Annotated in this window: 47 protein-coding genes and 1 pseudogene (2 of these 48 running past the window's edge); 25 read left to right on the top strand and 23 right to left on the bottom strand. The window is 71.2% G+C overall.

The genetic code is table 11. From position 1 onward, the window contains the following. Positions 1 to 709, top strand: the 3' portion of a protein-coding gene (locus tag ACO2TI_RS18435; protein ID WP_423286633.1) for a hypothetical protein. The gene continues 56 nt to the left of window position 1, outside the view; 709 of the gene's 765 nt are visible here — the last part of the coding sequence; the start codon falls outside the window, past its left edge; it ends in the stop codon at positions 707 to 709. Here the strand turns inward: ACO2TI_RS18435 and ACO2TI_RS18430 are convergent. The 4 genes from ACO2TI_RS18430 to tkt form a co-directional block, all read right to left on the bottom strand. After that, positions 706 to 2,517: a S8 family serine peptidase gene (locus ACO2TI_RS18430; protein WP_423286631.1), complete on the bottom strand. Its 1,812-nt coding sequence runs from the start codon at positions 2,515 to 2,517 to the stop codon at positions 706 to 708. The two genes, ACO2TI_RS18435 and ACO2TI_RS18430, sit on opposite strands and share 4 nt — an antisense overlap. Then, complete coding sequence (locus ACO2TI_RS18425) at positions 2,514 to 4,442, bottom strand: S8 family serine peptidase (RefSeq protein ID WP_423286629.1); 1,929 nt, start codon at positions 4,440 to 4,442, stop codon at positions 2,514 to 2,516. The genes ACO2TI_RS18430 and ACO2TI_RS18425 overlap by 4 nt, the downstream gene beginning before the upstream one ends. A 175-nt stretch (positions 4,443 to 4,617) precedes the next feature. Next, a complete protein-coding gene (gap, locus tag ACO2TI_RS18420; protein ID WP_423286627.1) occupies positions 4,618 to 5,619 on the bottom strand; it encodes a type I glyceraldehyde-3-phosphate dehydrogenase in 1,002 nt (333 codons plus the stop codon). 40 nt (positions 5,620 to 5,659) lie between these two features. Further along, the gene (tkt, locus tag ACO2TI_RS18415; RefSeq protein ID WP_423286625.1) at positions 5,660 to 7,720 is read right to left on the bottom strand and encodes a transketolase; all 2,061 of its coding nucleotides are present in this window, start codon (positions 7,718 to 7,720) and stop codon (positions 5,660 to 5,662) included. 195 nt (positions 7,721 to 7,915) lie between these two features. On the opposite strand from tkt, the gene speD reads away from it, so the two are divergent. The 4 genes from speD (at position 7,916) to ACO2TI_RS18395 (ending at position 10,563) form a co-directional block, all read left to right on the top strand. Next, positions 7,916 to 8,299 (top strand): adenosylmethionine decarboxylase, encoded by a 384-nt coding sequence (gene speD, locus ACO2TI_RS18410; RefSeq protein ID WP_423286623.1) that lies wholly within the window; start codon positions 7,916 to 7,918, stop codon positions 8,297 to 8,299. Continuing rightward, on the top strand, positions 8,296 to 9,030 hold the full coding sequence (locus tag ACO2TI_RS18405; RefSeq protein ID WP_423286622.1) for a nucleotidyltransferase family protein: 735 nt from the start codon (positions 8,296 to 8,298) through the stop codon (positions 9,028 to 9,030). Before speD ends, ACO2TI_RS18405 begins: the two co-directional genes overlap by 4 nt. A gap of 78 nt (positions 9,031 to 9,108) precedes the next feature. Next, entirely contained in the window at positions 9,109 to 9,819 is a 711-nt protein-coding gene (locus tag ACO2TI_RS18400) for a hypothetical protein (RefSeq protein WP_423286621.1), read from the top strand. A gap of 135 nt (positions 9,820 to 9,954) precedes the next feature. Beyond that, entirely contained in the window at positions 9,955 to 10,563 is a 609-nt protein-coding gene (locus ACO2TI_RS18395; RefSeq protein ID WP_423286620.1) for a hemerythrin domain-containing protein, read from the top strand. A 135-nt stretch (positions 10,564 to 10,698) separates the two neighbouring features. Here ACO2TI_RS18395 and ACO2TI_RS18390 read toward each other — a convergent pair whose 3' ends face one another. Next, entirely contained in the window at positions 10,699 to 11,691 is a 993-nt protein-coding gene (locus ACO2TI_RS18390) for a potassium channel beta subunit family protein (RefSeq protein ID WP_423286618.1), read from the bottom strand. Positions 11,692 to 11,786: 95 nt separating this feature from the next. On the opposite strand from ACO2TI_RS18390, the gene ACO2TI_RS18385 reads away from it, so the two are divergent. Both ACO2TI_RS18385 and ACO2TI_RS18380 read left to right on the top strand, forming a co-directional pair. Further along, positions 11,787 to 13,157: an aminopeptidase P N-terminal domain-containing protein gene (locus ACO2TI_RS18385; protein WP_423286617.1), complete on the top strand. Its 1,371-nt coding sequence runs from the start codon at positions 11,787 to 11,789 to the stop codon at positions 13,155 to 13,157. A gap of 17 nt (positions 13,158 to 13,174) precedes the next feature. Beyond that, complete coding sequence (locus ACO2TI_RS18380; protein ID WP_423286616.1) at positions 13,175 to 14,641, top strand: diguanylate cyclase domain-containing protein; 1,467 nt, start codon at positions 13,175 to 13,177, stop codon at positions 14,639 to 14,641. Positions 14,642 to 14,653: 12 nt separating this feature from the next. On the opposite strand, the gene ACO2TI_RS18375 is transcribed toward ACO2TI_RS18380, so the two are convergent. After that, on the bottom strand, positions 14,654 to 16,276 hold the full coding sequence (locus ACO2TI_RS18375; protein WP_423286614.1) for an FAD-dependent oxidoreductase: 1,623 nt from the start codon (positions 16,274 to 16,276) through the stop codon (positions 14,654 to 14,656). Continuing rightward, positions 16,273 to 17,862 (bottom strand): polyamine aminopropyltransferase, encoded by a 1,590-nt coding sequence (locus ACO2TI_RS18370; protein ID WP_423286612.1) that lies wholly within the window; start codon positions 17,860 to 17,862, stop codon positions 16,273 to 16,275. Before ACO2TI_RS18370 ends, ACO2TI_RS18375 begins: the two co-directional genes overlap by 4 nt. 135 nt (positions 17,863 to 17,997) lie before the next feature. Between ACO2TI_RS18370 and ACO2TI_RS18365 the strand changes: the two genes are divergently transcribed. Then, positions 17,998 to 20,208 carry an SLC26A/SulP transporter family protein gene (locus ACO2TI_RS18365; RefSeq protein WP_423286611.1) on the top strand — a complete coding sequence of 737 codons (2,211 nt, stop codon included), beginning with the start codon at positions 17,998 to 18,000 and terminating at the stop codon, positions 20,206 to 20,208. 194 nt (positions 20,209 to 20,402) lie between these two features. Here the strand turns inward: ACO2TI_RS18365 and ACO2TI_RS18360 are convergent, their stop codons facing one another. Genes ACO2TI_RS18360 through ACO2TI_RS18350 form a run of 3 tightly spaced genes read right to left on the bottom strand, consistent with a single transcriptional unit; the run spans position 20,403 to position 23,371 of the window. Then, positions 20,403 to 20,627: a DUF350 domain-containing protein gene (locus ACO2TI_RS18360; RefSeq protein ID WP_423286610.1), complete on the bottom strand. Its 225-nt coding sequence runs from the start codon at positions 20,625 to 20,627 to the stop codon at positions 20,403 to 20,405. 50 nt (positions 20,628 to 20,677) lie between these two features. Continuing rightward, positions 20,678 to 22,318, bottom strand: a complete 1,641-nt coding sequence (locus ACO2TI_RS18355) for a DUF4178 domain-containing protein (protein ID WP_423286608.1) — start codon at positions 22,316 to 22,318, stop codon at positions 20,678 to 20,680. Between the two features lie 9 nt (positions 22,319 to 22,327). Further along, positions 22,328 to 23,371: an SPFH domain-containing protein gene (locus tag ACO2TI_RS18350; RefSeq protein ID WP_423286606.1), complete on the bottom strand. Its 1,044-nt coding sequence runs from the start codon at positions 23,369 to 23,371 to the stop codon at positions 22,328 to 22,330. Between the two features lie 106 nt (positions 23,372 to 23,477). Here ACO2TI_RS18350 and ACO2TI_RS18345 point away from each other — a divergent pair, with 106 nt between their 5' ends. Both ACO2TI_RS18345 and ACO2TI_RS18340 read left to right on the top strand, forming a co-directional pair. Beyond that, positions 23,478 to 24,752 (top strand): 2-octaprenyl-6-methoxyphenyl hydroxylase, encoded by a 1,275-nt coding sequence (locus ACO2TI_RS18345; protein ID WP_423286605.1) that lies wholly within the window; start codon positions 23,478 to 23,480, stop codon positions 24,750 to 24,752. A gap of 1 nt (position 24,753) precedes the next feature. Further along, positions 24,754 to 25,281: pseudogene (locus tag ACO2TI_RS18340) on the top strand (HAD family hydrolase); the annotation flags it as partial. 93 nt (positions 25,282 to 25,374) lie between these two features. Here ACO2TI_RS18340 and ACO2TI_RS18335 read toward each other — a convergent pair. Both ACO2TI_RS18335 and ACO2TI_RS18330 read right to left on the bottom strand, forming a co-directional pair. Continuing rightward, a complete protein-coding gene (locus ACO2TI_RS18335; RefSeq protein ID WP_423286604.1) occupies positions 25,375 to 26,202 on the bottom strand; it encodes a carbon-nitrogen hydrolase family protein in 828 nt (275 codons plus the stop codon). 62 nt (positions 26,203 to 26,264) lie between these two features. Further along, positions 26,265 to 30,536: a YhdP family protein gene (locus tag ACO2TI_RS18330; protein WP_423286603.1), complete on the bottom strand. Its 4,272-nt coding sequence runs from the start codon at positions 30,534 to 30,536 to the stop codon at positions 26,265 to 26,267. A gap of 115 nt (positions 30,537 to 30,651) precedes the next feature. On the opposite strand from ACO2TI_RS18330, the gene glnE reads away from it, so the two are divergent. From glnE to ACO2TI_RS18315, 3 genes are read left to right on the top strand one after another with little or no spacing between them, the layout of a single operon-like run. Then, positions 30,652 to 33,435 carry a bifunctional [glutamate--ammonia ligase]-adenylyl-L-tyrosine phosphorylase/[glutamate--ammonia-ligase] adenylyltransferase gene (gene glnE, locus ACO2TI_RS18325; protein ID WP_423286601.1) on the top strand — a complete coding sequence of 928 codons (2,784 nt, stop codon included), beginning with the start codon at positions 30,652 to 30,654 and terminating at the stop codon, positions 33,433 to 33,435. Continuing rightward, positions 33,432 to 34,025 (top strand): rhombosortase, encoded by a 594-nt coding sequence (gene rrtA / locus ACO2TI_RS18320; protein WP_423286599.1) that lies wholly within the window; start codon positions 33,432 to 33,434, stop codon positions 34,023 to 34,025. Before glnE ends, rrtA begins: the two co-directional genes overlap by 4 nt. Positions 34,026 to 34,062: 37 nt before the next feature. Beyond that, entirely contained in the window at positions 34,063 to 34,758 is a 696-nt protein-coding gene (locus tag ACO2TI_RS18315) for a glutathione S-transferase (protein WP_423286598.1), read from the top strand. Positions 34,759 to 34,771: 13 nt separating this feature from the next. On the opposite strand, the gene ACO2TI_RS18310 is transcribed toward ACO2TI_RS18315, so the two are convergent. Next, positions 34,772 to 35,632 carry a ferritin-like domain-containing protein gene (locus ACO2TI_RS18310; RefSeq protein WP_423286597.1) on the bottom strand — a complete coding sequence of 287 codons (861 nt, stop codon included), beginning with the start codon at positions 35,630 to 35,632 and terminating at the stop codon, positions 34,772 to 34,774. Between the two features lie 68 nt (positions 35,633 to 35,700). Continuing rightward, positions 35,701 to 36,654, bottom strand: coding sequence for a MerR family transcriptional regulator (locus ACO2TI_RS18305; RefSeq protein WP_423286596.1), 954 nt, complete (start codon positions 36,652 to 36,654; stop codon positions 35,701 to 35,703). Between the two features lie 58 nt (positions 36,655 to 36,712). Here ACO2TI_RS18305 and ACO2TI_RS18300 point away from each other — a divergent pair, with 58 nt between their 5' ends. Beyond that, positions 36,713 to 37,294: a glutathione peroxidase gene (locus tag ACO2TI_RS18300; RefSeq protein WP_423286594.1), complete on the top strand. Its 582-nt coding sequence runs from the start codon at positions 36,713 to 36,715 to the stop codon at positions 37,292 to 37,294. A 327-nt stretch (positions 37,295 to 37,621) separates the two neighbouring features. Here the strand turns inward: ACO2TI_RS18300 and ACO2TI_RS18295 are convergent, their stop codons facing one another. After that, a complete protein-coding gene (locus tag ACO2TI_RS18295) occupies positions 37,622 to 38,800 on the bottom strand; it encodes an MFS transporter (RefSeq protein ID WP_423286593.1) in 1,179 nt (392 codons plus the stop codon). A gap of 4 nt (positions 38,801 to 38,804) precedes the next feature. Then, positions 38,805 to 39,773, bottom strand: coding sequence for a magnesium/cobalt transporter CorA (corA, locus tag ACO2TI_RS18290; RefSeq protein WP_423286592.1), 969 nt, complete (start codon positions 39,771 to 39,773; stop codon positions 38,805 to 38,807). Positions 39,774 to 40,133: 360 nt separating this feature from the next. Between corA and hpf the strand changes: the two genes are divergently transcribed. The 3 genes from hpf (at position 40,134) to hprK (ending at position 42,186) form a co-directional block, all read left to right on the top strand. After that, the gene (gene hpf / locus ACO2TI_RS18285; RefSeq protein WP_423286591.1) at positions 40,134 to 40,478 is read left to right on the top strand and encodes a ribosome hibernation-promoting factor, HPF/YfiA family; all 345 of its coding nucleotides are present in this window, start codon (positions 40,134 to 40,136) and stop codon (positions 40,476 to 40,478) included. A 264-nt stretch (positions 40,479 to 40,742) separates the two neighbouring features. Continuing rightward, a complete protein-coding gene (locus tag ACO2TI_RS18280) occupies positions 40,743 to 41,213 on the top strand; it encodes a PTS sugar transporter subunit IIA (RefSeq protein WP_423286590.1) in 471 nt (156 codons plus the stop codon). Positions 41,214 to 41,226: 13 nt separating this feature from the next. After that, complete coding sequence (hprK, locus tag ACO2TI_RS18275; RefSeq protein ID WP_423286589.1) at positions 41,227 to 42,186, top strand: HPr(Ser) kinase/phosphatase; 960 nt, start codon at positions 41,227 to 41,229, stop codon at positions 42,184 to 42,186. A 24-nt stretch (positions 42,187 to 42,210) separates the two neighbouring features. Here the strand turns inward: hprK and fur are convergent, their stop codons facing one another. Then, the gene (gene fur / locus ACO2TI_RS18270) at positions 42,211 to 42,645 is read right to left on the bottom strand and encodes a ferric iron uptake transcriptional regulator (RefSeq protein WP_423286588.1); all 435 of its coding nucleotides are present in this window, start codon (positions 42,643 to 42,645) and stop codon (positions 42,211 to 42,213) included. Positions 42,646 to 42,772: 127 nt separating this feature from the next. Here fur and ACO2TI_RS18265 point away from each other — a divergent pair, with 127 nt between their 5' ends. The 7 genes from ACO2TI_RS18265 to holA are packed head-to-tail and all read left to right on the top strand — an operon-like array spanning position 42,773 to position 49,555. Continuing rightward, entirely contained in the window at positions 42,773 to 43,339 is a 567-nt protein-coding gene (locus ACO2TI_RS18265) for an outer membrane protein assembly factor BamE (RefSeq protein WP_423286587.1), read from the top strand. Continuing rightward, positions 43,336 to 44,160 carry a 4-hydroxy-tetrahydrodipicolinate reductase gene (dapB, locus tag ACO2TI_RS18260; protein WP_423286586.1) on the top strand — a complete coding sequence of 275 codons (825 nt, stop codon included), beginning with the start codon at positions 43,336 to 43,338 and terminating at the stop codon, positions 44,158 to 44,160. Before ACO2TI_RS18265 ends, dapB begins: the two co-directional genes overlap by 4 nt. A 14-nt stretch (positions 44,161 to 44,174) precedes the next feature. Then, positions 44,175 to 44,834: a MotA/TolQ/ExbB proton channel family protein gene (locus tag ACO2TI_RS18255; protein WP_423286585.1), complete on the top strand. Its 660-nt coding sequence runs from the start codon at positions 44,175 to 44,177 to the stop codon at positions 44,832 to 44,834. A gap of 10 nt (positions 44,835 to 44,844) precedes the next feature. Then, the gene (locus tag ACO2TI_RS18250) at positions 44,845 to 45,267 is read left to right on the top strand and encodes an ExbD/TolR family protein (RefSeq protein WP_423286584.1); all 423 of its coding nucleotides are present in this window, start codon (positions 44,845 to 44,847) and stop codon (positions 45,265 to 45,267) included. A gap of 43 nt (positions 45,268 to 45,310) precedes the next feature. Then, positions 45,311 to 47,956 (top strand): leucine--tRNA ligase, encoded by a 2,646-nt coding sequence (gene leuS, locus ACO2TI_RS18245; RefSeq protein ID WP_423286583.1) that lies wholly within the window; start codon positions 45,311 to 45,313, stop codon positions 47,954 to 47,956. Continuing rightward, complete coding sequence (gene lptE / locus ACO2TI_RS18240; protein ID WP_423286582.1) at positions 47,956 to 48,444, top strand: LPS assembly lipoprotein LptE; 489 nt, start codon at positions 47,956 to 47,958, stop codon at positions 48,442 to 48,444. The genes leuS and lptE overlap by 1 nt, the downstream gene beginning before the upstream one ends. Before the next feature lie 25 nt (positions 48,445 to 48,469). Further along, entirely contained in the window at positions 48,470 to 49,555 is a 1,086-nt protein-coding gene (holA, locus tag ACO2TI_RS18235) for a DNA polymerase III subunit delta (protein ID WP_423286581.1), read from the top strand. Positions 49,556 to 49,603: 48 nt separating this feature from the next. Here the strand turns inward: holA and ACO2TI_RS18230 are convergent, their stop codons facing one another. The 6 genes from ACO2TI_RS18230 to thiL form a co-directional block, all read right to left on the bottom strand. After that, positions 49,604 to 51,010, bottom strand: coding sequence for a hypothetical protein (locus tag ACO2TI_RS18230; protein WP_423286580.1), 1,407 nt, complete (start codon positions 51,008 to 51,010; stop codon positions 49,604 to 49,606). A 37-nt stretch (positions 51,011 to 51,047) separates the two neighbouring features. Then, positions 51,048 to 51,611: a phage tail protein gene (locus ACO2TI_RS18225; protein ID WP_423286578.1), complete on the bottom strand. Its 564-nt coding sequence runs from the start codon at positions 51,609 to 51,611 to the stop codon at positions 51,048 to 51,050. A gap of 274 nt (positions 51,612 to 51,885) precedes the next feature. After that, entirely contained in the window at positions 51,886 to 52,821 is a 936-nt protein-coding gene (locus tag ACO2TI_RS18220; protein WP_423286577.1) for a 2-hydroxyacid dehydrogenase, read from the bottom strand. Beyond that, positions 52,818 to 53,339 (bottom strand): CinA family protein, encoded by a 522-nt coding sequence (locus tag ACO2TI_RS18215; RefSeq protein ID WP_423286576.1) that lies wholly within the window; start codon positions 53,337 to 53,339, stop codon positions 52,818 to 52,820. The genes ACO2TI_RS18220 and ACO2TI_RS18215 overlap by 4 nt, the downstream gene beginning before the upstream one ends. Next, the gene (locus tag ACO2TI_RS18210; RefSeq protein ID WP_423286575.1) at positions 53,336 to 53,884 is read right to left on the bottom strand and encodes a phosphatidylglycerophosphatase A; all 549 of its coding nucleotides are present in this window, start codon (positions 53,882 to 53,884) and stop codon (positions 53,336 to 53,338) included. Before ACO2TI_RS18210 ends, ACO2TI_RS18215 begins: the two co-directional genes overlap by 4 nt. Position 53,885: 1 nt before the next feature. Next, positions 53,886 to 54,914: a thiamine-phosphate kinase gene (thiL, locus tag ACO2TI_RS18205; protein WP_423286574.1), complete on the bottom strand. Its 1,029-nt coding sequence runs from the start codon at positions 54,912 to 54,914 to the stop codon at positions 53,886 to 53,888. A 203-nt stretch (positions 54,915 to 55,117) separates the two neighbouring features. Here thiL and ACO2TI_RS18200 point away from each other — a divergent pair, with 203 nt between their 5' ends. Beyond that, on the top strand, positions 55,118 to 55,553 hold the 5' portion of the coding sequence (locus ACO2TI_RS18200) for an NADP-dependent malic enzyme (RefSeq protein ID WP_423286572.1). Its footprint extends 1,862 nt past the window's final position; only the first 436 of its 2,298 coding nucleotides appear in the window; it begins with the start codon at positions 55,118 to 55,120; the stop codon falls past the right edge of the window.

Genomic DNA, 55,553 nt, shown 5'->3' with positions numbered 1-55,553 from the left:
GTGGCGCGAGGGCTGGCTCGCGCCGGTGGTCGCGTGGGGCGTGCTGCCCTCGCCGTCGGAAGGCCGCGAGCCGCAGCGGCTGCGGCAGCAGCTCAACCCCGAGCTGGTGCGCGTGGGCCGCCTGCCCGCGACGTCGGCCGCACCTGCGGCCCCCGGCACGCCGGCCTCGGCCGCACCGCAAGGCGGCACGCTGGTCGGTGCGCTCGCGACCAGCTGCCTCGAAAGCGCGCCGATCGCCGCCGCCGACCGCGCCCGGCTCGACGAGCAGCTCAAGACGCTGCTGCCCGAGGGGGCCTGGGAATGGCAGCCGCTCGAGCGGCTGTGGTGGGTCGCCATGGGGCCTTATCCCGACGTCGAGGCAATCGCGCGCAAGCGCGACGAGTTGCGCCGCCGCGGCGTGCAGCCCACCGAAGAACGCCCGGCACCCAACGCGGCGATGCTGCTGGTGCTCGGCCGCCACGCGACACCGGCCGCCGCGCAGGCCCAGCTCGACTCGCTGTCGGCACGCGACGTGCGCACCGCACGCGTCGTCGCGGTCAACGACACGCAGCGCACGCAGTGGCTCTTGCAGGTGCCGCGCGCCGACGCAAAGCAGCTCGATGCCCTGGCGACGCTGTCGCGCCCGGCCGGCTCGCCGGCCTTCGTGGCCTGCGGCAGCGCGGCCCCGCGCGCCGATGAAGGGCGCGGCAGTCCGCGCGGCAACGGTTAGCGCGGACGCCGCACCACGCGCGCCGCGGCCAGCACCGCCGCCAACAGCGCGGCCAGCCACGCCAGGCTCATCGCGCCACCGCCACCGGCATCCGTGCTGGCAAGCCCGGCGCTCTGCTCGCTCGGCTCGGTGTCGCTGCCCAGCGCGATCGCCGAGCGCAGCTCGGCGTTGTCGAGCACCGGCACGTTCCAGGCCTGGACCGCGTAGGCGGTGGGGTTGGCCGCATAGCGCAGCGCCTCGGTGGCATCGAGGATGCCGTCGCCGCACTGGCCTTCGGCGCAGATGCAGCGCGTGGGCGTGTCGGCGCTGCACACCGGCAGCACGGTCGAGCCCACATGCGGGCGTGCGCTGCGCCGCAGGCCGTCGATCAGCTGTTCGGCGCTGAGCTGCGGATTGGCGTCGAGCATCAGCGCCGCGGTCGCCGAGACGATCGGCGCCGCGAAGCTGGTGCCGGCAAACAGCGCGTACTGCGCGACGCCGGGGCCTTGGGCGCCGTCGTTGTAGAGGCTCAGCAGGCCGCCGTCGCCGAGCATCGGGCCCCAGCGGCCCTCTTCCTGGTAGTCGCCGCCGACCGTGGACACGGTGACCTCGGGACCGAAGTTCGAGTAGTAGGCCTTGAAGCCGTCGCGGTTGAGCGCGGCCACCGCGACGACGCCGCGGCAGTTGGCCGGGCGCGACACGGCGCCGCTGTCGTTGCCGGCCGAGGCCACGACGACGGCGCCGACGCGCGCGACGTCGTCGATCGCCTCCTGGTAGGCCGGCGAGCAGGCGGCGTCGCCGCCGAAGCTCAGGCTGATCACGCGCGCCGGCGTCGGGTTGTCCGGAACGCCGTCGACCGGCAGGCCGGCCGCCCAGCGGATGCCGTCGACGATGTCGGCCACCGTCGCGCCGCACTTGCCGGCCACGCGCACCGCGAGCACGTCGCCGCTCCAGCGCGCCGCCGCCATGCCGCTGGCGTTGCCGGTCTGCGCCGCGAGCTGGCCGAGGATGGCGGTGCCGTGCCAGGAGCTCGGCGTGACGGCGCAATCGCCGAACAGCGCGGGGTGATTGCGGCGATCGGCGTCGCTGACCCAGTCGCCCGGGTCGTGCGGATCGGCGTCGCGGCCGTTGCCGTCGTTGGCGTACTCGACCTCGGAGACGAAGTCGTAGCCGGGCCGAACGCGCGTGCGCAGCTCGGGATGGTCGGTGTAGCCGGAGTCGAGCACGGCGATGCGCACCCCGCCGCTGCCGGTGCCGGCGGCCCAGGCCGTCTGCAGGCCCGGCACGCCGCGGCGGCGCTCGGCCAGCGCGTCGCTGTCGCTGCCGGCCACGGCCTGCAGCCACCACTGCTGGGAGAAGTAGGGGTCGTTCGTCGTCAGCGGCGCGCCCGCCTGCTGGCGGCGTTCGCGCACATTGGGCGCCACCCAGGCGACGCCGGGCGTCGCGGCCAGGCGCTGCGAGGCCTCGCGGGCGGCCTCGGGCGTCAACACCTGGGCCGGGCTCACGAGCAGCGTGCGGCCACTCATCGCGCGAGCGTTCCAGCCGGCCAGGCCGGCACGCCCGAGCGCCGTGGCGGCCTCCTGGCGCGCGGCCAGGGCAGTTTCGGCGGCCGCGCGGGCGCTGGGCGCCGATTGGATGCGAGCGTCGTCCCCGCTGAGCCGCACGATCAGGCCATGGGCCGGGCGTGTGTCGTCGGCCGGGTGCACCGGTGCCTCGCGCTGCAGTGCGCCGGCCGACAAGGGCAGCGCGGCGAGCCCGGCCAGCAGCGGCCAGGACAGGTTTCGGCTAGGCGCAGCAAGCACACGGCGCAGCGAGGACAGCGGGTTCATCGTGGTTCCAGTCGGCGCCGCTTCCCGGCGCGGGGTCGAGTGGCGGCGGCCGCGGCCCAAGCCGCCAGCGCCAGGAAAATCAGCCAGGCCGGGCTCATCGCACCGCCACCGCCACCACCGCCGCTACCGCCGCCCGTGGACGGCGCCGCGGCCGCGATCGCGATCGTCTGGCTGGTGGTGGCGCTGGCGCCGGCGGAGTCGGTGACCGTGACGCTGACGGTGACGCTGCCGGCCGCGCTCGGCAGCAGGCTGGCGGTCACGGTGTCGGTCGCGGAGGCGAAGCCGGTGACGATGCCGCCGCCATCGACCAGGCTCCATTGCACGCTGGCGATCGAGCGGCCGCTGGCCAGCAGCGAGCCGCTGGCATCGAGCGTGACCGCCTCGCCGGCGCGCGGCGAGGACGGCGCGACGTCGATGCGCGCCAGCACGCCGTCGGCGGCCAGCTGCACCGCCGCGCCGGCGTCGAGCATGCCGGCGCCGCAGGTGCTGGTGGTGCAGTAGCACTCGTCCTGCGCGGTGCCGCTGGGCGCCTGGCACTGCGGCACGCCGGCGCCGGCGCCGCTGGTCGGAAACGCGCGCGCGCTGGCCATGAGGAAGCGGCGCACGTCGTCGGGCGCGAGCGCCGGGCGCGCCGACAGCATCAGCGCCGCGGTGCCGGCCACCAGCGGGGCCGAGAAGCTGGTGCCGACGGTGATGTTGCTGCCGTCGGTGTAGATCGAGCCCGAGGGCGAGGTCGTGCCGCTGTTCGACGTGGTGAGGATCGGGTACAGGCAGCTGCCGAAGGTGTTGACGCAGTTGCCGGCCGGCGCCGAGATCGTGACCTCGGGGCCGAGGTCCGAGAAGCCGACCTTGGTGCCGATGTGGCGCAGGCCGCCGACGCCGATCGCACCGGCGCAGTTGGCCGGCGAGCCGACCGCATGGCCCTCGCTGTTGCCGGCCGAGGCCACGACCACGGCGCCGGTGGCGCGCACCGCGGCGATCGCGTCGGCGTAGGCCGCGTCGCAGGCGCCGTCGGAGCCCAGGCTCAGGTTCAGCACCTTGGCCGGGTTGGGGTTGGCCGGCACGCCGGGCACCGAGAGGCCGGCGGACCAGCGCATCGCGGCGATGATGTCCGACTGCGCGCCGTTGCACTTGCCGAGCACGCGCACCGGCAGCACGCGCACGTTCCAGCCCACGCTGGCCATGCCGGTGGCGTTGTTGGTCAGCGCGCCGACCAGGCCAGCGACCTGGGTGCCGTGCCAGGAGCTGTCGGAGACCTCGCAGTCGCTGTCGACGACGCCGGTGTCGATGTCGTTTTGCGTGACCCAGTCGCCCGGATCGCTCGGGTCGCTGTCGCGCCCGTTGCCGTCGTTGGCGCGGCCGACCTGGGTGACGAAGTCGTAGCCCGCCAGCAGCTTGCCGGCGAGATCGGGGTGGTCGGTGCGCACGCCGGTGTCGAGCACGGCGACGACGACCGAGGCGCTGCCCTGGGTCACGTCCCAGGCGGCCTGGGCGTCGATCGCGCTGACGAGCGTCGCGTTCGGCGACTTCAGGTACCACTGGCCGGCGACCGGGCCGTTGACCACGTCGCCGGTCGCAAACAGCGGGTCGCTCGGCACCGCGGCGCGGCGCGCGCGGCGGTCGGGCACCGCATAGACGACCTCCGGGTCGGCCGCCAGGCGCCGGGCCAGCGCGGCGTTGTCGCTGCCGAGCGCGGTGCGCAGCACGTGCAGGCGCCCGCCCAGCGCGCGCGGCGAGCCGCGCAGCACCGGCACGCCGTGACGCGCCGCCAGTTGCTCGAGGCGGGCCTGGGCGCGCTGCGGTGCGTCGTCGTCGCGCAGCTTCACGATCAGCCCGGTGTCCTGCGGCAGTGCGAGCGCGCCCGCACCGGCCGCCAGGGCGGCGGCGGCAAGCAGGGCGCGGGCGAGAAGGCGGTGGATCTTCATGACAACTTGGGGGCAGGTTGAGTCTAGGAACCGGCGGGCAAAACCATCCATGAGAAAGATGGCAATACCGGCATCACTTACATGCCGACACCGATGTTTGCGCCTGCAACGGTAGCCCCAAAAGCACGAAGGCCCCGCTGACGCGGGGCCTTCCGTGGCGAGGAGCCGACGGGGGTCAGCGACCGACGACGCGCACCATCTCGAGCACCTTGTTCGAGTAGCCCCACTCGTTGTCGTACCAGGCCACGACCTTCACGAAGGTCGAGTCCAGCGCGATGCCGGCCTCGGCGTCGAACACCGAGGTGCAGGACTCGCCGCGGAAGTCGGTCGCGACGACCTTGTCCTCGGTGTAGGCCAGCACGCCCTTCATCGGGCCGGCCGCGGCGGCCTTCATGGCGTCGCAGATCTGTTCGTAGCTCGCTTCCTTGTTGAGCTCGACGGTCAGGTCGATCACCGAGACGTCCGAGGTCGGCACGCGGAACGACATGCCGGTGAGCTTCTTGTTCAGCTCGGGGATCACCACGCCGACCGCCTTGGCCGCGCCGGTCGAGCTGGGGATGATGTTCTCGAGGATGCCGCGGCCGCCGCGCCAGTCCTTGTTGCTCGGGCCGTCGACGGTCTTCTGCGTCGCAGTGGTGGCGTGCACCGTCGTCATCAGGCCGCGCTTGATGCCGAAGCTGTCGTGCAGCACCTTGGCGACGGGCGCCAGGCAGTTGGTCGTGCACGAGGCGTTGGAGATGATGGCCTCGCCCTTGTAGCTCTTGTCGTTGACGCCGTAGACGAACATCGGCGTGTCGTCCTTCGACGGCGCGCTCATGATGACCTTCTTGGCACCGGCCTTGAGGTGCTTCTCGGCGGTTTCCTTGGTCAGGAACAGGCCGGTCGACTCGACCACCACGTCGGCGCCGACGGCGCCCCAGTTCAGCTCGGCGGGATCCTTGAGCGCGGACAGGCGGATCTTCTTGCCGTTGACGATGAGCGTGTTGCCGTCGACCGCGACTTCGCCCTTGAAGCGGCCGTGGACCGAGTCGTACTTGAGCATGTAGGCCAGGTAGTCGGGCTCGAGCAGGTCGTTGATCGCCACGACCTCGATGTCGTTGGCGAAGTTCTGCACCGCCGCGCGGAACACCATGCGCCCGATGCGGCCGAAGCCGTTGATGCCGATCTTGATGGTCATACGACTCTCCAATGCGAAGTGAAGAAGAGGAGGAAGGAAATCAGCCGAGAAGAACCTTGCGCACGGTGTCGGCGACGTTCTCCGCCGTGAAGCCGAAGTGCTTGAACAGCACGCCCGCGGGCGCCGACTCGCCGTAGGTGTCGATGCCGACCACGGCCGCGCAGCGGTACTTCCACCAGAAGTCGGTCACGCCCGCTTCCACCGCGATGCGCGGCAGGCCTTCGGGCAGCACGGCACTCTTGTAGGCCACGTCCTGGCGGTCGAAGGTGGTGGTCGAGGGCATCGAGACCACGCGCACCGCGATGCCGTCGACGGCCAGCTGCTGCTGCGCATGCAGCGCGAGCTGCACCTCGGAGCCGGTCGCGACGATCACCGCCTGCGCCTTCTTGTTCAAGCCGACCTCGGCCGGCTCGGCCAGCACGTAGGCGCCGCGCGCGATCTCGTCGAGGCCTGACTTGGGCAGGTAGGGCAGGTTCTGGCGCGACAGCAAGAGCGCCGTCGGGCGCGACTCGTTGAGCAGCGCGCGCGTCCAGGCGATCGCGGTCTCGGCGGTGTCGGCCGGGCGCCAGACGTCCAGCCCCGGAATCAAGCGCAGCGCGGCGGCGTGCTCGACCGACTGGTGCGTCGGGCCGTCTTCGCCGAGGCCGATGGAGTCGTGCGTGAAGACGTGGATCACGCGCTGCTTCATCAGCGCGGCCATGCGGATCGCGTTGCGGCTGTAGTCGCTGAAGGTCAGGAAGGTGCCGCCGTAGGGAATGAAGCCGCCGTGCAGCGCGATGCCGTTCATCACCGCGGCCATGCCGAATTCGCGCACGCCGTAGTTGATGTGGCGCCCGGGCTTGCCGTCCTCGCCCTTGACCGGCGCGCCGGCGTCGTCGAAGCGCAGCGCCGGCGTGTACTTGGTGTTGGTGAGGTTGGAGCCGGTGAGATCCGCCGAGCCGCCCAGCAGCTCCGGCAGCGCCGCGGTCATCGCCTCGAGCGCCTGCTGGCTGGCCTTGCGCGTGGCCACGGTCTCGGCCTTGGTGTGGGCCGCCACGGCCGCGTCCACCGCCACCTGCGCGAAGCGCGCGGGCAACTTGCCTTCCATGCGGCGCTTGAACTCCTCGGCCAGCTCGGGATGGGCCGCGGCATAGCTCGCGAAGGTCGCCTCCCAGCTCGCCTGGGCCTGGGCGCCGCGCGCGCGGGCATCCCATGCGGCATGCACCTCGGCCGGGATCTCGAACGGCGCCGAGCTCCAGCCGATGGCCTGGCGCGTCAGCGCGATCTCCTCGTGGCCCAGTGGCTCGCCGTGCGCCTTGGCGCTGTTGGCGCGGTTGGGCGAGCCCTGGCCGATGGCCGTCTTGCAGACGATCAGCGTGGGCGCCTCGGTGCTGCGCTTGGCCTTGGCGATCGCGGCGTCGACCGCGTCGACGTCATGGCCGTCGATCGGGCCGATGACCTGCCAGCCGTAGGCCTCGAAGCGCTTGGGCGTGTCGTCGACGAACCAGGGCGTGACTTCGCCGTCGATCGAGATGCCGTTGTCGTCGTAGAAGGCGATCAGCTTGCCGAGCTTCCAGGCTGCGGCCAGGCCGCAGGCCTCGTGGCTGATGCCTTCCATCAGGCAGCCGTCGCCCAGAAAGGCGTAGGTGTGGTGGTCGACCAGCTTGTGGCCCGGGCGGTTGAACTCGGCCGCCAGCAGCTTCTCGGCCAGCGCCATGCCGACCGCATTGGTGATGCCTTGGCCGAGCGGGCCGGTGGTCGTCTCGACGCCGGGCGTGACGCCCACTTCCGGATGGCCCGGCGTCTGGCTGTGCAGCTGGCGAAACGCCGCCAGCTCGGCGACCGGCAGGTCGTAGCCGGTCAGGTGCAGCAGCGCATAGATCAGCATCGAGCCGTGGCCGTTGCTGAGCACGAAGCGGTCGCGGTCGGCCCACTTCGGGTCGGCCGGGTTGTGCTTGAGATGGCGGCTCCACAGCGCCACCGCGATCTCGGCCATGCCCATCGGCGCGCCCGGGTGGCCGGAGTTGGCCTTTTGCACCGCGTCCATCGCCAGGGCGCGGATGGCATTGGCCATCTGGGTCGGGGTCGCGGTCGTGATGGCGGGGGTGGACAGGGCTGACATGGTGTCTGGCGGGAAAGAAAAGCCGCTGAGCGCCGAAGCCTGGGCATCGGCACGCCGGGCAGGAGGGAGGAACCCGTGATTTTACGGGGGGCCGCTTTTCCCTCCGGACTGGACCAGACTGCCACCGCGTCGCTGTATCGTCGCCGGTCCAGACTGTCTTCCCGCGGCCGCTTTGGCGCCGCGTTGCCGCTTCCTATGCAAGGCCTGCACCTGACCGCCGACCTCGCCGGCTGCCCCGCCGCGACGCCCGCGATGACCGACCCCGGCGCCCTGCGCGCGCTGTGCCTCGCGCGCGTCGGCGAGGCCGGCCTGACGGTCGTCGGCGATCGCTTCCACGGCTTTTCGCCCGAGCGCGGCGAGCCGCGCGGCGTGACCGGCGTCGTGCTGCTGGCCGAGTCGCACCTGGCCGTGCACACCTGGCCCGAGCTGGGCCGCGTGACGCTGGACGTCTATGTCTGCCACCGCAGCGCCGACAACAGCGATCGGGCGCGCGCGTTGATCGACGCGCTGGTCGCCGCCTTCGGGCCGGGCGCGGTCGAGCGGCATGCGCTTGCGCGCGGCGTGGAGCTTGCAGCATGACGCTGCCCGCCCTGATCCTCGCCGCCGGCCGCGGCGAGCGCATGCGCCCGCTGACCGACCGCACGCCCAAGCCGCTGCTGCCGGTGCGCGGCAAGCCGCTGATCGAATGGCACCTCGAGGCGCTGGCGCGCGACGGCATCCGCGAGGTGGTGATCAACACCGCCTGGCTCGAGGAGCAGTTCCCCGCCGCCCTGGGCGACGGCTCGCGCTTCGGTCTCTCGATCCGCTACTCGATGGAAGGCCGCGACCACGGCGGCGCCCTGGAGACGGCCGGCGGCCTGGCGACCGCGTGGCCGCTGCTGGGCGATCCGCCGGCGTGCTGGGTGCTGGCCGGCGACGTCTACGCGCCCGACTTCCGCTTCGACGCGCGCGCCGCCGCCGATTTCATCGCGAGCCGCGACGACGCCCACCTCTGGTTCGTGCCCAACCCACCGCAGCATCCGAACGGCGACTTCTGGCTCGACGCACGCGGGCGCGTGCATCTCGAGCGCGCCTCGCGTGACGAACCCCACGGCGCACCGGGGGGTGCGGAAGCCAACCGTTACACCTACTCGACCATCGGGTTGTTCAAATCGTCCGCAGTCGCCACCGTGCGGCCGGGCGAGCGCGCCGCGCTGCTGCCCTGCTTCAAGGCGGCGATCGCACGCGGGCAGCTCGGCGGCTCGCTCTACCGCGGCTTCTGGGCCGACGTGGGCACTCCCGAGCGCTGGCAGTCGCTGCAGGCCGCTTGAGCCGCCGGGCGTCGGTCGGGTCCGCCGTGCCGGACCTTTGCACTGACCGTCCTCAGACCGATTTCCTTGTTTGCTGACATGGCGCTCGAAGCCGCCCTCATCGGCGTCCCGGTGGCAATGGCCACCGCCGCTGCCACCGAACAGCTCGCCGCCGCCGGGCTGCGCGCGCTGCTGCTCGCGCAAAAGCCGCTGTCCGGCGAGCACCTCGACTCGCGCCTGTACCACCGCCAGCTCCTCACGCCGCACGAGCCGCAGATGCTGACGCTCGGTGCGCTGCTGGCGTCGGCGGGACTGGCCGCCGTGCTCGGCTTCGCCGGCGCGTGGCCGTGGCTGATGCTGGCGGTGATGCTGTGGATGGCCGCGCTCGGCTGGGACATGTGGCATTGGGAGCGCGCGGCCGCGAGCGTCAAGTTCGTCGCCTGGCGGCGCGGCTGGCAGCGCTCGGCGCGCCGGCTGGCGGTCACCGAGATCAAGGAAGTGCACGTCGTCGAGAAGGTCGGCGGCTGGTCCTGGATGCCGCAGTCGCTGCGGCCCACCGCCTGCTACGTCGCGCTGGTGCGGCGCGACGGCAGCGCGGTCAAGCTGCCGCGCACCGGCACCTGGTTCGGCGGTCTCACGCGGGTGGAGAACCTCGCCAACTTCGTGCGCATGCAGATCGACATCGTGAGCGACACGCGCAAGCGCGTGGCCGCCGACAAGCGCCGCGCCGCCAAGCGCGCGGTGCAGGAGTCGCTGCGGCCGGTGCACCCGGCCGCACGGCCGCAGCGATTCCCGCTGCAGGGCAGTTGATCAGGTCTCCTGAGAACCTGCGGGTCTGCGGGCCTTGACCTGGCTCAAGCGCCGCACGCGCCGCCGGCGCTACCTTTAGACCCCCATGCCGAATCGCCGCGGCGCGCGGCGGGCATGGCCTGCGAGGTTGAACCCATGGCCGCATTGCATACCGCCGAACGCATCATTCGCGAGGAGCATCGGGCCCTGGCCTCGGTGCTGAGTTCGATCCTGCTGCTGCTCGATGCCGCGGCAGCGGGGAGCGCGGCGACCGACTTCACGTTGCTGCGCGCGATGCTGTTCTACGTCGACGAGTTTCCCGAGCGGCTGCACCACCCCAAGGAAAGCGAGCTGCTGTTCGCGAAGCTGCGCGAGCGCGCGCCCGAAGCGCGCGCCGTGCTCGACCGGCTCGACCACGACCACGCGCGCGGCGAGCAGTCGATCCGCGAGCTGCAGCACCTGCTGCTCGGCTGGGAGATGCTGGACGACGCGCCGGACGGCGGCCTGCGCCGCGCGGCCTTCGAGCGCGCGGCACGGCACTACGTGCGCTTCTACCTTGAGCACATGCGTTGCGAGGAAGAAGATGTGCTGCCGCTCGCGCGCCGCCTGCTGGGCGAGGACGACTGGCAGCAACTCGCCCGCGCATTCGCCGCCAACCGCGATCCGCTGGTCAGCGACCACGACACCAGCTACCGGCCGCTGTTCCTGCGCATCCTCCACACCGCGCCCGCGCCGATCGGCCTCGGCGAGCCCAAAGCCGCGTGACCGGCCGATTCCGGCCGGTCAGCAGGGCCGCGCGGATCCCGGCCAGATACCAGCGCTTGCGCGGATCCGGCTCCGCCGGTCCGCAGCAAGGCCCCCCCCCGAGGGGCAGCGAGCAAAGCGAGCGTGGGGGCTCCATCACCCCGCCAACGGCGCACTGATCGCATCGATGCGCGCCATCAGCTCGGGCGTCAGCCGCGGCAACACCTGCAGCGCGCGCAGGTTGTCCTCCAGCTGCGACAGCCGCGACGCGCCGAGGATCACGCTGCTCACGCGCGGGCTGCGCATCACCCACGCGATCGCGAGCTGCGCAACGCTCGCGCCCAGCTCGGCGGCGATGCCTTCGAGTTCGAGCACCGCGGCGTTCTTGCGCGGATCGGTCAGGCCCTCGCGCAAGAACGCCATGCTGTCCATCGCGCCGCGGCTGCCCTCGGGGATGCCGTCGCGGTACTTGCCGGTCAGAAGGCCCGAGGCCAGCGGGCTCCAGGTCGTGAGGCCCAGGCCGATCTCGTCGTACAGCCGCGCGTACTCCTGCTCGACGCGCTTGCGGTGGAACAGGTGGTACTGCGGCTGCTCGACCACCGGCTTGTGCCAGCCGTGGCGGTCGGCCGCCTGCCAGGCGGCGCGGATCTCGTCGGCGCTCCATTCGCTGGTGCCCCAGTACAGCGCCTTGCCGGCGTCGATGATGTCGTTCATCGCGCGCACCGTCTCCTCGATCGGCGTGTGCGGATCGGGCCGATGGCAGTAGACGAGGTCGATGAAGTCCAGCTGCAGCCGCGACAACGAGCCGTCGATCGCCTGCATCAGGTACTTGCGGTTGAGCGTGTCCTGGGCGTTCACGCGCGGCGGCTCGCCCGGCTTGGCACGGTTCAGGCCCCAGAAGAACTTGGTCGAGACGACGATGTCGATGCGCGGTCGCGCCAGCTGGCGCAGCGCCTCGCCCATGATGGTCTCGCTGCGGCCGTTGGCGTAGACCTCGGCGTTGTCGAAGAAGTTGACGCCGGCGTCGAGCGCGGCGGCCATCATCTCGCGCGCCGCGGCGACATCGACCTGGTTGTGATACGTGACCCACGAGCCCAGCGACAACGCGCTCACGCGCAATCCGGCACGGCCGAGGCGGCGGTATTCCATAGGGGTTCTCCTTCAAGGATGGCGTCGCCTGCGGCGGGCCTAGACTTGGCCGCTAGCGTAGCCAATCGCCGCCCCACCGACGCGGCAAACCGACGATGACCTTCGACCCGCGTCCCCATGCCGAACGCCGCGCCCGGGTGGCGGCGGCACTGGCCGCCGCGGGCGGCGGCGTCGCCGTGCTGCCGACCGCGCCGACGCTGCTGCGCAACGGCAGCGACAACAGCCACGTGTTCCGCGCCGACAGCCGCTTCCTCTACCTCACCGGCTTCACCGAGCCCGACAGCTGGCTGCTCGTCGACGCGAACGGCCGCGCGCTGCTGCTGTGCCCGCCGCGCGACGAGACGCGCGAACTGTGGGACGGCGTGCGCCTGGGCCCCGAGGCGGCGCCGGCCGCGCTGGCGCTCGATGCCGCGCGGCCCAACACGGCGCTGCACGACACGCTGGTCGAATGGCTGGCCAACCAGCCGGCCGTGTGGTGGCCGTTCGACGCGAGCCATGCGGGCGCGCCGGTCCATGCCGCGCTCGATGCGCTGCGCGCACGCTCGCACATGGGCGTGGTCGCACCGCCGCGCCTGTGCGACCTGGCGCCCATCGTCGACGAGATGCGCCTCGTCAAGGACGCGCACGAAGTACGGCTGATGCGCCGCGCCGGCGAGATCGGCGCCGAAGGCCATCTGCGCGCGATGCGCGCCTGCCGCCCGGGCCTGCGCGAATACCAGCTCGAGGCCGAGCTGCTCTACGCCTTTCGCCACGCCGGCGCGAGCGGGCCTTCGTACGAAAGCATCGTCGCAACCGGCGCCAACGCCTGCATCCTGCACTACCCGGCCGGCCATGCCGAGCTCAAGGCCGGCGAGCTGTGCCTGATCGACGCCGGCGCCGAGGTCGAGGGCTATGCGAGCGACATCACGCGCAGCTTTCCGGTCGACGGCCGCTTCACGGCCGCACAGCGGCGGCTCTACGACCTCGTCGTCGCATCGCAGGAAGCGGCGATCGCCGTCACGCGCCCCGGCGCGCGCAAGCAAGACGGCCACTGGGCCGCGGTGCGCGTGCTGACCGCGGGCCTGATCGAACTGGGGCTGCTCAAGCGCGACGCGGTCGGCAGCGTCGAGGACGCCGTCGCCAGCGGCGCCTACCGTCGCTACTACATGCACGGCACCGGCCACTGGCTGGGCCTGGACGTGCACGACGTGGGCGACTACGACGCGCGAGACGAGGCGCCCGTCGAACAGCCCGACGGCACCGGCGGGCGCGTCGTGCGCCATCCCTCGCGCGTGCTGCGTCCCGGCATGGTGCTGACCATCGAGCCGGGGTTGTATGTCCGCCCGGCCGACGACGTGCCGCGCGAATACTGGAACACCGGCATCCGCATCGAGGACGACGCGCTCGTCACCGAGACCGGCTGCGAGCTGCTGACGCGCGGCGTACCGGTCGCCAGCGCCGAGATCGAAGCGCTGATGCGCCACTGACCACGAGCCTTGTCCCGATGACCGATGCCTCGACCTTCCACGACCATGAACTGATGTTCGAACTCGCGCCGGTCTCGCTCTGGCTCGAGGACTACAGCGCGCTGAAGGCGCTGTTTGAACGCTGGCGCGCCGAGGGCGTGAGCGACCTGCGCGCCTTCCTGCGTGCCGATCGCAGCCGCATCGCCGAATGCAGCCGCGCGATCCGCGTGCTCAAGGTCAACCGCCAGACGCTCGCGCTGTTTCGCGCCGGCTCGCAAGGCGAGCTGATCGAGCGCCTCGGCGAGGTGTTTCGCGACGACATGTTCGAGCAGCACGTCGAGGAGATGGCGCAGTTGTGGGGCGGCGCGCTGCGCTTCGGCGGCCAGACCGTCAACTACGCGCTCGACGGCCGGCGCCTGGACATCCAGCTCAGCGCCAGCGTGCTGCCGGGCCACGAATCCGACTGGTCGCGCGTGCTGCTGGCGATCGAGGACGTGACCGAGCGCGTGCGCGCGCAGCACGCCGCCGCGCACCACCACGCCTACGCGATGGGCCTGTTCGAGCATTCGCCGGTGTCGCTGTGGGTCGAGGACTTCAGCGCCGTCAAGCGCCTGCTCGACGAGGTGCGCGAGCAAGGCATCAGCGACTTGCGCACTTTCACCGACGTGCACCCCGAGTTCGTCGAGCGCTGCATGGCCGAGATCCGCGTGATCGACGTCAACCGCCAGACCCTGACGATGTTCGGCGCACCCGACAAGCCGACGCTGCTGAAATCGCTCGAGCGCGTGTTCCGCGACGAGATGGCCGCGCACTTCAAGGAGCAGCTGATCGAGCTGTGGCAGGGCAAGCTGTTCCAGCAGCGCGAGACGGTGAACTACGCGCTCGGCGGCGAGACCGTGCACGTCTACCTGCAGTTCTCGGTCTTCCCCGGCCACGAGGCGAACTGGGATCTGGTGCTGGTCTCGCTGACCGACATCACCGCGCGCAAGAAGGCCGAGGCCTACCTTGAATACCTCGGCAAGCACGACGTGCTGACCAAGCTGCGCAACCGCAGCTTCTTCGCCGACGAGCTCAACCGCCTCGAGCGCAAGGGCCCGTGGCCGGTAACCGTGGTGGTGGCCGACCTCAACGGCCTGAAGGCCGTCAACGACGAGACCGGCCATGCCGGCGGCGACGCGCTGCTGCGCCGCGCCGGCGAGGTGCTGGCCAAGGCGATCGACAAGCCGGCCTGCGCCGCGCGCATCGGCGGCGACGAGTTCGCACTGCTGCTGCCGGGCACCGACGAGCGCGCGGTGCCGGCGCTGATGGAGCGCGTGGACGAGCTGATCGAGGTCAACAACCAGTTCTACGGCACGCCGCTGCTGAGCTTCTCGTTCGGCCACGCCACCTGCCACCAGGGCGAACGGCTCGAGACCGCCGTGCATCGCGCCGACCAGCAGATGTATGCGTCCAAGCGCGCGTACTACGAGAGCGTCGACCACGACCGGCGCGGTCGGCAGAACTGAGGCCGGTCGACGTCACGCAAGGGCCCGCGCCGCCGCCTCGCCGGCGAGCGTGCCGCGCGTGAAGGCTTCTTCGAACACCGACTGCGCCGACAGGTCGGCATGCGCGAAGTGCAGCCGCCGCTGCGCGCCCTCGCCTTCGCGCGCCAGCGCGGCCAGCGCCGCATGGCCGCGCAGCCCCGGCACCGGGATCGCCATCGCGTGGCCGTAGCGCATCAGGTCGATGCGCGCGGTCTTGGCGGCGAGGTCGGGGTGCGCGAACGCCAGGTCGTCGAGCACCGCCTGCGCCCAGTCGCGCCACGGTCGATCGAGCAGCGCGCGGCGCTGCCCCGCAGCCTCTTGCACCGAGTTGCCGCCGAGCGCCCAGTAGTGCGTCAGCACCGTCGCGCCGGGCCGCGGATCGAGCAGCTGGTGGCGCGCGTCGACGTAGCCGAGCGCCGGGCTTTCGTGCAGCACGTTGTCCCAGGCCGCGGGCGCGCCGGCGCGCTGCGCGAGCGGCTCGCGCACATGCAGATTGCTCACCAGCCACGGGGCGTAGTGCATCGCGCGCGCGGCCTGCGCCAGCACGGGCGGCGCGTTCTCGACCAGGCGCGCCGCGACGAACAAGGGCACGCACACGATCGCGTGCTGCGCGATCCAGCGCGTGCGCCCGCCGCGCGCATCCAGCACGTCGAGTGCGACCTCGTGGCGCGACGGCGCGATGCGCTCGACCACCGCGCCGGTCGCGAGCCGGTCGTCGAGCCCGGCCGCGAGCCGCCGCGCCAGCCAGGCATTGCCCTCGGGCCAGGTCAGCACCGGATCGAGCGGCTCGTCGCGGCCCTCGCCGGGCGCATGGAAGCCGTGGCGGCTGGCGAAGTAATGCAGGCCGGCCCAGGCCGAGACGCGCGCGCTGCCGGCGCCGTAGTCGTCGCGGCAGCAGTAGTCGAGGTACCAGCGCAGCGCGGGGTCGGCGTGGCCGTTGGCGTCGAGCCACGCCGCAAAGCTCACCGCGTCGAGCGCCGCATGCGTCGGCGTCCAGCGGCTGCGCAGCGTCGGCTGAGAGAAGCCCAGCCGCTGCACCTCGCGCACCGCGCCGGCAAAGCGCCGCAGCGCCGCGAGCGTCGACGCCCCCGGATCGGCCAGCGGCAGCAGTCCGTCGATCCAGCGCCCCGCGCCGCCCTCGCGCAGCAGCAGCCGTTCCTGCGGCGCATGGCACAGGTGGCGCTCGTCCCAGACGGTGCCGCCGTGCTCGCTGCGCGCCAGGCCGAGTTCGTGCAGCCACTCGCTCACCTCGCGCGCCTCGCGCCCCGGCAGCGGCAGGTAGTGCGCGCCGAGCGGGCAGGCGATGCCGGCGATCTCGTGGCCGCGCGCGTTGCCGCCGGCCTGGTCTTCGAGCTCGAACACGCGCAGGTCGTCGATGCCCGCCCGGCGCAATGCGCGCGCGGCCGCGAGGCCGGCGATGCCCGCGCCGACGATCGCGACCGCGGTGCGCTTGGTCGTCGAGGGCGTGATGCGCTCGGCGCCGTCGCGCCACGCATGGCCGCGCACCGCGTTCGCACCGACCCAGCCGCCATCGAACGCCGGGGCGTCCGTTCGTTCGCAGCCGGCCCACAGCGGCGCCGCCGCCGCGGCCGTCAGCAGCGTGCGCCGGCGCATCATTCGTGCACCCGTCCCCATTCCTCTTCGAAGGTGTGCACCAGCGACTGCGTCGACAGCCGGTTCGGCTCGGCCGCGACGCGCGCCATGTCGGGCGGGAAGTCGAACAGCGCCGGCAAGCCCTGCGGCGTGAGGAAGCGCAGCCCGCTCGGCCAGCTCTCGCGGCGCTGCACCGCGCCGATGTCGAACGGCCGGCGGCTCGCGATCACGAAGCCCCATTCGCCGAAGCTCGGCACATGCGCGTGGTAGGGCGTGACGCTCAGGCCCACGGCCTCGAGCGTGGCCGCCACCGTCCAGTAGCTCTTGCGCGCGACCAGCGGCGAGGTGCTCTGCACGACCACGTAGCCGCTGGCCGCCAGGTGGCGCTCGACGAGCGCGTAGAAGCTCGTCGTGTAGAGCTTGCCGACCGCGTGGTTGCTCGGATCGGGGAAGTCGATGACGACGACGTCGAACATCTCGTCGTGACGGTCCAGCCAGGTCCAGGCGTCCTCGTTGACGACGCGCAGCCTGGGCGATGCGAGCGCGTCGGCGTTGAGGCGCGTCAGCATCGGCTCGCCCGCGAACAGCTGCGTCATCAGCGGGTCGAGTTCGACCAGCGTGATGCGCTCGACGCTCGGGTGCTTGAGGATCTCGCGCACCGCCATGCCGTCGCCGCCGCCGAGCACCAGCACGCGCTGGGGCGCGCCGTGCGCGAGCATCGCCGGATGCACCAGCGCCTCGTGGTAGCGGTACTCGTCGCGCGAGTGGAACTGCAAGTTGCCGTTGAGGAACAGCCGCACGCCGGCGCCTGACGACGTGACGACCACGCGCTGGTAGCTCGACTGGCGCGCGAACACGATGTGCTCGCCGTAGAAGCGGTCCTCGGCCCAGCGGCTGAGCACGTCGGCCGCCGCGAACGCGCCGACCAGCAGCGCGATCACGCCGGCGCAGGCCAGCGCATGCCGCCCCCAGGCGCGCAGCTCGGCGCGAAACAGCAGCAGCGCCCAGACCGCGACCGCGGCGTTGAGCAGGCCGAACAGCACCGCGGTGCGCACCAGGCCCAGGTGCGGCACCAGCAGCAGCGGAAACGCGATCGAGACGGCCAGCGCGCCGAGGTAGTCGAAGGTCAGCACCTGCGCGACCAGGTCCTTGAGCGCGTAGCGTTCGCTGAAGTGGCGCTTGAGGATGCGCATCACCAGCGGGATCTCGAGACCGACGAGGATGCCGACCACCAGCACCAGGCCGTACAGCGCGATCCGAAACGGCAGCGCGCTCGACGCCGGCAGCGAGCCGTGCACCGCGTACAGCAGCGCCGGCAGCAGGCCGCCGGCCACCGCCACCAGCAGCTCGACGCGCAGGAACTGCGCCACCAGCTGGCGCTCGACCAGCTTGCTCAGCCAGGAGCCCACGCCCATCGCGAACAGGTAGCTGCCGATCACGGTCGAGAACTGCAGCACCGAGTCGCCCAGCAGCACGCTGGCCAAGGCGCCCGCGACCAGCTCGTAGACCAGGCCGCAGGCCGCGACGACGAAGACCGAGGCCAGCAGCGCCAGCTCGGCGGGTCGAACGCGGCCGGCGGTCGTCGGTGCGGTGTTGGCAGGCAGCTCCATGGCCGGCGATCATCTCCGATCGGCGCCGGGCGGGCGGGAGCGCGCTGCTAGCATGGCGCGCCGGGCTCGCTCCCGAGCCTGCCCTGAGCCGAGTCGAAGGGGCGCATGCCGGCGTGCGCAGCACGGAGGATGCCCATGAGCGTCACCTCGCCGATCGCAGCGCATCCCGGAACGCGGCTCGCCGACGAGCTGGCTCCGCGCAGCCTGCTCGCGTCGGCTGCGGCAGCGGTGATCCTGTACCCGCTGGTGGCGATCCTGACCCTCTCGATCGCGGCGCTGGTCTACGCCGGCCCGCTGGCGCCCCAGCTCGGGCAGTCCCTGTCGGGCATGCTGATCGGCGTGGCGCTGCTCGTGGCCGTCATCAGCCTCCTGGGCTCGTACGGCGGCGCGACCGGCACCACCCAGGACGCGCCCGGCGTGATCCTGGCCGTCGGTGCCGCGGCGGCGATGGCGGCCATGCCGCAGGCGTCGCCGGAGGCCCGCGCGGCGACCGCAACGGTGCTGATGTTCATCGTGACGCTGGCCATGGGGGCCGTCTACATGGCGTTCAGCGTGTTTCGGCTGGGCGCCTTGGCGCGCTACCTGCCGCTGCCCGTCATGGGCGGCTTCCTCGCCGGGACGGGCGGGATGCTGGTGATCGGCGGCATCGGCGTGGCGGCCAACGCGTCCTTCGGGCCGGCGTTGCTGGAACCGGGCGTGATGGCGAGGTGGCTGCCGGCCGCAGCGGTCGGCGCGCTCATGCTGCTGGTGGTGCGGCGATGGCCCCATCCCACCGTGCTGGTCGCCGTGTGCGCGATGGCGACGGTCGGGTTCTACGGCGTGATGCTCGCCCTCGGCCGCTCGCCCAGCGGCGTCGAGGCCGAGGGCTGGCTGCTCGGCCCGTTCCCGAAGGATCTGGCCTGGCGCTGGCCGCTCGATGCGCGCACGCTGGCGGCGGTCGACTGGCGTGCCCTGGCATCGGCCCTGCCGGCGTGCGCCCCGGCGGTCCTGATCGGCACGCTCGCGCTGCTGTTGAACACGAGCGCGCTCGAACTCGTCATCAAGCGCAACCTGTCGCTCGACCGCGAGCTCCTGGTTCATGGCGCCGCCAACGTCGGCAGTGCGCTGGCCGGCGGCCTGATCGGCTACACGGCGATCAGCCTGAGCAGCCTGGGTCACACGCTGGCCGGCGGCCGGCGGCTACCCGGCCTGGTGGTCGCGGTGCTGCTGCTGTCGACCGCGCTGCTCGGCACTGCGGCCGTGGCGGCCGCTCCGCGCCTCGTGATGGGCGGCCTGCTCATGTACATCGGATCGGAGCTGCTGCTCGAGTGGCTGCTGCGCGCGCGGCGCACCATGCCGCGTGGCGACCATGCGGTCGTGGTGGCGATCTTTGCCGTCATCGTCGCGACCGATTTCCTGTGGGGCGTCGCGGTCGGACTGGTCGCGGCCACCGCGCTGTTCGTCATCAGCTACAGCCGCATCGACGTGGTGCGCTTCGAGCTGGCCGGCGATCGCGTGCACAGCCGCGTGCAGTTCGGCCCGCGGCAGCGGCAGTGGCTGCAGGCGCACGCCGGCCGACTGCTGGTCTTCAAGCTGCAAGGCTTCGTCTTCTTCGGCACCGCCAGTCAGCTGGTCGACCGGTTGCAGCTTCGGCTCGGGCCGGACCTGCGATTCGTGCTGCTCGATTTCGAGCACGTCACCGGGCTCGACTCGACGGCGCTGCTGTGCTTCGACAAGCTGCGTCAGCATGCCGAGCACCACGGCATCGAGCTGGTCGTCTCCGCGCTGAGGCCGCACATCGAACGCGGTTGGCGAGAGCTCGACGGCGCAGCCTGTCCGCGCAGCTTTGCCGACCTCGACCACGGCATCGAGTGGTGCGAACAACGCCTGCTCGACGATGCCGGTCTCGGCGATTCGCAGGCCGACGCGCCGCTGCGCGATCAGCTGCTGGCGCTGGTGCCGGACGCGCCGCGCGTCGATGCACTGCTCGCGCGCATGGCGAGCCGCGAGGTGGCCACCGGCGAGACCATCATCCGGGAAGGCGATCCTTCCGACGCGATCTTCATCGTCGAGTCGGGCCAGTTCACGGCCCAGCTCGAGCGCGACGGCGCGGGCGCGGCGGTCCGCCTCGAGACCATGCGCGCCGGCAGTCTCATCGGTGAGATCGGCTTCGTGCTCGACGCCCGGCGAAGCGCGAGCGTCGTGGCGGACCGCGACAGCGTCGTGCGATCGCTCGACCGCGAGGCCTGGCACCGGCTCGCCGACGAAGAGCCGCAGCTGGCGCGCTTTCTCGATGCGCTGCTGCTGCGCCTGGTGGCGCTGCGCGCGGTCCGCCTCACGCGCGTGGTCGAGGGCTTGCAGCGCTGAGCGGCCTCGCCTAGGAGTCTGGGCGGCAGAAATCCGTGCCCGCGCCGCGACTCGCCCCGGCCCTTCGGGTTGCGCCTGCAAGGGGCCGCATGCGGCGTTGCGGCGCTTGCCCGGGCGGTCCGGGCTGCGCACCGCGCCTTGCCTGCGGCCCCTTGCAGGCGCAACGCGGGCACGGATTTCTGCCGCCCGGACTCCTAGCCGTGGATCGCCGCGGCCACGATGACCGAAATGCCCAGGCACATCGCGCCGACGACGATGGCCAGCGCGACGTTCTTCTTCTCGACGATCTCGGCCCACAGGTCGTAGGGCGTGAGCCGGTCGACGATGACGAAGCTGGCCCAGAACACCGCCACGCCGATGATCGCGTAGGCGATCGAACCGAAGAACGCGACGGGCCGGATCCATTCGATGCCGTTCATGCTTGCACCTCCGTGGGACTGATGGGTTGAAGGGGAAACGCGGCGCGGCGCTACTTGTGTCCGCCGCCGCCGCTGCTGAAACCGCCGAACGAGCCGCCATAGCCGCGCGAGCCGCCGCTGCTGCCGGCGCTGCGCTGGCATTGCTGGTACTCGCTGCTGGCCTCGCCGTAGAGCTGCCGGAGTTCGCGGCAATCGTCGCGGCTGCAGCGCACCATCGCGAACACCAGCACGACGAGCAGCAGGAACACGAACAGGCCGGCCAGCGTGCCGCCGCTGCGGCCGGCCACCGGTTGCGCGTCACGCGCGAACGCGGCGCTGCGCTCGGGCCCGAGGCCGAAGGCGCTCAGCACCGCGTCGGCGTCGAGCGTCTCGCCGGCCGACCAGGTGACCTCCTGCGTGCCGGCTGCGGCCGTCTGCTCGCGGTTGAGGCGCTTCTTCGCGTTTGCGCCGCTGCCGGTGTAATCAGTGTTGTCGGTGCGCGCGCCGCGCTCGAGCTTCCAGTAGAACTCGCCGAGCACGTAGCCGATCTCGCCGATGTAGCGCTCCTTCATCCGGTACTCGACGCCGCGCCACTTCACGCGCGAGCCGTCGACGCGCTGCGGCGCGCCGCTGATCGTGCGCACCCAGCTCCAGCCGTCCTCGGCATCGACGAGGAAGGCGAAGCCTTCGCCGCGGTGGTACAGCAGGTATTCGCGCCAGAACCAGCTCTCGCCGTCGTCGCCCGGGCCAGGCACGGTGTGGCGCTCGACGTAGCCAACCACCTGCCAGCGCCGGGTCGGTCCGCCCAGCCCAAGCGAGCCGGTCGCGCCGAGCGGGATCAGCGGCTCGCCGCCGCTGCCGGGCGTGTCCTGGCCGTAGTGGCTGCGGTTCGCCGCGGCGAGGTCGGCGCCGGCGCCTTGGGAGACATCGACCACCGCCTTGCACTGGTGGCAGACGATCGATTGCGTGCTCGCGAGCGTGACCTCGAGCGCGGCGCCGCAGCTCGGGCAGTCGAGCGCACGCGCGGCGAGCGTCTTCTCGGCGACCTCTGCGCCGTCGCTGGCCACCGCCAGGCCCACGAGCGACAGCGCCGACAGCTCGACCGGCCGGCCGACCGACCAGCCGACCGCCTTCGCATCGCCGTAGTCGAGCGTGGCGACCTCGCCCTGCGCATTGCGCAGGTCGGCCACGACGAAGGGCTCGCGCTGGTTCGGCGGCTTCGCGAGCTCGCCTTCGGCCGCGATCAGCGCGGTGCGCGTGACCGAGGCGACGTCCCAGGCCTGGCCGGCCACCAGCCGGCGCTCGCCGGCCACCAGCTCGTCCGCCGGCGGCGCCGGCTCGTCGAGCGGTGCGTCGAACGAGAACACGAAGGCGCCGTTGTCCTCCGACAGCCAGCCGCTTCGTCCGCTGTCGAACAGCGCGCGCCACTCGTTCCAGGTGCCGCCGTCGTAGCGGTACTGGAGCCTGCCGACCAGCACGAAGCCCTCGCCCTGGAAGCGACCCTGCGTGCCGAGCGCGAGCGGCGAGTGGTCGTCGAACAGCTCGCCGACGCGGCCGATGCGCCGCAGCGCCTCGCCCTCGCGCAGCAACGTGCTCTTGCAAAAGCCGCAGACGGCGCTGGCCGACGCGGCCGAGCGGAACTCGACCGGCGCGCCGCAATTGGGGCACGCAGCGCGCCAGGCGCGCTGCGGCGATGACGAAGGCGAGGCCAAGCGCTTGGCTTAGGTCAGTTTCTTGAGCAGCTCGGCCTTCTTCTCGCTGAACTCCTGGTCGGTCAGGATGCCCTTGGCCTTGAGGTCGCCCAGCTTCTCGATCAGCGCCATGATCTGGTCGTGCGTCGGCGCGGCCGGGGCGGCGGGTGCGGCAGGCGCTGCGGCCGGCTGCCCCTGCAGGCCCTGCTGCAGGTTCTGCGCGAGCACCTGGCCGAGCGCCACGCCAGCACCGAGGCCGATCGCATCGCCGGCCACGCTGCCGCCGCCCGCGCCGGCGCCTTCGGCCAGCTTGGGGATCGCCTGCGCGGTCTGGTACTGCATGAACTTGCCCATGTCGTTGCCGACCATGCCCATGCCGATCTTCTGGTCGAGGATCTTCTGCAGCTCCTCGGTCAGCGACAGGTTCTGCACCGTCACCATGTCGAGCGCGAGGCCGATCTTGGCGAAGGCCGGCGCGGTGGCGCCTTGCAGCTTGGCAGCGAACTCGACCTGGTTGGCCGCGAGGTCGAGGAAGGGCACGCCGGCCGAGGCGACCGCGTCGCTGATGTGCTGCAGCATCAGCGCGCGCAGTTGGCCGTCGAGGTCGGCCACGGTGTAGCGCTCGCGCGTGCCTGAGATCTCGGTGTGGAACAGCTTCGGGTCGGCGATGCGAAACGCGTAGTTGCCGAAGGCGCGCAGGCGCACCGCGCCGAACTCGGCGTCGCGGATCGTCACCGGCTGCGAGGTGCCCCAGCGCTGGTCGACCTGCTGGCGCGTGCTGAAGAAGTAGACGTCGCTCTTGAACGGGCTGGCGAAGAGCTTGTCCCAGTTCTTGAGGTTGGTCAGCACCGGCAGCGTCTGCGTCGTCAGCTTGTGCAGTCCGGGGCCGAACACGTCCGCGACCTGGCCCTCGTTGACGAACACCGCCATCTGCGACTCGCGCACGGTCAGCATCGCGCCGTTCTGGATTTCGCGGTCGGCCATCGGGAATCGCCACGCCAGCGTGCCGTCGCTGTCCTCGGTCCATTCGATGACGTCGATGAACTGCTTCTTGATGAAATCCATCAGGGCCATGTCGACACCTTTCGCGATCGATGCGGGCGCGGCGCGCCACAATGCGGGCGCATCATAGGGCCGGCGCGGCACGCCTCGCGCCCTTCGGGATGACGACAACATGACCATGGCCAGCCACACCGATCCGCCGCCGTCGCTGTCGATCGCCGTCGTCGGCGCCGGGCCTGTCGGCCTGGCGCTCGCGCTGCACGCCGCGCAGGCGCTGCCAACCGCACGACTGACCGTCTTCGATGCGCGCGCCGCCGATGCCGACGTCTCGCGCGACGCGCGCACGCTGGCACTCGCGCTCGGCAGCCTGCAGGTCTTCGAGCGCCTGGGCGTGTGGGACGCGATCGCGCGCGACGCCGAAGCGATCCGCTCGGTGCACGTCTCGCAGCAGCAGCCGGCCTTGCTGCCCGACCTGATCGACGCGGTGCGCCGGCGCGTCGGCTTCGGCGCGACCGGTGACACGGGCGCGAGCGCCGAGCCCGAGGTGCTGATCCAGGCGAGCGAGCTGGGCGTCGCGCAGCTCGGCGCCGTGGCCAGCTATGGCGCCATCGTCGCGCCGCTGCAGGCCGCGTGGCTGGCCGCTGCGGCACGCGAGCCGCAGCGCCTGGGCGCGCGCTTCGGCAGCAGGGTGACGGCGATCAAGGACGTGGACGACGGCGTCGAGATCGACGCCGGCATCGCCGAACGCTTCGACCTCGCGGTGATCGGCGAGGGCGGCGTGTTCGCCGAGCAGGCGCGCAAGGCAGTGACGCACGACTACGGCCAGACCGCCTGGGTCGGCCAGGTCACGCTGACGCGCTCGCTCGAGGGCATGGCGGTCGAGCGCTTCACGCCGCAGGGCCCGGTCGCGCTGCTGCCGCTGCCGGCCTCGGCCGAAGGCGCGCCGCGCGCGGCGCTGGTGTGGTGCGTCGCCAGCGACGACGATCCGGTGCGCGAGCTCGACGACGCGCAGCGCCTGGCGCTGCTGTCGACCGTGCTGCCCGAGCGCGTCGGGCCGATCGCCGCGCTGTCGCCGCTGAAATCCTTCGCGCTCGGCCTCAATGCCGAGCGCACACTGGTCGCTCACCGCCAGGTGCGCATCGGCAACGCCGCGCAAACGCTGCACCCGGTCGCGGGCCAGGGCCTCAACCTGGGCCTGCGCGATGCGCACGCGCTGGTCGTCGCGCTGCGCGACCGGCCGCACGACATCGCCGCCGCGCTGCGCCGCGTCGAATGGCAGCGCGCACCCGACCGCTGGGGCCTGATCGCCGCGACCGACTTCCTTGCCCGCAGCTTCACCTGGCAGGCGCCGGGCCTCACCACCGCGCGCGGCGTCGGCCTCGCGGCGCTGCAGGCGCTCGGGCCGGTGAAGCGGCTGGTGGCGCGGCAGATGATGTTCGGGACGCGGCTGTAGCGTGCAGGCCGCCGCGCTGGTGTTCGACCTGGACGGTGTCCTGCTTCGCACGACGATGGCCAAGCACGACGCGATGGTCGCGCTCTTTGAATCGGTCACGACTGACCGCGAGGCCGTCAGCCGCGCGATCCTGCGGCGCGGGGGCGTGCCGCGGCGAGCGAAGCTGCAGCAGGTCCACGTCGAGGCGACGGGACGCGAACTCTCGACACCCGAGCTGAACGCGATGCTGAGCCGCTATGACGAACTGCTGCGCGAGCGGTTGGACGCGGCGCCGATGATTCCCGGCGCTCGGTCGTTCGTCCTGGCGGCGACGCAAGCGCGCTATCTCTGCTCGTCGGCGCCCGCCGCGGAAATTCGGTTCCAGCTGGAACGCCACGGCCTTCTCGGCTGCTTCGACGCCGTCTTCGCGGGTGATATGCCGAAAGCGCAGGCCCTGTGCCAGCTCGCGCGCCGTCACGGCAGCGCCGCGACCGTCTTCTTCGGCGACGCGCTGCCCGACTGGCAGGCGTCCCAGCTCGCCGGCACGGCCTTCGTGGGCGTGACGGCCGAACGCGATGCGTTTGGCCTTGTCGATGTCGAGACGATCAAGGACTTCCAGGCCCCGCCGGTCGAGCAGCCCGCGCTACAGCACCCGGTGCTCCAGCGCCGGCAGCTGCGCCCGCACCTGCGACAGCCGCGCGCGCGCCAGCGTGCCGGCGACGAGGCCTTCGCCCTCGGCCGCCTGCTGCGCCAGCACCTCGCCCCAGGGATCGACCAGCATCGAGTGGCCCCAGGTACGGCGGCCGTTCTCGTGCCGTCCGCCTTGCGCCGGCGCCAGCACGTAGGCCTGGTTCTCGACCGCGCGGGCGCGCAGCAGCAGTTCCCAGTGCGCCTGGCCGGTCGGGTAGGTGAAGGCCGAGGGCACGAGCAGCAGATCGCAGGACCTGGGCTGCATCAGCGCGCGGTACAGCTCGGGAAAGCGCAGGTCGTAGCAGACCGACAGGCCGACGCGCCAGCGCTCGCCGGCGCGGTCGGTCGCGTCGAAGGCGGCCGGCGTCGTGCCGGGCTCCAGCGTTGCGGCCTCGTCGTAGCGGCGCTCGCCGTCATGGAAGCGGAACAGGTGGATCTTGTCGTAGCGCGCCGCGAGCTCGCCGTCGGGCGCGAACGCGAGGCAGCAGTTGCGCACGCGTTCGTACGGGCCGTCCTCGGGGATCAGCGGCAGGGTGCCGCCGACCAGCCACAGTCCGTGCTCGCGCGCGGTGTCGGACAGCATGCGCTGGATCGGGCCGTCGAGCAGGCGCTCGGCGTGCGAGAGCTTGTCGGCATCGCTGTGGCCCATCAGGCAGAAGTACTCGGGCAGGGCCACCAGCTCGGCCCCGGCCTGCGCGGCCTGCGCGACGAGGTCGCGGGCTTGCGCGAGGTTGCGCTCCACGCTGGGCGTGGAAACCATCTGGATCGCAGCGACCTGCATGATCGTTCTCCTGTGCGGCGCGACGATGGATCAGGTGTACTGCAAACGCGCGTCCACGTGCATCAGGGCGGAGGACTGCGTGGCGCGGACGCTGCACCGGCGACCGCGCCGGGCTTTTCGATCTTGTCGACCTTGGGATCGGCCCAGGTGCCGGTGACGTGGAATTCGCGCGTGCCGGCTTCGGTGAGCGGGCGGCGCAGCATCCACTGCGCGATGAACGAGCCCAGGCCGATGGCCGGGTTGATCACCGCGTAGGCGAGCGAGGCCGCGCCGGCATTGATCTCGGGCACGATCCACACGCGCAGGTCCTGCGTCTCGCGCTCGAGGTCGGCCATGCCTTCCATCAGCACCACCGCCTGCACGCCGCGCATGCGCAGGTTGCGCGTGCTCGCGACGCCACGCTCGATGAGCGCGTCGCCGGTGATGGCGTCGAACGCGAAGCCCTCGTTGAAGACGTCGCGGAAGTCGAGCAGCAGCCGCCTGGGCAGCGACTGCAGGCTCAGCACGCCCAGCAGGCGCGCAACGCCGGGCTCGGCCTGCAGGAACTGGCCCGACTCGAGCGAGATCGCGAGCTCTCCGCCGAGACTCTTGTAGTCGATCGAGAACGGCGCGCCCAGCCAGTTCAGCTTGCCGGAAAGCCGCCCCTTGCCGCCGCGCAGCGCCTGGCCCTGGCCGAGCCGCGCGAGCAGCGCGCCGCTGTCGCCGACGTCGAGCTTGAAGTCGAGCTCGGTGCGGCGCTTTTGCGCCGCGTTCGCGGCCGGCGCCCAGCGGCCGGTGGCGCTGAACTGCGCCTCCGGGGTGGTGACGGCAAGCTTGTTGAGCCGCCACTCGCCCCCGGCGTCGGCGCGGTTGACGGCGTCGACCTCGAGCTTGCCCAGGCGCTTGCCGCGCAGCTCGAAGTCGTCGATCACGATGTCCAGTGCCGGCACGCTGGCCGGCGCCTGGTCGAGCAGCTGCGCGACCGCCTCGGTCTCGCTGGCCGGCAGCGCCAGGCGCGCCAGGCGCGCGCGCACCGCGCCGGCGCCGGCGCCGCGCCACTCGACGTAGCCGTTGAGTTCGGCGGCATCGACATTGGCGCGCCACAGGCCGGCGTCGGCGCCGGTGCCGCGCGACAGGCCGGCGACCACGCGGTTGAGCCGGCGGCCGTTGAGCAGCAGCGACTGCGCGCGCAGCGCGATCGACGCCGGCAGGTAGCCGTCGCCCGCGCCCGCCGGTGCGCCCGGCGCGGCCGCGCCGCCACCGCCTTGCAGCAGGTCGCCGACGCGCTGCCAGGCGTCGAGGTCGAGCATCGCCAGGTTGATGCGCGCCGCACCGCCCGGCACAGCGGCGGGCGGCGCCTCGCCGATGCCGATCGCCGCGGCGCGCACCTGGGCACCGTCGGCGCGCCAGTCGCGCTGGATCTCCGCCTGTGCCACCGGCGCCGCGCTGGTGCCCAGATCGAGGCGCAGCACGTCGCGCGCGGCCGCAGCGCTCAAGCCGTCTTGCTGCAGGCTCGCACCGACGCGCAGCGGCAGCGTGTCGGCCGCCGCCTTGCGCAGCGGCGCCGGCAGCTCGGACGACAGGCCCACGAGGTTGCTGCTGAACTGCCATTCGGGCCAGCCCTGCACGAAGCCGAGCGTGCCGCGGTAGCTGGTCTGGCCACCGAGCTGGCCGGCCAGGCGCGACCATGGCCCCAGCTCGCTCGCGCGCCGCAGGCCTTCGGCGCTGAGCGTGCCTTGCAGGTTGAAGCGGTAGGCGCCGTCGGGCGCGCGCGCGCCGTCGAAGGCGACGTCGCCGCCGAGCGCGCGCGCGCTGCCGGCGTTGAGCGAAAAGTCGCGCTCGCTGAAGCCGATGCGCGCCTTTGCGTTGGCGAGCAGCGGCACATCGGGGCGCAAGCGCACGTCGTTGCCGCCGAGCACGAGCTCGCCGCGCACCGTGCTGGCATGGCCGTCGGAAAGCGGTATCTGAAGCGCGAGCTTGAGGTCGGCGTTGCCGGTGGCGCTGGCATCGGCCAGCGCGCCGTGCAGCCACCCGCCGACCGGCGACACGTTGACGAAACGCAGCAGGTCGGCCAGCGGACCGGCGGCCTGGCCCTCGATCGCCAGCAGCGGCTGGTGCGACAGGTCCGCGATGACGCCGCGCACCCGCGCCAGCTGGACCTGTCCGCTGCCGACCTCGGCCAGCGCGGCTTGCAGGTTGCGCAGCTCCATCGAGCCGCGATCGAAGATCAGCTCGCCGCGCACGCGCGCGAACGCCGGCCAGGCCGCTTGGCCGGCGTCGCCGGGCAGGTAGGCGAAGTTCACGTCCTCGAGCTTGGCAACGACACGGAACTCGCCGCGCGCCGCGGCGGGCTTGGCACCGGGCTTGTTGTCGGACGCGGGTTGCGCGAACGGAAACTCGTGCAGCGGCCCCTTCAGTCGAAAGCTCGTCGCGCCGACCTGGCCGCCGCGGATCGCGCGTTCGAGGTAGTGGCGCACGTCGGCCGGCACGCCGGTCGGCAGGTAGCGCGGCACGCTCGCGGCGCGCGCGCGCAGCAGCCGGCCGCCGAGCTCGAGCACGCCGGCCGCCGGCGCGCCGGGCACGCGGCTCCAGGTGGCGTCTGCGCTGCCTTCGGTGTCGTCGTTGGCGAAGGCCAGGCCGCGCACGCGCACCTCCTGGCGGTCGGACGACAGCGTCCATGCAACCTGGCCCGACAGGCGCGTGAACGCCAGCCGCGGCTGCTCGAACACGCCCGGAAAGCTCAGCGAGCCGGCCCCGGCCGCGCCCAGCACGACGCGCGCCTCGCCGCCGGCCTCGGTGGCCGAGAACGCAATGTCGGCGCCGCTCAGCCCGGGGCGTGCGGCCTGGTGTGACGCGTGCGACGCTGCCGGCTCGGGCGGCAGCGCCGCATCCAGGCCCGCCGCCGAAGCCGCCGCTGAAGCCGCCGCGGCAGCCACTTCGCCGGCCGCGGCCAGCGACAGCTGCTGCACGCTGCCGCTCACGCGGTAGCGCTCGGGCGCGTCGAGCCGGCCGTCCCAGCGCCAGTCGAGGCCCTGGACGACGCCGCCGGGCGCCAGTTCAGCCAGGCGCTCGCGCCAGTCGGGCGGCAGCGGAAGGCGCTCGGCGATGCGCGCCAGCAGCGCCAGGTCGAGCCGCTGCGCCTGCAGTTGGCCGCCGGCCAGCTGCGCCCAGGGCGGTGCGCTGGCCGCGCCGGTCGGGCCGGTCGGGCCGGCGGGGCGTTCGCGCCACGCGAGGCGCAGGTCGCCCGCCGGCCAAGCGAGGCCGTCATCGGTCGTGAAGGCCAGGCGCTCGAGCGCGACCTCGCCGGCTTGCGGCTCAAAGCGCATCGACAGCCGCCCCGACAGCTGCGAGACCGCCAAGGGCTGCAGCTCGGGCGCGAGCTGCGCGCTCGCGTCGGCCAGCGCGACGTCCAGCGTCAGCCCACCGATACGGCCCGCGCGCCAGTCGAACCAACCGCGCAATGCGCCGCGCCCGCTGGCCAGCGCGCCGGGCACGTCGAGCAGGGAACGAAGCCGTTCGATGTCGGCCTGCGGGAACTCGGCGTAGAGCATGCCGCGCCAGCGCCGCCAGTCGCTCGGGCGCGCGAGCACGGCCGCGCCGTGCTCCCCGAGTTCGCTGAAGCTGCCCAGCAGCGGCTGCGTGAAGCGCCCGCGCAGGCTGAAGCGCGCGCCCCAGGCTTCGGGCGGCGTCGCGTCGATGCGCAGCGCGTGGCTGCGCACGCCGTTGCGCAGCGCGATGTCGACGCCGGTCAGCGTGATGGGCGCGGCGCCGCGCGCCTCGTCGGTCCAGACCAGGGTGCCGCCGGCGAGCGCGAGGCTGGGCTGGCTGAACAGCCAGTCGGCCGCGGCACTGTCGTCGCTGGCGCCGCCGTCGGTGCCGCCGAGGTCGATGCCGGCGACGACGAGGTGACCATCGGCGCGCCGGCGTACGTCGAGCGCGACGCCGTCGACCTGCAGCGCGTCGAAGCGCGGCGGCCAGTGCAGCAGCGAGGCCGGCGAGACGACGGCGCGCACGCGCGCGAGCACCAGCGCGTCGCTGCCGTCGGCGGCCTGCACGCGCACGTCGGACAGGTCGATGGCCTGCGACCAGCCGCCGTGGCCGCTGGCGCTGACGACGCCGATGCGCACCGGCCGCCCGATCGCCGCGCTGGCCCTTGCTTCGAGTGGGGCGCGCCAGTCGTCGATCCGCGGCAGAATGCCCCACTGGAGGATCAGCCAAGCGCCGCCGATGAGAATCGCGGCGAAGGCACATGCACCGAGCAGCCAGCGCAGCGCCACGCGCGATGCAGCCAGCAGGCTTGGCCGCCAGGCAGGCGGCAGCGCGGCAGAAACGGGGGTCGGCGAAATGGAAGACATGCAAACAACGGGCAGCGTGACAGGCGGCTTGCCCGGGGCCGACGCCCGAAGCCCACGCTGATCACCAGCGACGCGCCGACCCTAGCACAGACGAGTTAACCACCCGCCAAGGCTCATGGGCCCATTGTCCGTCGCAGCAGCGGCAAGCAAGCTCCAAGACAACGCTCCAGCAGCCGCGCCCGCCGACCATGCACGCTTCGTGCAGCGGGTGCGCCGCCGCTACGCCGCCGAAATCGCGCTGCTGGCCGACCTTGCCGACGGCGCGCCGGACCGCGCCGCCATCGAATCGCTGATCGATCGCCTGCTGCAAGGCGGGCGCCCGCTGGCCGCCGCGCTGCGGGTTGCGCGCCACGTGGTGATCGAGCGCCTGGCGGTGCTCGACATCGAACGCCATGCGCCGCTGGCCGACGTCACGCGCACGATGACCCTGCTGGCCGAGGTGACGCTCGAGCGCGCGCTCGAGGCGGCGTTCGCCGAGGCCGACGCGCGCCACGGCCCGCCGCTCAAGGCCTGCGGCACGCGCTGCGGCTTCTGGGTGCTCGGCATGGGCAAGCTCGGCGCGCGCGAGCTCAACGTCTCGTCGGACATCGACCTGATCTACGTCTACGAGGAAGACGGCCACACCGCCGGCCTTTCCGACGGCTCGGGCGCGGTGAGCCTGCACGAGTACTTCGGCACGATCGCCAAGCGGCTGTACGCGCTGATCGGCGATGTCACTGACGACGGCTTCGTGTTCCGCGTCGACCTCGCGCTGCGGCCGAACGGCAACTCCGGGCCGCCGGTCGTGAGCCTGGCGATGCTGGAGGAGTACTTCCTCGTGCAGGGCCGCGAGTGGGAGCGCTTTGCCTGGCTCAAGAGCCGCGTCGTCGCGCCGCGCGCGGCGGTGCACAGCGGCGAAGCGCTGGCGCTGCGCGGCGTGGTCGTGCCCTTCGTGTTCCGCCGCTACCTCGACTACGGCGTGTTCGAAGGCCTGCGCCAGCTGCACCGCAAGATCCGCGACGAGGCCGCGCGCCGCGCCGCCGGGCGGCCCGAGCGCGCCAACGACGTCAAGCTCTCGCGCGGCGGCATCCGCGAGATCGAGTTCATCGTCCAGCTGCTGCAGGTGGTGCGCGGCGGCCAGTTCCCCGAACTGCGCACGCGCCCGACGTTGACGGCGCTCGAGCGCCTGGTCGCGGTCGGCCTGATGAAGCCCGACACGGCGAAGAAGCTGGCCGAGGCCTACGTCTTCCTGCGCCGCCTCGAGCACCGCATCCAGTTCCTCGACGACCAGCAGACCCACGTGCTGCCGACCGAGGATGGCGACCTCGGCTGGATCGCACGCTCGCTCGGCCTGGCCTGCCGCACCGATTGCTGCGAGCTGATCGAACAGCTGTGTGCGCACCGCGAGTTCGTCGCCACCGAGTTCGACGCGCTGCTGCACGACGGCCGCGCGCCGGTCAACGGCGGCGGCTGCAAGAGTTGCGGCCAGCCGGCACCGCCGATCGACAGCGAGGCCTTCGTCGAGCGGCTGCCCGCCGCGCTGGCCGAGCGCGTGCGCAGCTTCGCGGCGTCGCCGAAGGTCGCGATGCTCAAAGACGACACCAAGCTGCGGCTGGCCAAGCTGATCGGCCGCGCCGCGCAGTCGATCGACCACGAGCAGGTGCGCGAAGAGGCGGTGCTGCACTTCATCGATTGGCTCGAACCGCTGCTGCGCCGCGACAGCTACCTCGCCTTGCTGGCCGAGCGGCCCGAGGTGCTGCTGCGTCTGCTGCGCCTCTTGGGCCTGGCGCGTTGGCCGATGCGCTACCTCAAGCGGCATCCCGGCGTGATTGACGAGCTGGCCGATGCGCGCCTGCTGTACGGCCGCTTCGAGCGCGATGCCTTCGCGCGCGACCTGCACGAGCGCCACGCCGCGTGGGTGCGCAGCGGCCAGGCCGACGAGGAATCGCTGCTCGACACGCTGCGCCGCGCCCACCACGCCGAGGTGTTTCGCACCCTGGTGCGCGACGTCGAGGGCAAGCTCACCGTCGAGCAGGTCGCCGACGACCTCTCCGCCCTGGCCGACACCGTGCTCGACACCGCGATCCGCTGGGCCTGGCAGCACCTGAAACAGCGCCATCGCGAGGAACCGAGCTTCGCGGTCGTCGCCTACGGCAAGCTCGGCGGCAAGGAACTGGGCTACGGCAGCGACCTCGACCTCGTGTTCCTGTTCGACGACGAGGCCGAGCCCGACCCCGACCGCGCGGTCGAGGTCTACGCGGCCTTCACGCGCAAGCTGATCACCTGGCTGACGCTGCGCACCGCGGCCGGCGAGCTGTTCGACATCGATACCGCGCTGCGCCCCAACGGCAATTCGGGCCTGCTGGTCACGTCGATCGGCGCGTTCGAGCGCTACCAGGAACAGCGCGGCAGCAACACCGCGTGGACCTGGGAGCACCAGGCGATCACGCGCGCGCGCTGGTGCGCCGGCGACGCGTCGATGGCCGCGCGCGTCGAGGCGGTACGGCGCAACGTCATCGCCGCGCCGCGCGACACCGAGGCGCTGCGCACCGAGGTGCGCGCGATGCGCGAGCGCCTGCGCGGCGCGCATCCGTGCGCAGCCGGCAGGTTCGACCTCAAGCACGGCGACGGCGGCATGGTCGATGTCGAGTTCGCCGTGCAGGCCCTGGTGCTGGCGCACGGCCGCGAGCACCCGCCGCTGCGCGACGACGCCGGCAACATCGCGCTGCTCGAGCGCGCCGAGCGCCTGGGCCTGCTGCCCGCGGGCATCGGCGTTGCCGCCGCCAACGCCTACCGGGAGCTGCGTCGGGCGCAGCACCGCGCGCGCCTCGACGAAGCGCCGACGCAGATCGACGGCGCGGCCTTCGCGAGCGAGCGCGACGCCGTGCGCGCGCTGACGCGCGCCGTGTTCGGCGCGTGATCGCGCGCGGCGCCGCAGCCTGGGCCGCGGCCGGCGCCGCATTGCTGCTGCCGTCCTTGCTGGTCGCCGCCGCGCCCGGTGCGACCGCATGGCTCGACTGGCGGCCCGAGCGCGTCGCGCAGGCCTGGCGCTGGTGGAGCGCGGCCTGGGTGCACCTGAGCACGCTGCATCTGGTCGCCAACCTCGCCGGCGGCGCGCTCGTCGTCGCGCTGGGCGCTGCGGCGCGGGTGCCGGCCCGGGCGGCGCTGGCCTGGCTGGCCGCGTGGCCGCTGACGCACCTGGCGCTGCTGCTGCAGCCGGCTCTCGCGCGCTACGGCGGGCTGTCGGGCGTGCTGCATGCGGGCGTCGCGGTGGTGGCGCTCGAGCTGGCGCTGCGCGCCAGCGCGCGCGAACGCCTGCTGGGCGCGGCGATCGCCGCAGGCCTCGCGCTCAAGGTCGTGCTCGAGGCGCCGTGGCACGGCCCGCTGTCGCACCCCCAAGGCTGGGACATCGCGGTCGCGCCGCTCGCGCATGCGGCCGGCGCCATTGCAGGCGCCGCCTGCGCCGCGCTCGCGGTGGCCGTGTCGCGTGCGCGAAAGCCGCCCGCCTGAGCCACGCCTAGACTGGCGCACGTCAAAGGAGACAACGATGACGCTGGTGTTGTGCGGGATCCCGCTGTCCAACTATCACAACAAGGTCAAGCTGGCGCTGCTCGAAAAGGGCATCGCGTTCGAGGAACGCATCGTGGCCACCGGCCGCAGCGACGAGGAGGTGCTGTGCGCCTCGCCGCTGGCCAAGGTGCCGTTCATGCTGACGCCGCAGGGCCCGCTGGCCGAGAGCCAGGTGATCTGCGACTGGCTCGAGGCGGCCTATCCGACGCCGCCGCTGCTGCCGGCCGACCCCTACCAAGCCGCCAAGGTGCGCGAGCTGTGCACCTTCCTCGACCTGCACCTGGAGCTGGTCGTGCGCCAGCTCTACGGGCCGGCGTTCTTTGGCGCCGAACCGCTGCCGGACAAGTTCGTCGCGCGGGTGCGTGGCCAGCTCGAGCGCAACATCCCGGCGTTCCAGCGGCTCGCCAAGTTTGCGCCCTATGTCGCCGGCGACACCTTCACGCTGGCCGACTGCGCGGCCTACGTCCACCTGCCGCTGGTGGCGATCGCCAGCAAGCTGGTGATCGGCGAGGATCTGCTCGCGAAGGCCGGCGTCGACTGGAAGGCCTACGTGAAGTTCATCGAGCAGCGCCCGGCCGCGCAGAAGGTCGCGGCCGACCGCAAGGCCGACGAGGCGCGCACCGCCAGGATGGCGGCCGAACTGAAGGCCAAGGCGGCGAAGACGACGGCCTGAGCCTGCGAGCCGGTCAGGCCGGCTGGGGCGCGGCGCCGCCTTGCTGGAGGCGCTGCGTGAGCTCCTTGCGGAAGCGGTTGAGCTCCTGGACGCTGGCGAAGCTGCGCTCCATCAGCAGGCTCATGTTGTGCAGGATGCGTTCGACGACCTTGTTCTCCCACACGGCGTCGAACTGGATCTGCTTGTCGAGCCACTGCTCCAGCCACTCGGGGTTGGGCAGGCGCGACTGGATCGTGTCGCGCGGGAACAGGGCCGCATTGACGTGCAGGTTGGTCGGATGCAGCGCCTGCGCGGTGCGGCGGGCACTGGCCATCAACACCCCGACCTTGGCGAAGGCGGCGCGCGCTTCGTCGCCGAACTTCTGCATGGCGCGCTTCATGTAGCGCAGGTAGGCGCCGCCGTGGCGGGCCTCGTCGCGCGCCAGCGTCTCGTAGATCGCCTTGATCACCGGCTCGGTGTGCCACTCGGCGGCGCGGCGGTACCAGTGGTTCAGCCGGATCTCGCCGCAGAAGTGCAGCATCAGCGTCTCCAGCGCGGGCGCCGGGTCGAACTCGAAGCGCACCTCGTGCAGCTCGGCCTCGGTGGGCACGAGGTCAGGGCGGAAGCGCCGCAGGTACTCCATCAGCACCAGCGAGTGCTTCTGCTCCTCGAAGAACCAGACGCTCATGAAGGCCGAGAAGTCGCTGTCGTCGCGGTTGTCGCGCAGGAACATCTCCGTGGCCGGCAGCGCCGACCACTCGGTGATGGCGTTCATCTTGATCGTCTGTGCCTGCTCTTCGGTCAGCCGCGACGCGTCGAACGTGGCCCAGGGGATGTCCTGGTCCATGTTCCAGCGCACGGATTCGAGCTGCTTGAAGAGTTCGGGGTAAAGCATGGCGTCGGCCCTTGTTGTCCGACTCCATTTTAGGCAGTGGACGTGACGGCACCGTGGCGGCGGGTCGTTCAGCCCCTGGCGGCCCGCCATCGCCGCAGGTTCGGCGCGATGTCTTCCATCGACGCGAGCAGCTCGACGCCCGCGCTGGAACGGCGCCTGAGCACCGACGCGGTGCCGCCGGCCCACAGCTCGACCGGGCGCGGCAGCTTCTCGCGCAGCTCGCGCAACCCCTCGGCCACCGAGGTCGGCGACAGCACCGGGCTGAAGCTCAGCGCCACGATGTCGGCACGCTGAGCCGACGCCGCGAGCACGATGTCCCAGATCGGCGTCTGCGTGCCCAAACCGATGCAAACCGCGCCTTCGACCGCGAAACAAGCCTCGGCCATCAGCAGGCCCAGGCCATGCGGCTCGTTCGGGAAGGTGGTCAACAGCACGCACGGCCGCGCGGATTCGTCGCTCGGCAAGCCGGCGATGGCCTGGCGCAGCACGACCTGCATGGACTCGGTGTACAGGTGCTCCTCGAAGACCTCGAGGTGGCCGCGCATCCACTGGTCGCCGATCAGCGCGTTCAACGGCGCCACGACGTCGACCACGAAGCGCGCGAGCCCCAGGCGCATCGCGGTTCGCCGCAGCGCGCGGCGCAGGCCGTCGACGTCGTGCTGGCGCACCAGATCGGCGAAGAACCTCAGTTGCGTGGCCGCCTCGCCAGGCGCCGAGCGCGGCGCGGCCGCACGGCTCTCGTCGCCGATGCGCCGCAGGTCCTCGATCGGCAACGCAACGATGCGCCCGGGCCGGTGGCCGGCGTCCATCAACCGCTTGATCACGCGCAGCTTTTCGACCTGTTCGAGCGGATAGGCCCGCTCGCCGAAGGGGTCGCGGCCCGGTTGCGGGAAGCCATAGCGGCGCTCCCAGACGCGCAGCGTGTCTTTCGACAGGCCGGTATCGCGCTCAACGGCAGCGATCGACAGCCTCACCTCGCCCGGCACGGCCGTGTCCAGGACAACGGATTGAAGCGACCGCATATCGTTCCTAATATAGGTGGGCGGCCATCGCCTGCCCATGACAAACATCAGGAATCGCATGCCCTCTTCGTTGGTGAACCGCGCCTGGCTGGCCGGGGGTCTGATCGCGCTCGTGGCCGCCATCGCCAGCCCGCCGGCGCTGGCCGGCAGCTGTCCGGCACTGCTGGATCGGCGCGTGCCGCGGCTGCAGGACGAGAAGCCGCAGGACCTGTGCCAGTACGCAGGCAAGGTCGTCGTGGTGGTCAACACCGCCAGCTACTGCGGCTTCACGCCGCAGTACAAGGGGCTCGAGGCGCTGTATCGCCGCTACCAGCCGCGCGGTCTGGTCGTGCTGGGTTTTCCGTCCAACGACTTCGGCGCGCAGGAGCCGGGCAGCAACAAGGACATCGCGGCGTTTTGCGAGAACACCTTCGGCGTGCAGTTCCCGATGTTCGCGAAGACCGCCGTCAAGGGCGCGGGCGCCGACCCGCTTTACGCGGAGCTCGGGCGACGCACGGGCCAGACACCGGGCTGGAACTTCCACAAGTACGTGATCGGCCGCGACGGTGAAACGGTGCGCAGCTACGGCAGCCGCGTCACGCCCGATGACAAGGGCTTCGTCGCCGACATCGAGCGGATGCTCGACGCATCGCCACGGTGAGTGCCAGCTTCGGGCGGCACAGAAACGAATCTCTACACAAGGGATGCAATTCGCTGCGAAAAATCAGGCCTTTCGAGGAACCATCCGGCCGTCGGCAGTTCAGAACCTGAGCGCGCTGCATGGAGGAGTGCAGCGCGATCGACCGAACCCCGTTTCCGTCGCGAAGCCTTCCCGAACCCGGGTTGCAATCTCGGAGCGTTTCTCCTCCTCCTCCCTCCCTCCCTCCTTCGCTCCGGGGCGCTTCGCGGCGTTTCTCTCAAGCGGCAAGAAGCCGCCGATCGCTTGGACGATCGGCGGCTTCTTGCCTTTTGCCTTGCGTTGTGCGGTTCAGCGCGAGGAGCGCCAGGAGCCGAAGACGATCGAGCTCGCCAGCAGCACCAGCCAGGCGGACTGGGCAACGACGCCCAGGCGCTCGATCAGCACACCGCTGACCAGCGGCCCCAGTGCGCCGCCGGCCGTGTAGCCGGTGATCACGGCGGCCGTGCCGGCCACCACGTTGCCGGGCCCGACGGCATCGGACCATTCATGCGCGACGCGGATCATCGTCAGCGTATAGAGCGCGCCGCCGACCGCGCCCCACAGCAGCGCCGCCGGCCACAGCCACGCCGGCGCGTCCGCGGCCCTGGCCAGCGGCAGCGAGGCCAGCGCGAGCAGCACGCCGGCGGCGATCAGCAGCGCCCGCGTTCCGTGGCGGTCGGCCAGCCAGCCGGTGGGGTACTGCAGCGCAAAGCTGCCAATGCCCAGCACGCCGGCGATCGACGTCGAGGCCGCGAGCGTGAAGCCGAGTTCGAAGCCGTAGGCGGCGGTGATCGACGCCAAGCCCGCCTCGAACACACCGCCGACGAAGGCGGCCCAGACCAGCAGCGGACGCTCGCACGCCGCGCGCCACCAGCCGGCGCGGTGGCCGCTCAGCGCGCCACCCAGGCGCGACACGCGCGGCGACATCAGCAGCAGCAAGGCGAGCGCGAGCCCGCCGCAGGCGATCCAGGTCGCCGACAACGGCGTCAGCGCCAGCAGCCCCGGAAGGAACGGCCCGAGCGCCAGGGCCACGCCCAGCGCGGTCTGGTAAAGACCCGTCCAGCGGCCGCGCGCTTCGCGCGGCGCGTGCTGCGCGACGAGCGCCTCGGTGCCGTTCCAGGCCGCGGCCGCGCCAAGACCGCTGATCGCGGCAGCTGCGCACCACGCGCCGTAGTCGTCGACCAAGCCATAGGTCAGGGTCGCGCTGAACTCCAGCAACAGGCCCCAACGCAGCGCCGGCGGCACACCCAGGCGCGCGAACACGCGCGGCAGCATCGGCACGGCAAGCGCGATCGCAGCGAACGGCAGCATCAGGAACAGCCCGATCGCCGAGGCCCCGTGACCGGCCGACTGAAGCCGCACCGCCAGCACCGGGTTCAGCAGGCTGAACATCAACACCACCAGCGTGACGGCCGCGCCGACCCGCACGACGCCGCGTGCGGCGTCCCTGGGGTTCAAGGCATCGGCCGCCGCGGGCGGCGGCTCCACGGGCTCAGTTGAGCCAGCCACGCCGGCGGAAGTACCAGAACGGCGTGATGGCGCTCGCCACCATCAGGGCCAGCGCCCAGGGGTAGCCAAGCGACCAGTTCAGCTCGGGAATCGCCGCGAAGTTCATGCCGTAGATGCTCGCGATCAGGGTCGGCGGCAGGAAGGCGACCGAGGCCACCGAGAAGATCTTGATGATCTTGTTCTGGTTGATGTTGATGAAGCCGACCGTGGCGTCCATCAGGAAGTTGATCTTGTCGAACAGGAACGCCGTGTGCGAGTCGAGCGAATCGATGTCGCGCAGGATCTGCCGCGCTTCCTCGAACTGCTCCGCGTTGAGCAGGCGCGAGCGCATCATGAAGCTGACCGCGCGGCGCGTGTCCATCACGTTGCGGCGGATGCGTCCGTTCAGGTCTTCCTCGCGCGCGATCGCGGCCAGCGCGCCGGCCGCGGCCTCGTCGTTGACCTTGTTCTGCAGCACGCTGCGCGAGACCTGCTCGAGCGCGTCGTACACGCCCTCGAGCGAGTCGGCCGAGTACTCGGCGTCGGCGTCGTAGAGCTTCAGCAGGACGTCCTTCGCGTCCTCGATCAGCGCGGGGATGCGGCGCGCGCGCATGCGCAGCAGCCGGAACACCGGCAAGTCCTCGGCATGGACCGAGAACAGCACGTTGCGAAACAGGATGAAGGCCACGCGCACGTTGCGCGCGCCGGCTTCGGCATCGTCGTCGATCAGGAAGTCCGAGCGGATGTGCAGCTCGCCGTTGTCTTCCTCGTAGAAGCGCGCGGACTCCTCGAGGTCCTCGTCGACCACGTTCTCCGGAATCGACAGTTCGAAGCGCTGGGCGATCCAGCTCTTCTCTTCCTCGGTGGGCGCTTCGAGATCGACCCAGATCGGCGTCACATGGTCGAGCGCCGCGAGGGTGTCGATTTCTTCCTGGAACAGCCGGCCGTTCGCCAGCGTGAACACGTTCAGCATGCAAGAGCTCCGACGAGCAGCCCGGATCAAGTCCGGTGGAAGGGGGCGGATGGGGACCGTCTCGCCTCCCGGGGCGCGGCCTTTCAGGCGCTGCGCTCGCTCGTGGAGGGGACGGTCACCGAGGGGCGGTGACGTCCAATGAAAGCTCCGGCAGAGGAACCGGCGGATTATGGCATCGCACTGCGCCGGCCGGCCCCTGCCGACCGAGCGTTCGGCACGGTCATCGGCTTGTCATGTCGGCCCGCGGCGCGTAGTCTGGCTTTACTGCAAAGAGTTCTCCCACCTCCTTTTCTTCCCCCCTTTTTTCCTTCGCCCTGGCCCCCGTTGGGGCCGTTTCAACGCCTCGCGAAAGGAGGAACCATGAACCTGACGATCAGCGGCCATCACCTTGAGGTGACTCCCGCATTGCGGGAGTACGTGCTCACAAAGCTGGATCGCGTGACACGTCATTTCGACCAGGTGGTGGATGTCAATGTCCTGCTGACCGTGGAAAAGCTGAAGGAGAAGGAACGACGCCAAAAGGCCGAAGTCAACCTGCACGTCAAGGGTAAGGACATCTATGTCGAGTCCGCCCACCATGACCTCTACGCCGCCATCGACGAACTGATGGACAAGCTCGATCGCCAGGTCTGCCGTCACAAAGACCGCGTGCAAGACCACCATCACCCCTCGCCCAAGCGTCAGTCGCTCGGCGAGTTGCAGTGATTGCGGCGCCCGCTGCGGCGCGACATGACCAGGCGGCCCCAGAGGCCGCCTTTTTGCTGTCCGCCTCGCGAGACGTTGGGCCGTTGATGTCGTATGGCGAACAAGCGCCGCCGCGCATCCTTGTTGCGTTGCCGCAAAGCAACCCCGCCAGGTTGGGCATACGCGGCGGGCCGCGTGGCCCCAGGCCCGTTCCTATAATTTGGCACTTGAGCCTTTTCGTGAAGCGACCGGCAAGCCCAAAGCAAAACCCGGCGCTGTGACCGGATGAATCGTCTCGCCGCCATCCTGCCCGCCAGCAACGTGCTGGTGGATGTGGACGCCACCAGCAAGAAGCGCGTCTTCGAGCAGGCGGGCCTGCTATTCGAGAACCAGCACGCCATTGCGCGTGCCACCGTGACCGACAACCTGTTCGCCCGCGAACGCCTGGGCTCGACCGGTCTTGGCCATGGCGTTGCCATCCCGCATGGCCGCATCAAGGGCCTGAAGAATCCGCTGGCCGCGGTGATCCGCTCGCAGCAACCGATCGCCTTCGACGCGCCGGATGACGAGCCGGTGACCTTGCTGATCTTCCTTCTCGTGCCCGAGGCCGCGACCCAGCGCCACCTCGAGATCCTGTCGGAGATCGCCGAACTGCTGAGCGACCGCGCGTTGCGCGACAAGCTCAAGACCGAACCCGAGGCCGCCCAGGTCCACACGCTGATTGCGAATTGGGAGCCGCTGAAGTCCGTCGCATGACGGTGCCCGCGCAATGAAGGCCGCCGTCATCAGCGCCGAGGCGCTGTTCGAGGCCCACCGCACCGCCTTGCGCTGGGAATGGCTCGCCGGCCACGCCCACCCCGAGCGCCGCTTCGACGAAGTGGCCGTGCGCGATGCGCAATCCGCCGCCGATCTCGTCGGCTACCTGAACTACATCCACCCTTACCGGGTGCAGATCGTCGGCCGGCGCGAGGTGCGCTACCTGCAGGACGCCTCGCCCGAGGACCAGGCACGGCGCATCGCGCGCATCGTGACGCTGGAGCCGCCGGTGATCGTCGTCGCCGACGATCAATCGCCGCCGGACAAGCTGGTGGCGATGGCCGAGCGCGCCGAGATCCCACTGTTCGTCACCAAGGAGTCGGCCGGGCACGTGATCGACGTGCTGCGCGCCTACCTGTCGATGCATTTCGCCGACCGCACGACGCGGCATGGCGTGTTCATGGACATCCTCGGACTGGGCGTGCTGCTCACCGGCGAATCGGGACTGGGCAAGAGCGAGCTGGGGCTGGAGCTGATCTCGCGCGGCCACGGCCTGGTGGCCGACGACGCCGTCGATCTCTATCGCATCTCGCAGACCGCGATCGAGGGCCGCTGTCCCGAGCTGCTGGCCAACCTGCTCGAGGTGCGCGGCATCGGCTTACTGGACATCAAGGCGATCTTCGGCGAGACCGCGGTGCGGCGGAAGATGCGCCTGAAGCTCATCGTCCACCTGGTGCGCAAGGAGACGATGGAGCGCGAGTTCGAGCGGCTGCCTTACGAGCCGCTGTACGAGGACGTGCTGGGCGTGCCGGTGCGCAAGGCCATCATCGCGGTGGACGCAGGCCGCAACCTCGCGGTGCTGGTCGAGGCCGCGGTGCGCAACACCATCTTGCAGCTGCGCGGCATCGATACGTACAAGGAGTTCGTCGCGCGCCACCAGGCGGCCATGGATTCCGGCGAGCTGCCCGAATAGCGCGGCCGCGCGCCGCAGCGGCGGCTACTTGCGCGGCGAGCGATGCTCGCAGTTCTTCTTGGTGCAATTGGCGTAGAGCGCCAACGCGTGTTCCTGCAGCTTGAAGCCGCGCGATTCGGCGATCGTGCGCTGGCGCTGTTCGATCTGCGCGTCGAAGAACTCCTCGACGCGGCCGCAGTCCAGGCAGACCAGATGGTCGTGGTGCTGGCCCTCGTTGAGCTCGAACACGGCCTTGCCCGACTCGAAGTGGTTGCGAGACAGGATGCCGGCCTGCTCGAACTGCATCAGCACGCGGTACACGGTCGCCAGGCCGATGTCGGCGCCGGCGGACAGCAGCGCCTTGTAGACATCTTCGGCCGTCAGGTGGCGACGGTCGGAGGTCTGGAAGACCTCGAGGATCTTCAGGCGCGGCAAGGTGGCCTTCAGGCCGCTGCTCTTGAGGTCGTCGACTTGGCTCATGGGGGCTCCTGGGCCTGCGGCCCGGCCGGTCTCGCGCACCGGCTCCACTAGAATCGTCTGATCATATCGAGCCTCCCGCGCCAGCGCTCCTGCTGCGCCGCATGGACCTCGACGAGATGCACCTGAGATGCGCCTGACCCTTGCCTGCCGCCTCGCGCGGCCCTCGTTCGCGGCCCTGGCCCTGACCACCGCGTTCGGTGGCTGCAGCACGATGAATCTCACCGAGGACCGGCTGATCGGCCTGGTCACGCCCTACCGGGTCGAGATCGTCCAGGGCAACGTGGTGACCAAGGAGATGATGGCCCTGGTCAAGCCCGGCCAGACGCGCACTCAGGTGCGCGACCTGCTCGGCTCGCCGCTGCTGGCCGATGCCTTCCATACCGACCGCTGGGACTACGTGTTCACGATCCGCCGCCAGGGCACGCCCTATCAGCAGCGGCGCGTGACGGTGCTGTTCAAGAACGACGTGCTCGACAGCGTCGAGGCCGACGAACTGCCGAGCGAGCGCGAGTTCGTCGCCAGCATCGACAACTACCGCTCGAGCAGCAGCATGCCCAAGCTCGCGCTCACGGCCGAAGAGGTGCGAGCACTGCCGGTGCCGACCAAGCCCGCGCCCACCGCGCAGGAAGCCGCGCTGGCCGCTGCTGCGCAGGGACCGGCGCGCGATTACCCGCCGCTGGAAGCCACGCCGTGAGCGCCGCCTCGCAGAACCGCCGGCGCGTTGCGGTTGCCGGTGCGTCCGGCCGCATGGGCCGCATGCTGATCGAAGCCGTGCTCGCCAGCGAGGACTGCGGCCTCGCCGGCGCCCTCGATCGCACCGACAGCCCGGCGCTCGGCCACGACGCTGCGGCCTTCCTCGGTCAGCCCAGCGGCATCGCCATCACCGATGATCTCGGCGCCGCGCTGGCGAACGCCGACGTGCTGATCGACTTCACTCGGCCCGAAGGCACGCTGGCCCACCTGGGCGCCTGCCGCGCGCGTGGCGTGCAGATGGTGATCGGCACGACCGGCTTCGATGACGCTGGCCGCGCGGCCATCGCCGAAGCCGCTCGCGACATCGCGATCATGATGGCGCCCAACATGAGCGTCGGCGTCAACGTCGTGTTGCGCCTGCTCGAGCAGGCGGCCAAGGCGCTCAGCCACGGCTACGACATCGAGATCATCGAGGCGCATCACCGCCACAAGGTCGACGCCCCCAGCGGCACCGCGCTCGCGATGGGCGAGACGGTGGCGCGCGCACTCGGCCGCGACCTGAAGCAGTGCGCGGTCTATGGCCGCGAGGGCGTCACCGGCGAGCGCGATCCCTCGACGATCGGCTTCGCGACGGTGCGCGGCGGCGACATCGTCGGCGACCACACCGTGCTGTTCGCCGGCATCGGCGAACGCATCGAGATCACGCACAGGTCCTCCAGCCGCGCGACCTATGCGCAGGGCAGCCTGCGCGCGGTGCGCTTCCTCGCCGGCCGCGCCAGCGGGCTGTACGGCATGGACGACGTGCTCGGCCTCGCGCGCTGAGGCCCGGATCGCGCATGGGCAGCATGGCCGCGGTCTGGAGCGAGGGCGACGCGGTTGGCCGCGCGGTGGCGCTGCTGCTGTTGGCGATGTCGATCACCGCCTGGGTGCTGATCTTCTGGAAGGCCTGGACACTGCGGCGCGCGCGCACCGACATCTCGCGCGGCGTTGCCGCGTTCTGGCAGGCGCCTGACGTCGATGCCGCGCAGCGCCGCCTCGCCGGCCTCGACCGCGAGGAGGTGCTCGCCCCGCTGCTCGATGCGGCGATCGCACAGCCGGCCGGCGGCACGCTCGAGGCCGCGGGCCAGCGCGAGTCGCAGCTCACGCGCCGACTGCGCGACGCGCTGCACGCCGTCGTGCAGCGACTGCAGTTCGGCCAGGTCGCGCTGGCGTCGATCGGCGCGACCGCGCCCTTCGTCGGGCTGTTCGGCACCGTCTGGGGCATCTACCACGCGCTGGTCGGCATCTCGACCTCGGGCTCGGTCGGCATCGACAAGGTCGCCGGTCCGGTCGGCGAGGCGCTGATCATGACGGCCGCCGGCCTCGCGGTCGCGATCCCCGCGGTGCTGGCCTACAACGCCTTCGGCCGCCTGGTCGGCGGCTGCGAGGCCGAGCTCGAAGGCTTTGCGCACGACCTGCGCGAGCTCCAGCTCGGCCGCCGCGCGCACGAAGCCTAGGCGGCAAGACATGGCCTCGTTCGGCCGCCTCGAGCGCACCGCTGCGCCCGCGCCGATGAGCGAGATCAACATGACGCCGCTGATCGACGTCATGCTGGTGCTGCTGGTGATCTTCATGGTCACCGCGCCGCTGATGGCCTCCAGCCTCAAGCTCGACCTCCCCGAAGCCGTCGGCGCCAAGCCCGGCGACGCGCCGGCCTTCGTGGCGGTGTCGATCGACGCGCAGGGCCAGTTCTTCCTCGACGATGCGCGCATCGAGCCGGCCGCGCTGGACGCCCGCCTGGCTGAGGCCGCGAAGGCGCGCCCCGCGACCGAGGTGCAGCTGCGCGCCGACCGCGCCGTGCCCTACGGCCGCGTCGCCGAGCTGATCGGGCGCATCCAGGCGGCGGGTCTGAACCGCATCGCCTTCATCGCGCAGGCGCCCGCACGCTGAACCCCGGGCCGCGGCGCGCGAGGCCCCTCCTAAAATGCGCCGCATGAACGACAAGTACGCTCCGTCCGAGGTCGAAGCCGCCGCGCAGGCGCACTGGAACGCGATCGACGCGTACCGCGTGCGCGAAGACGCCGCCAAGCCCAAGTTCTACGCCTGCTCGATGCTGCCGTATCCCAGCGGCAAGTTGCACATGGGCCACGTGCGCAACTACACCATCAACGACATGATGGCGCGCTACCTGCGCATGAAGGGCAGGAACGTGCTCATGCCGATGGGCTGGGACGCCTTCGGCCTGCCGGCCGAGAACGCCGCGATCGACAAGAAGGTCGCGCCGGCGAAGTGGACGCGCGACAACATCGCCGACATGAAGTCGCAGATGCAGCCGCTGGGGCTGGCCTTCGACTGGTCGCGCGAGGTCGCCACCTGCGACGCGAGCTACTACAAGTGGAACCAGTGGTTCTTCCTGAAGATGCTCGAAAAGGGCATCGCCTACAAGAAGACCCAGGTCGTCAACTGGGATCCGGTCGACCAGACCGTGCTCGCGAACGAACAGGTCATCGACGGCCGCGGCTGGCGCTCGGGCGCGATCGTCGAGAAGCGCGAGATCCCCGGCTACTATCTCGCGATCACGCAGTACGCCGACGAGCTGCTGGCCAATGTGGCCGATCCGGCGGCGCCGGGCTACCTGCACGGCTGGCCCGAGCGCGTGCGGCTGATGCAGGAGAACTGGATCGGCAAGAGCGAGGGCGTGCGCTTCGCCTTCACGCACGACATCCGCGACGCGAACGGCGCACTGATCCAGGACGGCCGGATGTACGTGTTCACGACGCGCGCGGACACCATCATGGGCGTCACCTTCTGCGCCGTCGCGCCGGAGCATCCGCTGGCGCAGCACGCGGCTGCGTCCAATCCCGCGCTCGCCGAGTTCATCGAAGCCTGCAAGGCCGGCGGCACCACCGAGGCCGAGCTCGCAACGAAGGAGAAGGAAGGCCGCCCCACGGGTCTCCACGTCACGCATCCGATCACCGGCCAGCAGGTCGAAGTCTGGGTCGGCAACTACGTGCTGATGAGCTACGGCGACGGCGCGGTGATGGGCGTGCCCGGCCACGACGAGCGCGACTTCGCGTTCGCGCTGAAGTACGGCCTGCCGATCATGCAGGTCGTGCACGTGGACGGCGAGCACTACGACTACACGCGCTGGCAGGAGTGGTATGCCGACAAACAGCGCGGCGTGACGATCAACTCCGACAACTACAGCGGCCTGCACTACCAGGACGCCGTCGACGCCATCGCCAAGGCGCTCGCCGCCAAGGGCCTGGGCGAGAAGAAGACCACCTGGCGCCTGCGCGACTGGGGCATCAGCCGCCAGCGCTACTGGGGCACGCCGATCCCCATCATCCACTGCGACGACTGCGGCTCGGTGCCGGTGCCGGAGAAGGACCTGCCGGTCGTGCTGCCCGAGGAGCTGATCCCCGACGGCTCCGGCAATCCGCTGAGCAAGTGCGCCTCGTTCCTGAACGTCGGCTGCCCCCAGTGCGGCAAGCCGGCCCAGCGCGAGACCGACACGATGGACACCTTCGTCGACTCGGCGTGGTACTACATGCGCTACTGCTGCCCGGACAGCGAGGGCGCGATGGTCGACGCGCGCAACGACTACTGGATGCCGATGGACCAGTACATCGGCGGCATCGAGCACGCGGTGCTGCACCTGCTGTACGCGCGCTTCTGGACCAAGGCGATGCGCGACCTCGGCCTGGTCAAGTTCGACGAACCGTTCACGCGCCTGTTCACGCAGGGCATGCTGCTCAACGAGTGCTACTTCCGCGAGGACGCCTCGGGCAAGAAGCGCTGGTTCTATCCGAGCGAAGTCGAGGTGCAGTTCGACGACAAGGGCCATCCGGTCGGCGCCACCGCGAAGGAGGACGGCCAGCCCGTCTCGCTCGGCGGCATCGAGAAGATGTCGAAGTCGAAGAACAACGTCGTCGAGCCCAAGGACATCATCGCCAAGTTCGGCGCCGACACCGCGCGCCTGTTCACGATGTTCGCCGGCCCGCCGGACCAGAGCGCGGCATGGTCCGACTCCGGCGCCGAAGGGAGCTTTCGCTACCTGCGCCGCCTGTGGGCCTTCGCGGTCAAGCAGCGCGAGGCGATCGCCTCCGCCGGCACGAGCTTCGACGGCCTGAGCGCCAACGCGGCCGCGCTGCGACGCGAGGTGCACTCGCTGCTGCGCCAGATCGGCCACGACTACGACCGCCTGCAGTACAACACCGTGGTCTCGGGCGCGATGAAGCTGCTCAACGCGCTCGAGGGCGCACAGCTCGCCGACACGCCGGCCGACCGCGCCGCGCTGCGCGAAGGCATGGGCATCCTGCTGCGTGCGCTGTACCCGGCGGCGCCGCACATCGCGCACGCGCTGTGGCAGCAGCTGGGCTACGCGCGCGAGCTGGGCGACCTGATCGACGCGCCCTGGCCGGCGATCGACGAGTCGGCGCTGGTGCAAGACGAGATCGAACTCGTGCTGCAGGTCAACGGCAAGCTGCGCGGCTCGCTCAAGGTGCCGGCCAACGCCGACAAGGCGGCGATCGAGGCAGCTGCGCTGGCGTCGGCCGAGGTGGCCAAGTTCGCCGAGGGCCGCCCGCCGAAGAAGGTGGTGGTGGTGCCGGGCCGGCTCGTCAACGTGGTCGCCTGATGCGCCGGCGCACCGGGTTGGCCGCGCTCGCGGCCGCGGCACTCTCGGCCTGCGGCTTCGCGCTGCGCCAGCCGCCCAAGCTGCAGATGCAGCGCATCGCGCTGCACGGCTTCGAGCCGCGCACGCCGCTCATCGAAGAACTGCGGCGCCAGATCGCCGCCGGCGGCAGCCGCGTGGTCGAGAGCCAGGCGCAGGCCGACCTCGTGCTCGAAGCGCTGTCGACCAAGCGCGACAAGGTCGTCGCGGCGCAAACGGCCGCCGGCCAGGTGCGCGAGTTCACACTGCGCCAGCACTTGCGCTTTCGCGCGCGCACGCCGGCCGGCCGCGTGCTGATCCCGGAGACCGAACTGATGCTGAGCCGGGACATGAGCTACAACGAGACCGACGCGCTGGCCAAGGAGCAGGAAGAGGCCATGCTCTATCGCGCGATGCAGGTCGACATCGTCGACCAGCTGATGCGCCGCCTCGCCGCGCTGCCATCGCCCTGAATCCGCGATCAGACCGACTGCCGCGATGCAGCTTCGCCCCGACCAGCTCGCCGCTCACCTGAAACAAGGCCTCGCGCCGCTGTACGTGGTGCACGGCGACGAGCCCCTGCTCGCGCTCGAGGCGGCCGACGCGATCCGCGCCGCCGCGCGGGACGCCGGCCACACCGAGCGTCAGGTCCACACCGTTGCCGGCAACTATTTCGACTGGAGCTCGCTGCTGGGCGCCGCAAGCGCGATGAGTCTGTTCGCCGACAAGCAGCTGGTCGAGATCCGCATTCCTTCCGGCAAGCCCGGCAAGGACGGCTCGGCCGCGCTGCAGCAGTTCTGCGAGCGGCTGCCCGAGGACACCGTCACGCTGGTGCAGCTGCCACGGCTGGAGCGCCAGCAGCAGCAAAGCGCGTGGTTCCTGGCGCTGGAGGCGGTGGGCGTCTCGATTCGCGTCGACCCGATCGAGCGCGGCAAGCTGCCGGCCTGGATCGCCCAGCGCCTTGCGCAGCAAGGCCAGCGCGTCGCAAGCGGCGAGGAAGGGCAGCGCACGCTGGCCTTCTTTGCCGATCGCGTCGAAGGTCACCTGCTCGCCGCGCAGCAGGAGATCAAGAAGCTCGCGCTGCTGTATCCCGAAGGCGAGCTGAGCTTCGAGCAGGTCGAGCGTTCGGTCGGCAACGTCGCGCGCTACGACGTCTTCAAGCTCGGCGAGGCGGTGCTGGCCGGCCAGGTCGAGCGCATCACGCGCATGCTCGACGGCCTGCGCGCCGAGGGCGAGGCCGCCGTGCTGGTGCACTGGACGCTGGCGGAGGACATCCGCGCGCTGCGCCGCTGCAAGGAAGCGCAAGGCGCCGGCAAGCCGCTGCCGATGGTGCTGCGAGAGCAGCGCGTCTGGGGCGCCAAGGAACGGCTGTTCGAACGCGCGCTGCCGCTGCTCGACGAAACGCGGCTCGAGCAGCTGCTCGAGGCCGCGCACGTCTGCGATGGCTTGGTCAAAGGCCTGCGGCACCCCGATTGGCCCGAGGATCCTTGGGAGGGCCTGCGTCGCCTGGCACTGCTGGTGGCCGCGCCGCTGGTGCCGCCGCAGGCCGGCAACGCGCGCGCGCGGCTCGTGCTGCGCGCGTGATCGAAACGAGACGGCGCCTGCCGCCGTGCTGCCGGCAGGCACTCGAGCTCAGTGGCAGATCGCGCTGACGTTCAGCTGGACCCAGGGGGCCGTGTCGGTCTGGGAGATGTGCCAGGCGATCGTGTCGCCCTGCGCCACGGCCTCTGCCGACGTCGTGCTGCTGCTCGACTCCATGGCCCCCAATGTCGCCAACGAGAGCGTGACCGACATCGCGGTCGGTGAGCCATTGCGCCACAGCGTGACGGTGACGTCGTTCGGTGCGGCACTTTGAATGATCGTTCCGCTGACGTAGATGCCGTCGAACGTGCAAGCCAGCGGCATGGCGACCGCCTGAGCGGCGTAGTTGTTGCTGGTGCCATTGTAGTTGACGCTTCCGCTGACCGGCGCATAGATGGCGGTCTGCGCCGGCATGGAGATGTGCGCAACGAACACCACGGGATCGGTGCCGGCTGGACCTTGAGGCCCCGGGTCGCCCTGGTCCCCCTTTGGGCCTTGAATGCCGGGGTCGCCTTGGTCACCTTTCGGGCCCTGAGGACCTGTCAACTGGACACCGGTGGCGGGCCAGCCTGAGGCCGTCTTAGGCCCATACAGCGTGGCCGAAGCCGTATCGAAGTACAGGTCACCGATGGCACCCAAGTTGACCGCGGGCAGGCCGGTGCCGGTCAGGATGGAGGCTCCATCTGCACCATCGGCGCCATCTGCGCCATTGGCCCCATCCGCTCCGTCAGCCCCATTGGAACCATCCGCCCCGTCAGCACCATCGACTCCTGGCGCGCCCGCCGGTCCGACCAGTGAGGTGCCGGCCGCCGGCCAAGCACCACCGGCCTTCGGGCCGAACAGCGCCACGGTCGCGGTATCGAGATAAAAGTCGCCATCGGCGCCGATCCCGTTGTTCGGCGCGCCGGCGCCGCTGAGCAGGCTCTTGCCGGAAGTGCCGGCAGCTCCGGCAGGCCCCGTAGGCCCCGTAGGCCCCGCCGGCCCGGTCGGCCCCACGGCGCCGACCAGCACGACGCCGGTGGCAGGCCACGCGCCGTCTGCCTTCGGCCCCCTCACGGCACTGCTGGACAGATCCAGGTAGAAGTCACCGTCGACGCCAATGTCACCGGACGGCGCGCCGAAGCCGCTGCGCAGGCTGGCTTGGCCGTTCTGGGTGGTCGTCGCCAGCGAGATCGGCGTTGCCGGCCAGCCATCGACGGTCTTGGGTCCGTAAAGCTGCCCGGCCGCGTAGTTCAGATAGAAGTCGCCGGTCGAGCCGATCGCATTGGACGGCGCGGTCGTACCGCTGTAGATGGCATGGGCCTGGCCCGTCAACCCGCCGGCGGTCACGTCGAGCCGCCCTACGCCACGATCGTCGCCCCCGCCGCAAGCGGCCAGGCCAAGCGCCATGCACAGGCTCAGCAGCTTGATGGAGCCGAAGAGCAGATTCGGTTTTCCATGTTGGAGACTCAAACTCATTTCCGCATTCCTCCCTGTATTGGCTTGTTGCGCGATATCACGGCCGATTCGGGAAGAGGCCGTTGACGGCGATCGCAACCGTCACCCCGAGATAGGGGCTCAGCAGCGGCACCGGGGACGCACCACCGGCAGACTCGACGTCGACAGGACCTGTCGCCATTCCGGTATTGGCCAAGGAAGGAATTGCATAGCTGGCGAACTCACCGCGCCCATCGCCGGAAGCGGTCACGGCTGGTACGGCGCCCCCAGGGGCGTAAGTGGTGCCGCTGCTATTGCTCGCCTTTTGCGTGTAGGTCGCAACATGAGTATGGGACGGCATTTGCGACTGGAGGAGAACCACGTTCTCCTGACCGCCATACTGGCCGAGGTTGTATCTCGACAGGTCAGGGCCCTGCCCGGAACCAATGGGAAACCGCCCACGGAAATCCGGCAGCGCAAAATTATTCACGCCATTGCCGCCAAACGTCGTGCCGATCAGCGAGAACAACGCCTCGTTTCCTGCAATGGGAAGCAGTCGTCCATCGCAAGGCAGCCAGTCTTCCGGCGCGTAACTGATCGCAAAGAAGCGAATCTCGCCAATGTATTGATCGCCCAAAGCCATTCCATACCCCTTATCAAGACCGTGAAATGCAAAACACCACACTCAGGTGATGGCCGGTTCATTCTAGGGATATGGCTGATATCAAACGATGGGCAATCCATTGATCTATTGATCAATACCGGCACGAATCTGGACAAGAATAGGGGAGATATGTTTCTTATCAAGAAAGAAATGGGTGGCGTTCAATTGGACATTCCAAGGTTGCGACTAAGGCGCAGCAATGGCTCGCGGCGGCCGAGCGCGCCGGCGAGGGTCGTCCTGAACTCCGGCGCGCTCAGTAACCGCGCGAGCGATCAACGAGGTGCGACAGCGCGGCGCCGATCCGCAGGGCCCGAACGTTGGCGGCGGCCACCTCGGCCGCGCTGCGCGGGTCGGTCTGCGCCGCGGCATGCGGCAGCACGGTCACATGCGGATGGGCCCAGAACGCGTGGCCATGCGGCAGCGGCTCGCGGCGAAACACGTCGAGCACCGCATGTCCGATGCGGCCCGTTTCCAGCGCGGCCAACAGGTCCGCCTCGACGACATGGGCCCCGCGTGCCAGGTTCACGAAACCGGCGCGTGGCCTCATCAGCGCAAAGCGCGCCGCGTTGAAGAGACCGCGCGTCGCGTCGGTCAACGGCAGCAGGTTGATGACGACGTCTGCGGCGCCGAGCACGTCGGGCAGCGCGCCGAACCCCGCGCGGACCTCGATGCCGTCGACCGCACGCGGATTGCGGCTCCAGCCGATGACGCGATAGCCCATTGCGGCAATGCGACGCGCGGCCGTCGCGCCCATCTCGCCGAGGCCGAGCACGGCGACGCTGAGCTCGTCGGCGCGGCGCTGGCCATGCGGCGCCCAGCGCGCCTCGCGCTGCAGCGCCTGGTAGCGAAAGAAGCCGCGGTGCAGGCTCAGCACGGCCCACAACGCGGTCTCGGCCATTGCTGCATTCATCGCCGGGTCGACCATGCGTGCGATCGGCACGCCCGCCGGCAGCGAGGTGTCGTCGAGCAGGCGGTCGACACCGGCCCACAGCGACTGGATCAGCGCGAGCCGCGGCAGCCCGGCGAGCGATCCGGGCGGCGGGTTCGCGACGATCGCCACATCGATCGCCTCGCGCGGACCGTCGTCGGCCTGCGTGACGAAGCGCTCGCCCGGCAAGGCAGCCTCGAGCGCAGGGCGCCACAGTGCCCAGTCGTCAGCGTCAAAGCTGCAGGCGAGCAGGATGCTCATGCCGACGTGGCGAGCGACAGGAGCCGGTCGAGCACGAAGGCCGCGCTCTGGCCGCGCACCGCCGCGCGGTCGCCCGGCCAGATGCGCTGCTCGGTGCGGGCCTCGATGCGGCCATCGGCCGCGCGGCGCGCGAAGCCGAACCACACCAGACCGACCGGCTTGGTCGCGCTGCCTCCGGTTGGCCCTGCGATGCCGGTGACCGCCGCGGCGAGCTGGGCGCGCGAACGCTGCAGCAGGCCCTCGGCCATCGCTCGCGCGACTTCTTCGCTCACTGCACCGTGCGCGGCGATCAGCGCGGCCGGCACGCCGATCAGCTCGCTCTTGGCCTCGTTGCTGTAGCTGACGACGCCGCGCTCGAACCAATCGCTCGAGCCCGGGACACTGGTGCAGGCCGCGGCGATCAAGCCCCCGGTGCAGCTCTCGGCGGTGGCGACCATGAGGTTGCGCGAGCGCAGCGCATCGCCGAGCGCGAGCACGCGCGGCTCGAGGCCCTGCAGCGAGTGCAGTGCATCGATCATGGCCAGACGAAGCGCCACAGCGCGATGGCGATCAGCGTGCAGCCCGCCGCAACGAGATCGTCGAACAGGATGCCGAAGCCCTGCGCCCAGCCGATCGGCGCAGGCCCGGCGGCACCGAGCCCGCGCCGCTTGAACAGCGCGTCGGCCCAGCCCACCGGTCCCGGCTTGGCGGCATCGAAGAAGCGAAACAGCGCGAACGCGACAAACTGCGCCCACAAGCCCGCCGGCGTCACGAGCCACAGCACGAGCCAGAACGCGATGACCTCGTCCCAGACGATCGCGCTCGGATCGGCCACCGCAAGCCGCTGCGCCGTGCGCGTGCAGGCCCACCAGCCCACCGCCGTGCCGGCCAGCAGCAGCCAGCCCCATTGCGCGGCGTCGAGCCAGCGGTCGAGCACGACGAAAGCCAGCCAGGCCCACAGCGTGCCGACGGTCCCGGGCGCTACCGGGCTCAGGCCCGAGCCGAAGCCGAGCGCGATCGCATGCGCCGGGTGCGCGAGCAGGAAGCGTGCGTCGGCGCGACGCGGCGCTGTTGCGGTGGCCATGTCAGCGCTCGTCGCCATCGTCGCGGAAGTGGTCGAAGCTGCGGAAGGTGGCCCAATCGAGCAAGCCGCCGCCGGCGTCGAGCAGGCGGATCCCCGGCGCGGGTTCGATGCGGCCGATGCAGCGCGCGCCGACACCGGCTTCATGCGCGGCCGCGCGCACGCGCTCGGCCGCGGCCTCGGGCGCGGTGAACAGCAGCTCGTAGTCATCGCCACCGGACAAGGTGCAGGTGCGCCGCCAGTGGTCCGGTTGCCCGGCCAGGTCGGCACTGGCCGGCAGCGAGTCGACTTCGATCGTCGCGCCCAGCGGCGCGCCGGCTGCGCCGCTGTTGCGCAGGATGTGACCGAGGTCGCCCAGCAGGCCGTCGGAAACGTCGATCGCCGCGCTCGCCACGCCGCGCAGCGCGATGCCCAGCGCCACGCGCGGCTGCGGCATCTCCATCGCGCGGCGCACGCGCTCGAAAGCGGCGCCCTCGAGCGCGACCGTGCCGCGAAAGCACTCCAGCGCCAGCCGTGCATCGCCGATGCCGCCGCCTGACGGGTGGCTGACCCACAACGCATGGCCGGGTCGCGCGCCAGAGCGCAACAGCGCACCGCCGGCCGGCACTTCGCCGAACACCGTGATGCACAGGTTCAACGGCCCGGCCGTCGTGTCGCCGCCGACCAGCGCGCAGCGGTGCGCGTCGGCCAGGGTGTACAGCCCTTCGGCAAAGCCGGCCAGCCATCTGTCGTCGGCGCGCGGCATCGCCAGCGCGAGCGTGAAGGCCAACGGCTGCGCGCCGACGGCCGCCAGGTCCGACAGATTGACCGCCAGCGCCTTGTGCCCCAGCCGCGCCGGCGCGACCGTCGACAGGAAATGGCGGCCCTCGACCAGCATGTCGCTCGACACCGCGAGCTGCATGCCGGCACGCGGCGCGAGCAGGGCGCAGTCGTCGCCGGGACCCAGCGCGACGCCGGGCGCAAAGGCCCGCGCGGCCGCGCCGCTGTGGCGCGCGAAGTGGCGCGCGATCAGTTCGAACTCACCAAGGCTCATCGCCGCGATTGTGCCGGCCGCTGCGCCACCCACGGGCCCCGAAGGGGCCGATCAAAAACCCGCCGCGCAAGGCTGAAGCGCCGATCGGCATGCGCGCGCGGCATGGCCCCAGGCCAACATCGGCACGCCCGGGCGACCCACCCCTTCCTACAATCAACCCGCCGTACCGCCCTGCGTCCAGGGCTGCTTGCCAAGGATCCGCCATGCCGACCGAAGACAACAACAAGCGCAACCAGCTGCGTCAGGCTGCGCTCGAGTACCACGAGTTCCCGACCCCCGGCAAGATCGCGATCGCGCCGACCAAGCAGCTCGTCAACCAGCGCGACCTCGCGCTGGCCTATTCGCCAGGTGTCGCGGCCGCCTGCGAGGAGATCGTCGATGACCCGGTCAACGCCTTTCGCTACACCTCCCGCGGCAACCTGGTCGCGGTGGTGACCAACGGCACCGCCGTGCTGGGCCTGGGCGACATCGGCCCGCTGGCCGCCAAGCCGGTGATGGAAGGCAAGGGAGTGCTGTTCAAGAAGTTCGCCGGCATCGATGTGTTCGACATCGAGATCGCCGAGCGCAACCTCGACAAGCTGGTCGACTGCATCGCCGCGCTCGAACCGACCTTCGGCGGCATCAACCTCGAGGACATCA

It is taken from the genome of Caldimonas sp. KR1-144 (genome assembly GCF_049446155.1).
Classification (GTDB): domain Bacteria; phylum Pseudomonadota; class Gammaproteobacteria; order Burkholderiales; family Burkholderiaceae_C; genus Rivibacter.
The sequence above is the reverse complement of the archived record's forward strand: the minus strand, read 5'-3'. Positions and strand labels throughout refer to the sequence as shown.

What these genes read in the sequence shown, in the direction of transcription:
- ACO2TI_RS18430 (WP_423286631.1), bottom strand. Translation starts at nt 2,517, where the DNA reads ATGAACCCGCTGTCCTCGCTGCGCCGTGTGCTTGCTGCGCCTAGCCGA.
- ACO2TI_RS18425 (WP_423286629.1), bottom strand. Translation starts at nt 4,442, where the DNA reads ATGAAGATCCACCGCCTTCTCGCCCGCGCCCTGCTTGCCGCCGCCGCC.
- gap (WP_423286627.1), bottom strand. Translation starts at nt 5,619, where the DNA reads ATGACCATCAAGATCGGCATCAACGGCTTCGGCCGCATCGGGCGCATG.
- tkt (WP_423286625.1), bottom strand. Translation starts at nt 7,720, where the DNA reads ATGTCAGCCCTGTCCACCCCCGCCATCACGACCGCGACCCCGACCCAG.
- speD (WP_423286623.1), top strand. Translation starts at nt 7,916, where the DNA reads ATGCAAGGCCTGCACCTGACCGCCGACCTCGCCGGCTGCCCCGCCGCG.
- ACO2TI_RS18405 (WP_423286622.1), top strand. Translation starts at nt 8,296, where the DNA reads ATGACGCTGCCCGCCCTGATCCTCGCCGCCGGCCGCGGCGAGCGCATG.
- ACO2TI_RS18400 (WP_423286621.1), top strand. Translation starts at nt 9,109, where the DNA reads ATGGCGCTCGAAGCCGCCCTCATCGGCGTCCCGGTGGCAATGGCCACC.
- ACO2TI_RS18395 (WP_423286620.1), top strand. Translation starts at nt 9,955, where the DNA reads ATGGCCGCATTGCATACCGCCGAACGCATCATTCGCGAGGAGCATCGG.
- ACO2TI_RS18390 (WP_423286618.1), bottom strand. Translation starts at nt 11,691, where the DNA reads ATGGAATACCGCCGCCTCGGCCGTGCCGGATTGCGCGTGAGCGCGTTG.
- ACO2TI_RS18385 (WP_423286617.1), top strand. Translation starts at nt 11,787, where the DNA reads ATGACCTTCGACCCGCGTCCCCATGCCGAACGCCGCGCCCGGGTGGCG.
- ACO2TI_RS18380 (WP_423286616.1), top strand. Translation starts at nt 13,175, where the DNA reads ATGACCGATGCCTCGACCTTCCACGACCATGAACTGATGTTCGAACTC.
- ACO2TI_RS18375 (WP_423286614.1), bottom strand. Translation starts at nt 16,276, where the DNA reads ATGATGCGCCGGCGCACGCTGCTGACGGCCGCGGCGGCGGCGCCGCTG.
- ACO2TI_RS18370 (WP_423286612.1), bottom strand. Translation starts at nt 17,862, where the DNA reads ATGGAGCTGCCTGCCAACACCGCACCGACGACCGCCGGCCGCGTTCGA.
- ACO2TI_RS18365 (WP_423286611.1), top strand. Translation starts at nt 17,998, where the DNA reads ATGAGCGTCACCTCGCCGATCGCAGCGCATCCCGGAACGCGGCTCGCC.
- ACO2TI_RS18360 (WP_423286610.1), bottom strand. Translation starts at nt 20,627, where the DNA reads ATGAACGGCATCGAATGGATCCGGCCCGTCGCGTTCTTCGGTTCGATC.
- ACO2TI_RS18350 (WP_423286606.1), bottom strand. Translation starts at nt 23,371, where the DNA reads ATGGCCCTGATGGATTTCATCAAGAAGCAGTTCATCGACGTCATCGAA.
- ACO2TI_RS18345 (WP_423286605.1), top strand. Translation starts at nt 23,478, where the DNA reads ATGGCCAGCCACACCGATCCGCCGCCGTCGCTGTCGATCGCCGTCGTC.
- ACO2TI_RS18335 (WP_423286604.1), bottom strand. Translation starts at nt 26,202, where the DNA reads ATGCAGGTCGCTGCGATCCAGATGGTTTCCACGCCCAGCGTGGAGCGC.
- ACO2TI_RS18330 (WP_423286603.1), bottom strand. Translation starts at nt 30,536, where the DNA reads ATGTCTTCCATTTCGCCGACCCCCGTTTCTGCCGCGCTGCCGCCTGCC.
- glnE (WP_423286601.1), top strand. Translation starts at nt 30,652, where the DNA reads ATGGGCCCATTGTCCGTCGCAGCAGCGGCAAGCAAGCTCCAAGACAAC.
- ACO2TI_RS18315 (WP_423286598.1), top strand. Translation starts at nt 34,063, where the DNA reads ATGACGCTGGTGTTGTGCGGGATCCCGCTGTCCAACTATCACAACAAG.
- ACO2TI_RS18310 (WP_423286597.1), bottom strand. Translation starts at nt 35,632, where the DNA reads ATGCTTTACCCCGAACTCTTCAAGCAGCTCGAATCCGTGCGCTGGAAC.
- ACO2TI_RS18305 (WP_423286596.1), bottom strand. Translation starts at nt 36,654, where the DNA reads ATGCGGTCGCTTCAATCCGTTGTCCTGGACACGGCCGTGCCGGGCGAG.
- ACO2TI_RS18300 (WP_423286594.1), top strand. Translation starts at nt 36,713, where the DNA reads ATGCCCTCTTCGTTGGTGAACCGCGCCTGGCTGGCCGGGGGTCTGATC.
- corA (WP_423286592.1), bottom strand. Translation starts at nt 39,773, where the DNA reads ATGCTGAACGTGTTCACGCTGGCGAACGGCCGGCTGTTCCAGGAAGAA.
- hpf (WP_423286591.1), top strand. Translation starts at nt 40,134, where the DNA reads ATGAACCTGACGATCAGCGGCCATCACCTTGAGGTGACTCCCGCATTG.
- ACO2TI_RS18280 (WP_423286590.1), top strand. Translation starts at nt 40,743, where the DNA reads ATGAATCGTCTCGCCGCCATCCTGCCCGCCAGCAACGTGCTGGTGGAT.
- hprK (WP_423286589.1), top strand. Translation starts at nt 41,227, where the DNA reads ATGAAGGCCGCCGTCATCAGCGCCGAGGCGCTGTTCGAGGCCCACCGC.
- fur (WP_423286588.1), bottom strand. Translation starts at nt 42,645, where the DNA reads ATGAGCCAAGTCGACGACCTCAAGAGCAGCGGCCTGAAGGCCACCTTG.
- ACO2TI_RS18265 (WP_423286587.1), top strand. Translation starts at nt 42,773, where the DNA reads ATGCGCCTGACCCTTGCCTGCCGCCTCGCGCGGCCCTCGTTCGCGGCC.
- ACO2TI_RS18255 (WP_423286585.1), top strand. Translation starts at nt 44,175, where the DNA reads ATGGGCAGCATGGCCGCGGTCTGGAGCGAGGGCGACGCGGTTGGCCGC.
- ACO2TI_RS18250 (WP_423286584.1), top strand. Translation starts at nt 44,845, where the DNA reads ATGGCCTCGTTCGGCCGCCTCGAGCGCACCGCTGCGCCCGCGCCGATG.
- leuS (WP_423286583.1), top strand. Translation starts at nt 45,311, where the DNA reads ATGAACGACAAGTACGCTCCGTCCGAGGTCGAAGCCGCCGCGCAGGCG.
- lptE (WP_423286582.1), top strand. Translation starts at nt 47,956, where the DNA reads ATGCGCCGGCGCACCGGGTTGGCCGCGCTCGCGGCCGCGGCACTCTCG.
- holA (WP_423286581.1), top strand. Translation starts at nt 48,470, where the DNA reads ATGCAGCTTCGCCCCGACCAGCTCGCCGCTCACCTGAAACAAGGCCTC.
- ACO2TI_RS18230 (WP_423286580.1), bottom strand. Translation starts at nt 51,010, where the DNA reads ATGAGTTTGAGTCTCCAACATGGAAAACCGAATCTGCTCTTCGGCTCC.
- ACO2TI_RS18225 (WP_423286578.1), bottom strand. Translation starts at nt 51,611, where the DNA reads ATGGCTTTGGGCGATCAATACATTGGCGAGATTCGCTTCTTTGCGATC.
- ACO2TI_RS18220 (WP_423286577.1), bottom strand. Translation starts at nt 52,821, where the DNA reads ATGAGCATCCTGCTCGCCTGCAGCTTTGACGCTGACGACTGGGCACTG.
- ACO2TI_RS18215 (WP_423286576.1), bottom strand. Translation starts at nt 53,339, where the DNA reads ATGATCGATGCACTGCACTCGCTGCAGGGCCTCGAGCCGCGCGTGCTC.
- ACO2TI_RS18210 (WP_423286575.1), bottom strand. Translation starts at nt 53,884, where the DNA reads ATGGCCACCGCAACAGCGCCGCGTCGCGCCGACGCACGCTTCCTGCTC.
- thiL (WP_423286574.1), bottom strand. Translation starts at nt 54,914, where the DNA reads ATGAGCCTTGGTGAGTTCGAACTGATCGCGCGCCACTTCGCGCGCCAC.